This window comes from Actinomadura kijaniata (assembly GCF_014138665.1).
Lineage (GTDB): Bacteria > Actinomycetota > Actinomycetes > Streptosporangiales > Streptosporangiaceae > Spirillospora > Spirillospora kijaniata.
On the sequence record NZ_JACJIA010000006.1, the window covers coordinates 1 to 57,449 of the forward strand.

Annotated in this window: 49 protein-coding genes (1 of these 49 running past the window's edge); 26 read left to right on the forward strand and 23 right to left on the reverse strand. The window is 72.8% G+C overall.

Going from position 1 to position 57,449, the window contains the following annotated elements; all coding sequences use genetic code 11:
* Positions 1-252 precede the first annotated feature (252 nt).
* The gene (locus tag HNR61_RS22755) at positions 253-573 is read right to left on the reverse strand and encodes a hypothetical protein (protein WP_182845232.1); all 321 of its coding nucleotides are present in this window, start codon (positions 571-573) and stop codon (positions 253-255) included.
* Between the two features lie 363 nt (positions 574-936).
* Between HNR61_RS22755 and HNR61_RS22760 the strand changes: the two genes are divergently transcribed.
* On the forward strand, positions 937-1,350 hold the full coding sequence (locus tag HNR61_RS22760) for an STAS domain-containing protein (protein ID WP_182845233.1): 414 nt from the start codon (positions 937-939) through the stop codon (positions 1,348-1,350).
* 128 nt (positions 1,351-1,478) lie between these two features.
* On the opposite strand, the gene HNR61_RS22765 is transcribed toward HNR61_RS22760, so the two are convergent.
* Positions 1,479-1,676 carry a hypothetical protein gene (locus tag HNR61_RS22765; RefSeq protein WP_182845234.1) on the reverse strand — a complete coding sequence of 66 codons (198 nt, stop codon included), beginning with the start codon at positions 1,674-1,676 and terminating at the stop codon, positions 1,479-1,481.
* A gap of 140 nt (positions 1,677-1,816) precedes the next feature.
* Positions 1,817-2,668, reverse strand: a complete 852-nt coding sequence (ddaH, locus tag HNR61_RS22770; protein ID WP_182845235.1) for a dimethylargininase — start codon at positions 2,666-2,668, stop codon at positions 1,817-1,819.
* Between the two features lie 392 nt (positions 2,669-3,060).
* On the opposite strand from ddaH, the gene HNR61_RS22775 reads away from it, so the two are divergent.
* Entirely contained in the window at positions 3,061-3,441 is a 381-nt protein-coding gene (locus HNR61_RS22775) for a hypothetical protein (protein ID WP_182845236.1), read from the forward strand.
* A 160-nt stretch (positions 3,442-3,601) separates the two neighbouring features.
* Positions 3,602-4,363 (forward strand): phytanoyl-CoA dioxygenase family protein, encoded by a 762-nt coding sequence (locus tag HNR61_RS22780; protein WP_182845237.1) that lies wholly within the window; start codon positions 3,602-3,604, stop codon positions 4,361-4,363.
* Here HNR61_RS22780 and HNR61_RS22785 read toward each other — a convergent pair.
* Positions 4,346-5,305, reverse strand: a complete 960-nt coding sequence (locus HNR61_RS22785; RefSeq protein ID WP_220509690.1) for a sugar kinase — start codon at positions 5,303-5,305, stop codon at positions 4,346-4,348. The two genes, HNR61_RS22780 and HNR61_RS22785, sit on opposite strands and share 18 nt — an antisense overlap.
* Positions 5,306-5,411: 106 nt before the next feature.
* On the opposite strand from HNR61_RS22785, the gene HNR61_RS22790 reads away from it, so the two are divergent.
* From HNR61_RS22790 to HNR61_RS22840, 11 genes are all read left to right on the forward strand, one after another.
* Entirely contained in the window at positions 5,412-6,632 is a 1,221-nt protein-coding gene (locus HNR61_RS22790) for a DUF5005 domain-containing protein (RefSeq protein ID WP_182845238.1), read from the forward strand.
* Between the two features lie 4 nt (positions 6,633-6,636).
* Positions 6,637-7,692, forward strand: coding sequence for an aldose 1-epimerase (locus HNR61_RS22795; RefSeq protein ID WP_182845239.1), 1,056 nt, complete (start codon positions 6,637-6,639; stop codon positions 7,690-7,692).
* Positions 7,689-8,486, forward strand: a complete 798-nt coding sequence (locus HNR61_RS22800; RefSeq protein ID WP_182845240.1) for an SDR family NAD(P)-dependent oxidoreductase — start codon at positions 7,689-7,691, stop codon at positions 8,484-8,486. The genes HNR61_RS22795 and HNR61_RS22800 overlap by 4 nt, the downstream gene beginning before the upstream one ends.
* Before the next feature lie 43 nt (positions 8,487-8,529).
* Complete coding sequence (locus HNR61_RS22805; protein ID WP_182845241.1) at positions 8,530-9,738, forward strand: DUF5005 domain-containing protein; 1,209 nt, start codon at positions 8,530-8,532, stop codon at positions 9,736-9,738.
* Positions 9,738-10,697, forward strand: a complete 960-nt coding sequence (locus HNR61_RS22810) for an alpha/beta hydrolase (RefSeq protein WP_182845242.1) — start codon at positions 9,738-9,740, stop codon at positions 10,695-10,697. The genes HNR61_RS22805 and HNR61_RS22810 overlap by 1 nt, the downstream gene beginning before the upstream one ends.
* Positions 10,698-10,706: 9 nt before the next feature.
* Positions 10,707-11,426 (forward strand): FadR/GntR family transcriptional regulator, encoded by a 720-nt coding sequence (locus tag HNR61_RS22815; protein ID WP_246443573.1) that lies wholly within the window; start codon positions 10,707-10,709, stop codon positions 11,424-11,426.
* Positions 11,427-11,578: 152 nt separating this feature from the next.
* On the forward strand, positions 11,579-12,868 hold the full coding sequence (locus HNR61_RS22820; RefSeq protein ID WP_182845243.1) for an ABC transporter substrate-binding protein: 1,290 nt from the start codon (positions 11,579-11,581) through the stop codon (positions 12,866-12,868).
* Between the two features lie 7 nt (positions 12,869-12,875).
* Positions 12,876-13,823, forward strand: a complete 948-nt coding sequence (locus HNR61_RS22825; RefSeq protein WP_182845244.1) for a carbohydrate ABC transporter permease — start codon at positions 12,876-12,878, stop codon at positions 13,821-13,823.
* Positions 13,823-14,656 (forward strand): carbohydrate ABC transporter permease, encoded by an 834-nt coding sequence (locus HNR61_RS22830; RefSeq protein ID WP_182845245.1) that lies wholly within the window; start codon positions 13,823-13,825, stop codon positions 14,654-14,656. The genes HNR61_RS22825 and HNR61_RS22830 overlap by 1 nt, the downstream gene beginning before the upstream one ends.
* A gap of 47 nt (positions 14,657-14,703) precedes the next feature.
* Positions 14,704-17,790, forward strand: coding sequence for a glycoside hydrolase family 38 N-terminal domain-containing protein (locus HNR61_RS22835; RefSeq protein WP_182845246.1), 3,087 nt, complete (start codon positions 14,704-14,706; stop codon positions 17,788-17,790).
* Positions 17,791-17,810: 20 nt separating this feature from the next.
* Positions 17,811-19,043 carry an enolase C-terminal domain-like protein gene (locus HNR61_RS22840; protein WP_182845247.1) on the forward strand — a complete coding sequence of 411 codons (1,233 nt, stop codon included), beginning with the start codon at positions 17,811-17,813 and terminating at the stop codon, positions 19,041-19,043.
* A gap of 114 nt (positions 19,044-19,157) precedes the next feature.
* Here the strand turns inward: HNR61_RS22840 and HNR61_RS22845 are convergent, their stop codons facing one another.
* Positions 19,158-19,502: an SRPBCC family protein gene (locus tag HNR61_RS22845; RefSeq protein ID WP_220509691.1), complete on the reverse strand. Its 345-nt coding sequence runs from the start codon at positions 19,500-19,502 to the stop codon at positions 19,158-19,160.
* 194 nt (positions 19,503-19,696) lie between these two features.
* Positions 19,697-20,374 (reverse strand): CGNR zinc finger domain-containing protein, encoded by a 678-nt coding sequence (locus tag HNR61_RS22850; RefSeq protein WP_182845249.1) that lies wholly within the window; start codon positions 20,372-20,374, stop codon positions 19,697-19,699.
* 67 nt (positions 20,375-20,441) lie between these two features.
* Between HNR61_RS22850 and HNR61_RS22855 the strand changes: the two genes are divergently transcribed.
* Positions 20,442-20,831, forward strand: a complete 390-nt coding sequence (locus tag HNR61_RS22855; protein WP_182845250.1) for a RidA family protein — start codon at positions 20,442-20,444, stop codon at positions 20,829-20,831.
* A gap of 288 nt (positions 20,832-21,119) precedes the next feature.
* Here the strand turns inward: HNR61_RS22855 and HNR61_RS50040 are convergent, their stop codons facing one another.
* The 3 genes from HNR61_RS50040 to HNR61_RS22870 all read right to left on the reverse strand — a co-directional run bounded on the left by HNR61_RS50040 (position 21,120) and on the right by HNR61_RS22870 (position 23,508).
* Entirely contained in the window at positions 21,120-22,091 is a 972-nt protein-coding gene (locus HNR61_RS50040) for a nitroreductase/quinone reductase family protein (RefSeq protein ID WP_182845251.1), read from the reverse strand.
* A 157-nt stretch (positions 22,092-22,248) separates the two neighbouring features.
* Positions 22,249-22,806 carry a hypothetical protein gene (locus HNR61_RS22865; RefSeq protein WP_182845252.1) on the reverse strand — a complete coding sequence of 186 codons (558 nt, stop codon included), beginning with the start codon at positions 22,804-22,806 and terminating at the stop codon, positions 22,249-22,251.
* 246 nt (positions 22,807-23,052) lie between these two features.
* Positions 23,053-23,508: a MarR family winged helix-turn-helix transcriptional regulator gene (locus HNR61_RS22870; protein ID WP_182845253.1), complete on the reverse strand. Its 456-nt coding sequence runs from the start codon at positions 23,506-23,508 to the stop codon at positions 23,053-23,055.
* Between the two features lie 383 nt (positions 23,509-23,891).
* Between HNR61_RS22870 and HNR61_RS22875 the strand changes: the two genes are divergently transcribed.
* Complete coding sequence (locus HNR61_RS22875) at positions 23,892-24,137, forward strand: hypothetical protein (RefSeq protein WP_182845254.1); 246 nt, start codon at positions 23,892-23,894, stop codon at positions 24,135-24,137.
* On the opposite strand, the gene HNR61_RS22880 is transcribed toward HNR61_RS22875, so the two are convergent.
* From HNR61_RS22880 to HNR61_RS22900, 5 genes are all read right to left on the reverse strand, one after another.
* Complete coding sequence (locus tag HNR61_RS22880) at positions 24,109-25,206, reverse strand: alpha/beta hydrolase (protein WP_182845255.1); 1,098 nt, start codon at positions 25,204-25,206, stop codon at positions 24,109-24,111. The genes HNR61_RS22875 and HNR61_RS22880 overlap by 29 nt on opposite strands.
* Positions 25,206-27,479, reverse strand: coding sequence for a thioester reductase domain-containing protein (locus tag HNR61_RS49350; RefSeq protein WP_312898041.1), 2,274 nt, complete (start codon positions 27,477-27,479; stop codon positions 25,206-25,208). The genes HNR61_RS22880 and HNR61_RS49350 overlap by 1 nt, the downstream gene beginning before the upstream one ends.
* Positions 27,472-35,808, reverse strand: a complete 8,337-nt coding sequence (locus tag HNR61_RS22890) for a type I polyketide synthase (protein ID WP_220509692.1) — start codon at positions 35,806-35,808, stop codon at positions 27,472-27,474. Before HNR61_RS22890 ends, HNR61_RS49350 begins: the two co-directional genes overlap by 8 nt.
* Before the next feature lie 272 nt (positions 35,809-36,080).
* On the reverse strand, positions 36,081-37,370 hold the full coding sequence (locus tag HNR61_RS22895) for a glycosyltransferase (RefSeq protein WP_182845256.1): 1,290 nt from the start codon (positions 37,368-37,370) through the stop codon (positions 36,081-36,083).
* A 186-nt stretch (positions 37,371-37,556) separates the two neighbouring features.
* Positions 37,557-38,471: an alpha/beta fold hydrolase gene (locus HNR61_RS22900; RefSeq protein WP_182845257.1), complete on the reverse strand. Its 915-nt coding sequence runs from the start codon at positions 38,469-38,471 to the stop codon at positions 37,557-37,559.
* Between the two features lie 174 nt (positions 38,472-38,645).
* On the opposite strand from HNR61_RS22900, the gene HNR61_RS22905 reads away from it, so the two are divergent.
* Positions 38,646-40,154 carry a beta-N-acetylhexosaminidase gene (locus HNR61_RS22905; RefSeq protein WP_376770272.1) on the forward strand — a complete coding sequence of 503 codons (1,509 nt, stop codon included), beginning with the start codon at positions 38,646-38,648 and terminating at the stop codon, positions 40,152-40,154.
* Positions 40,155-40,191: 37 nt separating this feature from the next.
* Here the strand turns inward: HNR61_RS22905 and HNR61_RS22910 are convergent, their stop codons facing one another.
* The 3 genes from HNR61_RS22910 to HNR61_RS22920 all read right to left on the reverse strand — a co-directional run bounded on the left by HNR61_RS22910 (position 40,192) and on the right by HNR61_RS22920 (position 43,495).
* Positions 40,192-41,175 carry an MBL fold metallo-hydrolase gene (locus HNR61_RS22910; protein ID WP_182845259.1) on the reverse strand — a complete coding sequence of 328 codons (984 nt, stop codon included), beginning with the start codon at positions 41,173-41,175 and terminating at the stop codon, positions 40,192-40,194.
* 139 nt (positions 41,176-41,314) lie between these two features.
* Entirely contained in the window at positions 41,315-42,187 is an 873-nt protein-coding gene (locus HNR61_RS22915) for a sigma-70 family RNA polymerase sigma factor (RefSeq protein WP_182845260.1), read from the reverse strand.
* Between the two features lie 126 nt (positions 42,188-42,313).
* Positions 42,314-43,495 carry a tyrosine-type recombinase/integrase gene (locus tag HNR61_RS22920; protein WP_182845261.1) on the reverse strand — a complete coding sequence of 394 codons (1,182 nt, stop codon included), beginning with the start codon at positions 43,493-43,495 and terminating at the stop codon, positions 42,314-42,316.
* Between the two features lie 514 nt (positions 43,496-44,009).
* On the opposite strand from HNR61_RS22920, the gene helR reads away from it, so the two are divergent.
* Complete coding sequence (gene helR / locus HNR61_RS22925; protein ID WP_182845262.1) at positions 44,010-46,157, forward strand: RNA polymerase recycling motor ATPase HelR; 2,148 nt, start codon at positions 44,010-44,012, stop codon at positions 46,155-46,157.
* Between the two features lie 80 nt (positions 46,158-46,237).
* Here helR and HNR61_RS22930 read toward each other — a convergent pair whose 3' ends face one another.
* On the reverse strand, positions 46,238-46,816 hold the full coding sequence (locus HNR61_RS22930; protein ID WP_182845263.1) for a TetR/AcrR family transcriptional regulator: 579 nt from the start codon (positions 46,814-46,816) through the stop codon (positions 46,238-46,240).
* Between the two features lie 265 nt (positions 46,817-47,081).
* Here HNR61_RS22930 and HNR61_RS22935 point away from each other — a divergent pair, with 265 nt between their 5' ends.
* Positions 47,082-47,462, forward strand: coding sequence for a DUF6463 family protein (locus HNR61_RS22935; protein WP_182845264.1), 381 nt, complete (start codon positions 47,082-47,084; stop codon positions 47,460-47,462).
* Between the two features lie 220 nt (positions 47,463-47,682).
* Complete coding sequence (locus HNR61_RS22940) at positions 47,683-48,120, forward strand: hypothetical protein (protein ID WP_182845265.1); 438 nt, start codon at positions 47,683-47,685, stop codon at positions 48,118-48,120.
* A gap of 265 nt (positions 48,121-48,385) precedes the next feature.
* On the opposite strand, the gene HNR61_RS22945 is transcribed toward HNR61_RS22940, so the two are convergent.
* Entirely contained in the window at positions 48,386-49,132 is a 747-nt protein-coding gene (locus tag HNR61_RS22945) for an SCO6745 family protein (RefSeq protein WP_182845266.1), read from the reverse strand.
* 341 nt (positions 49,133-49,473) lie between these two features.
* Here HNR61_RS22945 and HNR61_RS22950 point away from each other — a divergent pair, with 341 nt between their 5' ends.
* The gene (locus HNR61_RS22950) at positions 49,474-50,463 is read left to right on the forward strand and encodes a BtrH N-terminal domain-containing protein (RefSeq protein WP_182845267.1); all 990 of its coding nucleotides are present in this window, start codon (positions 49,474-49,476) and stop codon (positions 50,461-50,463) included.
* A gap of 30 nt (positions 50,464-50,493) precedes the next feature.
* On the opposite strand, the gene HNR61_RS22955 is transcribed toward HNR61_RS22950, so the two are convergent.
* A complete protein-coding gene (locus HNR61_RS22955) occupies positions 50,494-51,048 on the reverse strand; it encodes a class I SAM-dependent methyltransferase (protein WP_220509693.1) in 555 nt (184 codons plus the stop codon).
* A 137-nt stretch (positions 51,049-51,185) separates the two neighbouring features.
* On the opposite strand from HNR61_RS22955, the gene HNR61_RS22960 reads away from it, so the two are divergent.
* A complete protein-coding gene (locus tag HNR61_RS22960; RefSeq protein ID WP_182845269.1) occupies positions 51,186-51,623 on the forward strand; it encodes a MerR family transcriptional regulator in 438 nt (145 codons plus the stop codon).
* Positions 51,624-51,671: 48 nt separating this feature from the next.
* Here HNR61_RS22960 and HNR61_RS22965 read toward each other — a convergent pair whose 3' ends face one another.
* The 3 genes from HNR61_RS22965 to HNR61_RS22975 all read right to left on the reverse strand — a co-directional run bounded on the left by HNR61_RS22965 (position 51,672) and on the right by HNR61_RS22975 (position 54,086).
* Positions 51,672-52,127: a DUF3995 domain-containing protein gene (locus tag HNR61_RS22965; RefSeq protein ID WP_182845270.1), complete on the reverse strand. Its 456-nt coding sequence runs from the start codon at positions 52,125-52,127 to the stop codon at positions 51,672-51,674.
* Positions 52,128-52,156: 29 nt separating this feature from the next.
* Entirely contained in the window at positions 52,157-52,786 is a 630-nt protein-coding gene (locus HNR61_RS22970; protein WP_182845271.1) for a TetR/AcrR family transcriptional regulator, read from the reverse strand.
* Between the two features lie 166 nt (positions 52,787-52,952).
* Positions 52,953-54,086: a DUF418 domain-containing protein gene (locus HNR61_RS22975; RefSeq protein ID WP_312898042.1), complete on the reverse strand. Its 1,134-nt coding sequence runs from the start codon at positions 54,084-54,086 to the stop codon at positions 52,953-52,955.
* A gap of 269 nt (positions 54,087-54,355) precedes the next feature.
* Here HNR61_RS22975 and HNR61_RS50045 point away from each other — a divergent pair, with 269 nt between their 5' ends.
* The 4 genes from HNR61_RS50045 to HNR61_RS22995 all read left to right on the forward strand — a co-directional run.
* Complete coding sequence (locus tag HNR61_RS50045) at positions 54,356-55,600, forward strand: sensor histidine kinase (RefSeq protein ID WP_182845273.1); 1,245 nt, start codon at positions 54,356-54,358, stop codon at positions 55,598-55,600.
* On the forward strand, positions 55,591-56,253 hold the full coding sequence (locus HNR61_RS22985) for a response regulator (protein WP_182845274.1): 663 nt from the start codon (positions 55,591-55,593) through the stop codon (positions 56,251-56,253). Before HNR61_RS50045 ends, HNR61_RS22985 begins: the two co-directional genes overlap by 10 nt.
* A 129-nt stretch (positions 56,254-56,382) precedes the next feature.
* Positions 56,383-57,315 (forward strand): hypothetical protein, encoded by a 933-nt coding sequence (locus tag HNR61_RS22990; protein ID WP_182845275.1) that lies wholly within the window; start codon positions 56,383-56,385, stop codon positions 57,313-57,315.
* A 78-nt stretch (positions 57,316-57,393) separates the two neighbouring features.
* Positions 57,394-57,449 carry the beginning of an alpha/beta fold hydrolase gene (locus HNR61_RS22995; protein WP_182845276.1) on the forward strand. 808 nt of this gene lie beyond the right edge of the window, so 56 of the gene's 864 nt are visible here — the first part of the coding sequence; its start codon is at positions 57,394-57,396; the stop codon falls past the right edge of the window.

Sequence of the window (57,449 nt, forward strand, 5' to 3'; positions counted from 1 at the left end):
TCCAGCGACGGCATGTCCATCGAGATGCGCGACACCGACGAGGACGTCTTCCGCGCGGCGGAAGAGCTCGGCATCGACCTCTCCCGCCGCCCCAACGAGGGCGCGATGAACGTGGACGACATCTAGGAAACGGACGACGACCGGCCCGAGCACCGCCCGCCCAGACAAGCGGCGGCGCTCGGGCCGGCGCTCGGCTGCCGGGCCCACTCCTCCTGACCCCATCGTGATCGCATCGAGTGGTCGCGGGGGACGTCACCAGGCGGGTATCGGTAAGACCTGGTAGTGGACGGTGCCGATGTCGGCCCACCCGTTGGCGCGGGCGCTCTCGGCGGCGCCGCGGAAAGCGGCGGCCTGGGCGAGGGCTCCGTCGTGTTCCAGGTTGTCGGCCGAGTAGGCCAGGTAGTTGCCCAACCAGCGGCACGCGACCGTGCGGTTGCGGAAGCGGGGGCTGAGCGGGTGCGGCGCCGGATGCGCGTCGGCGGTCTCCAGGCACACGACCTGGTACAGCCAGGGGCGCTCCGGCGGCGGATCCGGAGGGTCGCTGAGCGGCGGAAAGGGTGGGGGACAGGTCATGGCGGCAGTGCGGATTCATCAGGGGGCGGCGGAGGACCGCCAGCGGGAGGCGGCCCCGTGGCGTGATGTTCTCACTACCGGCTGTGGATGTGTATGTCGCGTGACATGGACTCCTGGGGCGAGATCCGTGGCGCTTGCGTCCCTTCCCGTCGCGCCGTCACCCGGCGTGGACGTCCGCGACCGTCGGCTCGGTGGGCTGAGCGGAACGATTCGCCCAGCAGACCCGGAGTCTTCCGAGCCTCTGTTTCACAGCGTTCGATGGCGCAACAGGCCGTGACGGGCGGCGCCGCTGCCAGTAGAGTCCTCCCAGACTTGGGAGAGAGAAAAGCAGGTGGGTTGGCGATGGGAGTGCAAGGACCGGCATTGCAGACCCGTTCGGTGCGGCGGGGCGGCTGGCTGGTGATCGAGGTCGCTGGAGAGCTGGACATCGCCACCGCGCCGATCCTGGAGGACGAACTGTCGCAGGCCACCACTCCGGTGACGGGTCGGGTCGCGGTGACGTGGGTGGCGCTGGAGCTGTCCGGGTTGAGCTTCGCCGACTCCTCCGGCCTGAACGTGCTGATCCGCTGGTGGAAACGCCTGCAGGCCGGCGGAGGGAACCTGTTGCTGCTGCACCCGACCGGACGCGTGGCCTCGCTCCTGACCATCACCGGGCTAGACCGTTTCCTTCCCGTGCGCGACAGCCTGCCCGCCGTCACCGCCGCCTCCGGTGCCGACGACATGCCCCGCGCCCAGCCCGGATCGGAGCCGGACGCGCCCACCGCCGTGGCCGGCTGAGCAGCGGCTCACCACTCTCACCACGCACGCGAGGCGCGTTCGTTCTCGTTCCGCTCTCGACGACGAGCATCACCGCCCGCAGCGGAGCGGTCTTCCGCACGTCTGCGGCGATGGAGGTCTCGGCGATCTCAGCAGGAAGTGGAACGGCTGACCAGGATGCCCGCCAGGACCTGCGCCAACGTCTCGTCGCCCAGCCGGTTGGCCTCCATGTAGACCAGCACGTCGAGTGCCTCCGCCGCGGTGAGGTTCCCGGCGGGCTTGCCGGACCATGTCGGGGGAGAGGCCGGCGGGTCGTACACATCGAGATTCGCGGCAGCGTTCTGCATTCCCGTCACCCCCGGCTCACGCTTACGTTCGAGCCCTTGTCTGCCCGCGAGCACCTGCCTCATGCGTTCCCTGGATAACGTTTAGGCCTCACGATCAGGCAAGTCTCGGCCCCAGGGCGAACCTTCCCTTCGGAAGAGGCTCACTGAGAACCGGCCGCGTCAATGGTTTCCGGCGGCTCTCCGTACAGGCCCATGGTGCAGCACTTGGGGCCACCGCCGCCCATCTGGAGCTGGGGCATGTCGATGCCGATCGGGTGGTAGCCGCGTTCGGCGAGCGCGTCGGCCAGATGGCGGGCCGAGCTGTGCAACACCACGTTCCTGCCGTCGGACACGGCGTTCAGCCCCAGCTCGTCGGCGTCGTCGTCGGTGGCGATGACCGCGTCGGGGAACACGCGCTCCAGCAGCCGCCGGCTTCCGGACGAGAACGCCCCCGGGTAGTAGGCGATGGTGCGCTCGTCCAGCACGCAGACGGCGGTGTCCAGGTGGTAGAACTTCTCGTGGACCAGCTGGAGGCTCAGCACGGGCCGGGAGAGGAACTCCTGCGCCTCGAAGTGGGCGGGCTGGTCGGTGCGGAAACCGGTCCCGGCCAGCACGAACCGCTCGGTGACCAGGAAGTCGCCCTCCCCCTCGCTGCGTGCCCGCGACACCTTGACGTCATAGCCCCGCTGCCGGAACCACTCGGCGTGCGCGGGCCCCTCCCCGGCGCGCTCCTGGCTGTGCGGGCGGGCGATGAACGCCTTGCCGTCGACGGCCAGGGCCCCGTTGGCGGCGAACGTCATCTGCGTCAGCTCCGGGCGCGGCTCGATCACATGAACCTGGTGCCCCAGATCCAGGTAGATCCCGCGCAGCCGCTCCCACTCCTCCATGGCGGCGGCCCGGTCGGTCTTGGCGTCCGGCGGCGTCCACGGGTTGTCGCCGGTGATCTCGTAGTACTCGGGCGGGCACATCACCAGGTGCCGCCGGCCGGTGTGCCTGATCCCGGAACGATCCATGATTTCCCCCCTGTTGTTCCAGAGGGGCCCCTTCCCGATTCTCCGGCCGCTGAACGAGACCTCCCGCACGCCACCCTGCCCGGCCTCCAGTCGCCCGCGGTTCGCGCCGACTCCTCCTGCGACGAGCTCAACGCCGCCGCCTCGCATGTCCGCGCTCAGGAATGATCGGAGCACGACTTCCGGGACCTATGCCAGATATGTACGTGACAGCGGTCTTTCTCATGGGGCGCGTTACCTTTCGCTGAGGGGCGCTGTCGAGCGCTACTGCCCGATCGGTTCCAACGGGACCTGGTCCTACCTGAGCCTGGCCGGTGACCTGAGAACCGACGAAGAGGCGTTGACCCGGGCTTCGGACCGCCTGGAGGTGGCCTGGTCCCGACGCGCACGAGGCGATGTTCCACGAGGTCGGCCGCCTGTGGGCGTCGCGCCTCGACGAGCCCTTCCCCGAGGTCCCGGGCGAAGTCGAGGGGGAGCTCGTTCGCCTTGACACGACCGTGGCCGGATGTGTTTCGACCTACCTGCACGGTGGCGGCGCGATCGACTCGGGCCGTCAGAACGCCATCCGAAGCTGCCACGCCGAACTCGCCGGACAGGTCGCCCGCCTGGGATACCCCTCGCCCCACTGCACGGCGTTCGGATACTTTCTCCAGCGGCACAAGACGAGCGAATTGATCATCAACGACACTCCGGCTCAGCCGCTCCCTCCCGAGGAGCTGGGCTCTTCCCGCATGCATGCGGACCGTCAGGTGAGTGCCGCGCTCGCGGTCCGCTGAGCCGCCTGGAGCGCTGCCGCCGCACAGCCCTGTGGGGCATGCCGTGTGGCCGCTAGAGCGCGGTGGGGCTCGTGGTGTCGGCTCCGGCTTCGCTCACGTCGTGGTTTTGGTCTGCTCCGAACTATTGACTAAATCACTTGATGTCTAGATATTCGGCGGCATGGATGTCATGGAGAAGTACGAGACCGACGGGTACGCGATCTTCCGCAACGTGCTGGACGCCGACCTGGTCGCCGAGGCCGACGCGCACGTCCGCTGGCTCCAGGAGCACCACCCCGGTCGCAGCGGCGAGGACCTGTCCACCGAGCTGGTGGCCGCCGACCCGTTCTGGGTGCGGCTGGTCTCCGACGACCGGCTGCTGGACATCGCGCAGCTGTTCGTCGGGCCCGACATCGCGCTGTTCGCCTCGCACTACATCGCCAAGCCGCCGTACACCGGCAAGGCCGTGCTGTGGCATCAGGACGGCGCGTTCTGGCCGCTGGATCCGATGCGGGTGGTCACCCTCTGGCTGGCGGTGGACCGCTCGACGCCCGAGAACGGCTGCCTGCGCGTCATCCCCGGCAGCCACCGGCAGGGTCTGCACGGCGTGCGGGAGCGTGCGGGGCGGGACGCGGTGTTCGGCGTGGAGAGCGACGTGGCCGTGGACGAGTCGCGCGCGGTGGACATGGTCCTGGAACCCGGCGACGTGGAGGTCCACCACCCGAACATCATGCACGGCAGCAACGCCAACACCTCGCCGCACCGGCGCTGCGGCCTGACGATCCGCTACATCCCGACCTCGACCCGGATCACCGCCGAGCCGCAGCCGTTCCCCAGCGCGCTGCTGCTGCGCGGCGAGCCCGGCGTCAACCTCTACCGGGAACGGCCCCGCTACCGGGAGGGGGAGCACTTCCCGTTCGCCGGGTCAGAGCGCTGGATCTGACTCCGGGCAGGGGAGCGGCGGCAGCAGCGCGCCGGGGCTGCCGACGACCTCGGCGGCCAGGCGGCAGCCGGCCTCGGCCGCGGCGCGCGGTGCGCCGCCGGCCAGCCGGACGGCCAGGTAGGCGCCGTTGAAGGCGTCGCCCGCGGAGGTGGTGTCGACGACGCGCACGCCGGGCACCGCCGGCACCGCCCGCGCGGTCCGGCCGTCGGAGACCAGGCAGCCGTCGGCGCCGAGTTTCACCGCCACCTCGCCGACGCCGGCGGCGTGCAGCCGCTCCACGCACGCCATGGCGTCCCGGTCGCCGTGCACCTGGCGTTCGTCGTCCAGCGTCGGCAGCGCCAGGTCGGTGTGCGCGAGCACCTGCTCGGCGGCGCGGCGCGCGGCGGCGGGGGAGGGCCAGCCGCTGGGACGGTGGTTGCCGTCGTAGACGACCCGGCCGCCGCGCCGCCGGGTCTCGGCGAGGGTCTCCAGCAGGCGGACGCGGGCCGGGCCGGTGAGGATCGACAGGGTGATCCCCGACAGGTACACCACGTCGTGGCCGGCGATCGCCTCGTCGACCGCGGCGGGCTGGCCGGGGCCGAACAGCTCGCGCGCCGCCGACTCGCCCCGGTAGTGCTGGAAGGTGCGCTCGCCGTGCTCGTCGGTGCGGATCAGGTACAGCCCGCACCGGCGGCCGGGCAGCACGCGGGCCAGGGCGTCGCCCACGCCGTAGTCGCGCCAGCGCCCGCGCATCGCGGTGCTGTAGGGGTCGTCGCCGGTCACCGTCACGAACTGCACGTCGACCGCGCCCGGGGCGGCCGCGCGCGCCAGGTAGGCCGCGGTGTTGAACACGTCGCCCGCGTAGCCGAGGGCCAGCCGGTCGGGCGACAGGTGGCGCAGCTCGACCATGCACTCGCCGATCATCGCCACGCGGGCCGGGGGGCGTCCCGTCAGAAAATCCACAGCGCCGACGATACATCTAGACAGCAAGTCATCTAATGACCAGACTTCTAGGCGGGTGATCGTCTCACATCGGTCACCCCCGTCCCATCGTGCACAGGAGGTGCCCGTGCGGAGAAGACCCCTTCGGAGCGGCCTGGCGGCCGGCGCCCTGTCCCTCGTCCTGTCCTCGGCCGCGCTCGCCGCGCCCGCGGCCCAGGCCGCCCCGCCCCGGCCGGGCGCGGCCCCCGCGGCAGCCACGGACCAGCGGAACGCGCCCGCGCCGCGAAAGTGCGCGGGCAAGCCCCTCCCGGCCTTCCGGGGCTCGGGGCCCAACGCCGAGCTCAACGGCCTGTTCACCAGGTACGGCACCGACAACCGGCGGACCGACGACTGGACCGGCGCCGACGGCACCTACTCCACCACGCTGCCGGACGGGCGGCTCGCCTTCGTCTTCTCCGACACCTTCCTCGGCAAGGTGAACGCCGACGGGTCGCGGTCCCCGGTCATCGAGGAGGGCGGCACCACGCCGTTCCTCAACAACACCTTCGTGGTCAAGGACGGCGAGCGGCTCACCACCGTCACCGGCGGCACGGCCGGGAAGCCGGCGGCCGTCATGCCGCCGCGCGACTCCAAGCACTGGTACTGGGCCGGGGACGCGGTGACCGCCGGCGGCGTCGTCCAGGTCACCTACCAGGAGTACGAGCGGTTCGGCACCGGCGCCTGGGACTGGCGCTGGTCCCGCAACGTGCTGGCCCGCTTCAAGCCCGGCCGCCTCGGCAAGCCGTTCAGCGTGACGCCGCTGCCGTCGTCCCGGGGGATCTCCTGGGCGTCCTGGCTCGAACGCGCCGGCGGCCACATCTACGTCTACGGCGTGGAGGACCTGGGGGGCACCAAGTACATGCACCTGGCCCGGGTGAAGGGGACCAGCCTGACCGGCCGGTGGGAGTACGCCGCCGCCGACGGCTCCTGGTCGCGCCGCGAGGCCGACTCGGCGCGCGTCATGAGCGGCGTCGCCAACGAGTACAGCGTCAGCAGGCTCGGACCCGGCTACGTGCTCATCACCCAGGACACCACCGAGCTGTTCAGCACCCGCATCGTCGCCTACTTCTCCTGCTCGCCGCGCGGGCCGTTCACCGGCAAGACCACCGTCTACACCACCCCCGAGACCGGGGCGGCGGGCAGTTACGGCAACCCCAACGTCTTCACCTACAACGCGCACGCCCACCCCGAGCTGAGCAGGGGCGGCCGGATCGTGGTGTCCTACAACGTCAACAGCCTCGTCAACACCGACCACTACCGGGACACCAGCATCTACCGTCCGCGCTTCGTCGACGTGCGATTCGGATAGGGCGATGACGCACACCCGCCACCGCCCGGCCCGCAACTGGGGCGCCCGCCTGCACGAGACCCTCTGGTGGGGGATGCGCGCGGTGGTCCTAGAGAACGAACTGCTGCGCGTCACCGTCCTGGCGGGCAAGGGCGGCGACGTGGTGGAGCTGCTGTACAAGCGGCGCGACCTGGACTTCGTCTGGCTGGCCCCCGGCGGCGCCCGCGACCCGCGCGACGTCGCCGGTGGCGCGGCCGACGACGTCGCGGCCTTCCACGACCACTACCAGGGCGGCTGGCAGGAGGTCCTGCCCAACGGCGGCGCGCCGGGCGCGCACCGGGGCGCGGCCCTCGCCCAGCACGGCGAGGTCGCCGGGCTGCCCTGGGACGTGCGGATCGTCGCCGACGAGCCCGGGGAGGTCGCGGTGCGGCTGACCGTGCGGGCCCGGCGGTTTCCGCTGCGGGTGGCCAAGACCTTCCGCCTGCTGTGCGGTTCGCCCGAACTGCTGGTCGAGGAGGAGCTGACCAACGAGTCCGGGGTCGCGCTGGAGGTGATGTGGGGCCACCACATCGTCTTCGGCGCGCCGTTCCTGCGGCCGGGGCACCGCATCACGCTGCCCGGCGGAGCCGAGGTGATCCCGCACGACACCCCGGTCGGCCCCGGCGGCCGCCGCGTGCGCGCGGGCGGCCCGCACCGGTGGCCGGTCGTCCCCGCCGACGGGGGCGGCGAGGTGGACCTCAGCGTGGTGCCCGGTTACGAGGAGCCCAGCGAGATGGTCTACCTCACCGGCCTGCCGACCGGGCGCTACGAGGTCACCGACCCGGCGCGCCGCGTCGGCCTGGGAGTCCGCTGGGACGCGTCGGTCCTGCCGCACCTGTGGATGTGGCAGGAGCTCGGCGCCTCCCGCGACTACCCCTGGTGGGGCCAGGCGTACGTGGTGGGGCTGGAGCCGTTCGCGGGTCTGCCCACCGACGGCCTGGCCGGGGCGGCGCGGAACGGGACGGCCCTCACCTTGGAGCCGCACGGCGAACGGGCCCTGTGGCTCAGCGCGAACGTCATCGACGACGAGGAGACCGGATGAGGGAGTTCGACGGCAAGGTCGCGGTGGTGACCGGCGGATCGCTCGGCATCGGCCGCGCGGTGGTGGAGCGGCTGGCCGCCGACGGGGCCGAGGTGGTGTTCTGCGGCGTCGAGGACGACGCCGTGCGCGCCGCCGAGGAGGAGTCCCGCGAACGCGGCCACCGCGTCACCGGCGTGGTCGCCGACGTCACCGACGCCGCCGCGATGCGGGACCTGGTCGCCCTGGCGGTCGAGCGGCACGGCGGCCTGGACACCCTGGTCACCTCCGCCGGCGTCCAGCGTTACGGCACCGTCGAGGACACCTCCGAGGAGCTGTGGGACGAGGTCCTGTCGGTCAACCTCAAGGGCGTCTTCCTGGCCTGCAGGGCGGCGGTGCCCGCGCTGCGCGCCCGGGGCGGCGGCACGATCGTGACCGTCTCCTCGGTGCAGGCGTTCGCCTCCCAGCGGGGCGTGGCCGCCTACACCGCCAGCAAGGCCGCCATCAACGGGCTCACCCGCGCCATCGCGCTCGACCACGCCGCCGACGGCATCCGCGCCAACGTGGTGTGCCCCGGCTCGGTGGAGACGCCGATGCTGCGCTGGGCCGCCGACCTGTTCCGCGGCCAGACGCCGCGGGAGGAGCAGATCGCCGAGTGGGGACGCGCGCACCCGCTCGGCCGGGTGGCGCGGGCCGCCGAGGTCGCCGAGGTGGTCGCCTTCCTCGCCGGGCCCCGCTCGTCGTTCGTCACCGGAGCCGAGCACCGGGTGGACGGCGGCCTGCTCGCCCGCAACCCCGCCGCGCTCCCCGAGACCTGATGCCCGCAGTGACCGTCCAGCAGTCCCCGTCCAGGAGGTCCCGATGCACCGATCCCCCCGATCCGTCCGCGCCGTCCGTACCGCCCGTACCGTCCTCGTCTCGGCCCTGCTGGCGGCCGGGGTCGCCGCCGTCCCGGCCCAGGCCGGGGCCGCCGCCGCGCTGGTGTGCGGCGGCAGCGCCGCGCCCACGTTCGGCCCCGCCCAGCAGAACTCGACGCTCAACTCCAGGTTCAACAACTACGGCAACAGCAACGCCCTGCTCGACGACTGGACGGGCGCCGACAGCACCTACTCGGTGAGGCTGCCCGACGGCCGCGTCGTGTTCGGGTTCTCCGACACCTTCCTCGGCAAGGTGAACGCGGGCTCCCCGCCCTCGCGCCCGCCGGTGCCCATCGAGGGCGGCGACACCCCGTTCGTCAACAACACCTTCGTCGTCCAGTCCACCACCGGCGCCCTGACCACCGCGCACGGCGGCACCGCCACCGCCCCGACCGCGGTGCTGCCGCCGCGCGACGACAAGCACCTGTACTGGGCGGGCGACATGACCATGAACGGCACCCAGCTCCAGCAGCCCTACCGCGAGTACGTCAAGACCGGGACGAACGCCTGGGACATCGCGTGGGAGCGCAACGTCCTCGCCAAGTTCTCCACCAGCAACCTGAAGGCGCCGACCAGCGTGACGCCGCTGCCGTCGGCGACCGGCACGATGTGGGGCTCGGCGCTGCTGAAGGACGGCGGCAAGACCTACATCTACGGCACCGAGGACCGCGGCGCGACCAAGTACCTGCGCGTCGCCCGGGTCGAGGGCACCGACCTCGCCGGCACCTGGGAGTACCTGGCCTCGAACGGGCTGTGGTCGAAGAACGAGACCGACTCGATCCGGGTCATGAGCGGGGTCTCCAACGAGCTGAGCGTCACCAGGCGCGGCAACTTCTACATCCTGCTCACCCAGGACACCAAGCAGGCGTTCAGCGGTGAGATCGACACCTACCTGTCGTGCTCGCCCGCGGGGGCGTTCACCGACGAGCGCACCGTCTACAACACCCCCGAGGGCGGCCCGTGGGGAAGCTACGGCGACCCCGACGTCTACACCTACAACGCGCACGCCCACGCGTCGCTGAGCTCCTCCGGCAAGCTGGTGGTGTCCTACAACGTCAACAGTCTCGACGACCAGCCGAACGCGCAGAAGGACGTCTACCGCGACGTCACCATCTACCGCCCCCGCTTCATCGACGTTCCGGTCAGCGGCTGATGGACCCCCAGCTCGCCGCCGCGCTGCCGGACATGCCCCACGTCGGCCTGGCCGACCCGGTCAGGGCCCGCGCCGCGATGCGCGAGCTGGTGGCGTTCCTCGGCGTGCCCGAAGCCCCCGGGCACGTCGAGGTCGCCGACCGGGAGATCCCCGGCCCGCCGGGCGCGCCGCCGGTGCCCGTCCGCCTCTACCGGCCCCGGAACGCGCCGGGGCCCCTGCCGGTGCTGGTCTACTTCCACGGCGGCGGCTTCTGCACCGGGGACCTGGACAACGAGCAGGAGCGCTGCCTCGGCTTCGCCGCCGAGGCCGGGGCGCTGGTGGTGTCGGTGGACTACCGGCTGGCCCCCGAGCACCCCTTCCCGGCGGCGTTCGACGACTGTCACGCCGCGACCGCGTGGGCCTGGGAGAACGCGGCGCGGCTCGGCGGCGACCCCGAACGGGTGGCGGTCGGCGGCGGCAGCGCGGGCGGGGCGCTGGCCGCCGGGGTCGCGCTGCGCGCCCGGGACGGGGCGGGGCCGCCGCTGGTGTTCCAGTTCCTGCTCTACCCCGTCCTGGACGACCGCATGGACACCCCGTCGATGCGCGCCTACACCGAACCGCCGCTGTTCAACCGGACCGACGTGGAGCACATGTGGCGGCACTACCTGGGCTCCGGGCCCGGCCCCGGACGCGCCGCCGCGCCGGTGTACGCCGCCCCGGCCCGCGCGGCGGACCTGGCCGGGCTGCCGCCCGCCTACCTCCTGGTCGCCGAGATCGACCCGCTGCGCGACGAGGCCCTGGGCTACGCGCGGCGGCTCATCGAGACGGGCGTCCCGACCGAGCTGCACCACGTGCCGGGCGTCTACCACGGCTTCGACGGGGTCACCTCCGCCGAGGTGGCCCGCCACGCGGTCGCCGGCCAGCACCGGGCGCTGCGCCGGGCCCTGCACCGGGCTCTGGACAGCCCCGACGGCAAGTGATTAGATGACTTGACTACTTTGCTGAACGAGGTGGCGATGACCCAGGACCTGACCCGGCCGAGCCTGTCGGACGCGCTGACCGAGCGCGTGCTGGAGCTGATCCGGTCCGACGGCCTGCGCGCCGGGGACCGGCTCCCCTCGGTGCGCGAGCTGGCCGAGCGGTTCGCGGTGACCGCCCCGACGCTGCGCGAGGCGCTGCGGCGGCTGGAGGCCACCGGCGCGGTGCGCATGCGGCACGGCTCGGGCGTCTACGTGGGCGCCGGGCTGGAGCGGGTGGTCATCCCCAACCCGAACGTGCGGCGGCTGGCCGGCGGCCAGCTGCTGCAACTGCTGGACGCGCGGCTGCTGATCGAGCCGCCGCTGGCGGCGATGGCCGCCCGCCGGGCCGACCCGGCGGACCTGGCCCGGCTCCGGTCGATCCTGGAGCAGGCCGGGCAGCACCTGCGCGGCGAGGACGCCGAGCTGAACCAGATCAACATGACCTTCCACCGCGCCGCCGCGCACGCGGCCGGCAACGACGTGCTGGACGAGGTCATCGCCTCGCTGCTGTCGCTGCACGCCACCGAGCAGCGGGAGATCCTGCGGCTGTTCGACGACCGCGTCCGCGACCACGAGGAGCACCTGGCGATCCTGGCGGCCATCGAGGACGGCGACGCCCGGGCCGCCGAGGAGCTGATGCGGACGCATCTCACCGACGTCAAACGCGTCATAGAGAAGCGCCTGGACTGACCGCCGCCCGCCACTACCGCCTGCCACCGCCGCCCGCACCCCCTCCGGCGGCCCTGCCGGCGACCCCTCGCACCCTCCCCGAACCGTCCCTCCGACTCCGATCCCACTCCTCCAAGGGCACCCACCCCCACTCCTTCCAAGGAGGCCCCTCCATGAAGCCGACGATGCCTTCGCGGGTCACCGCGCTCTCCGCCGCCGCCGTACTGCTCGCGCTGGCGGGCTGCTCCTCGGGCGGCGACTCGGGCGGGGACTCGGCCGGGAAGAAGACCGAGATCAAGCTCTACAACGACAAGGGGGCCTGGTCGAAGTACTTCTACGAGATGGGGACGCTGTCCAAGCAGGAGATCGGGCTCGGCATGAAGCCGGTGGGCTACACCGACGAGCCGTCCTACACCGCCTTCATCAAGGCCTCGTTCCGCACCAAGGTCAAGCCGGACCTGTTCACCTGGACCACCGGCGGCCGGCTCCGCGAGATCGTCAAGCAGAACCAGGTGGCCGACACCTCGGCGATCTGGCGGGAGGCCGTCGGCAGCGGCGACCTGCCCCGGTCGTTGCAGGACTACTACACCATCGACGGCAAGCAGTACTGCGTGCCGCTGAACACCGCCTACTGGGGCATGTTCTACAACAAGAAGATCTTCGCCGAGCACCGGCTGAAGCCGCCCACGACCTGGGCCGAGCTGATGAAGGTCGCCGACACCCTGAAGGGCAAGGGGCAGGTGCCCTTCCACCACACCACCCCGACCTCGCTGTTCTCGTTCGTCTGGTTCGGGCAGCTGCTGGCCGGCACCGACCCCGACCTGTACGAGCGGCTGAACACCGGCAAGGCGTCCTACACCGACCCCGGCGTGGTCAAGGTGATGGAACGCTGGAAGGGCCTGATCGAGGGCGGCTACTTCAGCGAGCCCGGCGACAAGGCCGACCCCGCCGACCACTTCAAGTCCGGCAAGGCCGCCATGGTCATGTCGGGCACCTGGTTCAACACCAGCATGACCCAGCGCGGGCTGAAGCAGGGCACCGACTACGGGTTCTTCTTCGTGCCCAACGTCGAGCCGTCGCTGCCCAAGACCTCGCTGATCTTCGAGAGCGGCCCGCTGTGCTCGCTGCGCAAGGCGCCCGACCCCGAGGCCAGCACGAGGTTCCTCAAGTGGTGGATCACCCCCAAGGCGCAGGGGACCTGGGCCAACTCGCGCGGCGACGTGTCGGGCAACCCCAAGGTCAGGGCCGCCGACCCGGAACTGGGCGCGATCACCAAGGAGGCCGCGTCCGACCGGTACCGGCTGGCGCTGCGCTACTTCGAGGCCGCCCCGGCGCCGGTGCTGACCGCCGTGCTGGACGGCCTCAGCGGCTTCCTGGTCAAGCCCGGCACCTACATGAAGGTGCTCCAGGACATCCAGAAGGCCAACGACCAGTACTGGAAGACCCAGGGAAGCGGAAGCTGACCCGGTCATGAGCGCCCACGAGACCCTTCCCCGCCCCCGGTCCGCCGCCGGGGGCGGGGACTCCCCTCGCCGCGCGCCGCGCGGCACCGGATTCCGGCTGTTCGGCCGGTTCCGCTTCGGCTACCTCTCGCCGGCCGTGCTGGTCGTGGCCGTCCTGCTCTACCTGCCGTTCCTGTGGACGGTCTACCTGAGCATGACCCGCTACGACGGGCTCGGCTCGCCGGTGTTCACCGGCCTGGAGAACTACACCCGGCTGCTGGACGACCCGGCGATGCTCACCTCGATCCGCAACACCCTGCTGTGGGTGCTGGGCACCACGGTCCTGCCGGTCGGCCTGGGCCTGCTGGTGGCGGTGCTGTCCTACGACATCAGGGGCGGCGGCTGGTACCGGCTGCCGTTCCTGCTGCCCTACGCGATGTCGGGCGCGGGCCTCGGCCTGGTGTGGGGCTTCATCCTCCAGCCCGACGGCGTGGCCAACAAGGTGCTGGGATTCCTCGGGATGCCGGGCGGCGAGACGGCCTTCCTCAACGACGGGCCGGAGAACACCCTGGCCATGATCGTGGTGTGGACCTGGCAGCAGCTCGGCGTCAACATGCTGCTGTTCGTGGTCGGCCTCCAGTCGATCCCGCGGGCGCCGATCGAGGCGGCCCGGCTGGACGGCGCGTCCGGCTGGCGGCTGTTCCGGCACGTGATCTGGCCGCTGATGCGCCCGCTGACCACGGTGGTGGTCGGCCTGGCGCTGGTGGCCAGCCTGAAGACCTTCGACATCGTCTGGGTGATGACCCAGGGCGGTCCCGGCCGCACCTCCGAGACCCTGGCGGTGACGATGTACCGGGACGTGTTCGTCGCCGACGAGTACGGCTACGGATCGGCGATCGCGGTGCTGCTGACCACCGTCACCGGGCTCTCCTCCTACGCCTACATGCGCCGGCAGACCCGCAGGGAGGACTTCTGATGAGCGCACCGCGCGCCACCGGGGCGCTGCGGCGGGCCGTTCTGGTCGCCCTCGGCCTGCTGTGGCTGTTCCCCACCTACCTCATCGTGGCCAACGCGCTGCGGCCCGCCGACGGCTACCGGCCCGACGACGCGGTCAAGCCGCCGACCGACCTCGCGCTGCTCGCCAACATCGGCGAGGTCTGGGAGCGCACCGACCTGGAGCAGGGCCTGCTCAGCTCGCTGCTGTACAGCCTGGTCTCCCCGGCGCTGGCGGTGCTGGTCGGAGCGCTGGCCGCGTACGCGATCGTCGTGCTGCGGCTGCGGCACGGGTTCGCCTGGTTCATGCTGATCTTCGGCGGGACGATCTTCCCGCTGCAGATGCTGCTGGTGCCGCTGTTCGTCGGCTACAGCCGGTTCGGGCTCTACGACGGCCGGCTCGGCATGGTGCTGGTCTACACCGCGATCAACGTGCCGCTGGCGGCGCTGGTGATGCGCAACTTCTTCGGCGGCATCGCGATCTCGGTCTTCGAGGCCGCCCGGATGGACGGCGCCTCCACCTTCGGCATCTTCTGGCGCATCCACCTGCCGCTGTCGTGGACGGCGCTGGCGGCGGTGTTCGTGCTGGAGTTCACCTTCGTCTGGAACGACCTGCTGTTCGGGCTCACCCTCACCCAGTCCGAGACCGTCCGCCCGGCGATGACCGGGCTGGCCGCGCTGACCACCGACGTCTACGCCGGGACCCCGGTGCCGGTCGCGCTCGCCGCCGGCCTGGTGGTCTCGGTCCCCACCGTGGCGCTGTTCCTGCTCACCCAGCGGCTGTTCACCCGCGGTCTCACGCTCACCCAGGTCTGACCCTCCCGCAGATCCGGCCCCCGCACCGAAAGGTTCGACGAGTAACGATGACGAGTCGCCTCCTCCAGGCCAGCCTCGGCTCGCCCGACTACGACGGCATCCGCGAGGCCCTGCGCCAGGACACCTCCGCCGAGGTGCTGGCGGTGCGCGGGCTGAGCGTCCGCGCCGCCGTGCTGCCCCTGTTCCGCCGCGACGACGCCGGGCGGCTGCGGCAGGCCGTCCGGCTCTCGGTGTCCGGGGAGCACGGGCCGGACGTGGAACTGACGCTGCGCGAGCCGGACGGTCCGGTGCTGGCCGCCGGCCGTCCCGGCGGGAACGGCCAGGTCGACCTGCTGGTGCCCGAGGTGCACGCGCCGCTCCGGGTCACCCTGGAGGTGCGCGACGGCACCGGCCTGGTCGGCGCGGCCCAGGTGGAGGTCACCCCGCAGCGCAAGTGGAACGTCTTCGTCGTCCACCACTCCCATCTGGACATCGGCTACACCGACCCGCAGGGCGTCGTGCTGCGCCACCACCTGGACTACCTGGACGCGGCGCTGCGGCTGAGCCGGGAGACCGCCGACTGGCCCGACGACGCGCGGTTCCGCTGGTCGGTGGAGTCGTCGCTGCCCGCGCTGCGCTGGCTGGAGGCCCGGCCGGAGGCGACCGTCGCCGAGTTCGTGGACCGTTCCCGGGCCGGGCAGATCGAGGTCACCGCCTTCCCGATGCAGCTGCACACCGAGGCGTGCTCGGCCGAGGAGCTGTACCGGCAGCTACGGCACGTCGCCGACCTGCGCGAACGGCACGGCATCCAGGTGCGGTCGGCGATGCACACCGACATCCCCGGCGCGGTCGTCGGTGTCGTGGACGCGCTCAGCGCCGCCGGGGTGCGCTACCTGTCGGCCGCGCACAACTGGGCCGGGCGGTCGGTCCCGTACGTGACCGGCGGCGACGGCCTCGGCCGCCCGTTCCGGTGGCGCGCCCCCAGCGGCCGCGAACTGATCGTCTGGTTCACCGACACCCCGCACGGCATGGCCTACATGGAGGGCAACACCGTCGGCCTGGTGGACGGCTACGACCTCGCCGAGGACCTGCTGCCGCGCTACCTGGAGGCGCTGGCCGAGCGGCCCTACCCCTACGGCCCGGGAACGTTCGGCTGGTACGCCGCGCCCGGCCAGGTCGGCGCCGCCAAGGCCCCGGACGTGCTGGACGCGGTCCACCTGCGGGTGCAGGGCGCGCACGCCGACAACGCCGGGCCGTCGATCGTGCCGGCGCAGATCGTCCGCCGCTGGAACCAGACCTGGGACTACCCGCGGCTGCGCACGGCCACCAACTCCGAGTTCTTCGAGCACGTCGAGCGCGAGCACGGCGACCGGCTCCAGACCCACGAGGGCGACTGGACCGACTGGTGGGCCGACGGCCTCGGCTCCGGGGCCCGCCCGCTGGGCTACGTGCGGCGCGCCCAGAGCACGCTGCGCGCCGCCGAGACGCTGCACGCGTTCGCCGACGTGCGCGCGGGCGAGGACGGCGGCGCCACCGGGGCGATCGACGACGCCTACGACCTGGCGGCGCTGTTCGACGAGCACACCTGGGGCGCGGCCAACCCCTGGGAGGACGCCGAGGAGGCCGGCGACTCCGGCGGCCTGCAGTGGGGACGCAAGTCCTCGTTCGCCTACCAGGCCCACGACGACGCCGCCGACCTGCTGCACGCGGGCGCGCACCGGTTCGGCGCGACGTTCGGGCCCGCGCCCGGCGCGCTGGCCTCGTTCGTCGTGGTCAACCCCGGCACCGCCGCCCGCACCGACGTGGTGCGCGCCTTCCTGCCGCGCGACGTGGTCGCGGTGGACGTCCCCATCGCCCTGGTGGACGCCCGGACGGGCGAGCGGGTGCCGCACCACGAGCGGGAGGTCGACCCCGACGAGTGGCCGACCCGCCCCATCGGCCGCCACCTGGAGGCCGTGCTGCCCGACGTGCCGGGGCTGGGCCACGTCCGCCTGGACGTGCTGCCCGGCGACGCCCCGGCGGCCGCGCCGGAGGACCTCGGCCTGGACGGCACCATCGAGAACGAGTACTACCGGGTGGCCTACGACGTGCGTAAGGGGCACCTGGTCTCGGTGTTCGACAAGTCCGCCGGGCGCGAGCTGGTCAACCCCGACGCCGCGGGCGGCTTCGGCCAGTACATCTACGACCGGTACGCCACCGCGCCGCACTTCAACCACATGTCCGGGCACATGCTGGTGCACGACAAGACGCTGCTCGGCGACCGCGCCATCGGCGGCCACGCCGGCATCGTGCGGGCCGAGCGCACCCCGGCGGGGGAGCGGCTGGTGGTCGAGCTGCACGGCAAGGGCACCGACTGGGTGCGCACCACGATCGAGCTGTACGCCGGGGTGCCGCGCCTGGACCTGCGCTACCAGCTCGCCAAGCAGCCGACCCCGGCCAAGGAGGCGGTGTTCTTCTCCTTCCCGTTCGCGGCCGGGGGCGCGCCGAGCGCGTGGGAGCTGACCGGCGGGGTGGGCGGCACCGAGGTGCCGAGCGTGCCGGGATCCGCCGAGCACATGCGCCCGATCCGGCACTGGGTGGCGTTCGAGGACCCGGACCTGTCGGTGGCGTGGGCGACGCTGGAGGCGCCGCTCGTGCAGTTCGGCTCCATCCACATGCCGTACGCGCCGTTCCCGCCGACGCTGGAGGAGGAGCCGGCCACCGTCTACTCGTGGGCGCTGAACAACATCTGGGACACCAACTTCCCCTCCCAGCAGCAGGGCGAGACCACCTTCCGGTACGCGGTCTCCTCCTCCGCAGGGACCGGCGGCCGCCGCCTGGGCGCGATCACCGCCGCCGGGCTCACCGACGCGTTCGTGGCGACCCTGGCCACCGGCCCCGAGCCGGGCCCGGCCTCCGGCGTGCTGCTGGCGGTGGACGACCCGGACGTGCTGGTCACCTCCGTCGGCCGCTCCCGGCACGGCCACCCCCTGCTGGTGCGGCTCCAGTCGCTGTCCGCCGACCCGGTGGAGACCGGGCTGCGGGTGCCCGGGGCGCGCCGCGCCTGGGTCAGCGACGGCCTGGAGCACGACCCGGCCGAGCTGCCGGTCCGCGACGCCGCCATGACCGTCCGGCTGCCCGGCTGCGGGGTCGCCGCCGTCGCCGTCGAGCTCTGACCACCGATCGGACAACGCCCATGAAGATCACAGACATCCGGGCCACCACCGTGGCGGTGCCGCTGGAGGCGCCGCTGCTGCACAGCAACGGCGCGCACTGGGGCCGGTTCGTGCGCACGATCGTGGAGGTCGAGGCCGACAACGGGCTGGTCGGGCTCGGCGAGCTGGGCGGCGGCGGGCAGAGCGCCGAACGCGCGGTGACCGCCCTGACCGGCTACCTGCGCGGGCACGACCCGTTCGAGCTGGAGAACCTGCGCTTCAAGATCGCCAACCCGACGGCGTCGCTCTACAACAACCGCACCCAGCTGCTGGCCGCGATCGAGTTCGCCTGCATCGACCTGATCGGGCAGCACCTGGGCGTGCCCGCCCACGACCTGCTGGGCGGCCGGGTGCGCGACAGCGTGCCGTTCGCCTCGTACCTGTTCTACCGGTACGCCTCCGGGGCACACGCCGAGGTCCGCACCCCCGGCCAGCTCGTCGAGCACGCCAGGGCCCTCAAGGAACGGCACGGGTTCACCGTGCACAAGCTGAAGGGCGGGGTCTTTCCCCCCGACTACGAGCTGGAGTGCTACCGGGCGCTGGCCGTCGCGTTCCCTCAGGACCGGCTGCGCTACGACCCCAACGCCGTGCTGAGCCTGGACGAGGGCGTGCGGTTCGGCAGGGCGATCGAGGACCTGAACAACGACTACCTCGAAGACCCCGTGTGGGGGCTGGAGGGGTTGCGGCAGGTCCGCGAGCGGGTCGCGATGCCGCTGGCCACCAACACCGTCGTGGTGAACTTCGAGCAGCTCGCCGCCAACGTGCTGCGGCGCAGCGTGGACGTGGTGCTGCTCGACACCACCTTCTGGGGCGGCATCCGGCCGTGCGTGAAGGCGGCCGGGGTGTGCGAGACCTTCCAGATCGGCGTGGCGGTGCACTCCTCGGGCGAGCTGGGCGTGCAGCTGGCCACGATGCTGCACCTGGGGGCGGTCCTGCCGAACCTCACCTACGCCGCCGACGCGCACTACCACCAGCTCGCCGACGACGTCATCGAGGGCGGGCCGCTGCCGTACCGCGACGGCCGGATCGCGGTGCCGTCCGGGCCCGGCCTGGGCGTCCGGCTGGACCGCGGCAAGCTCGCCGCGTACGCCGAGCTGTACCGGGAACTGGGCGACTATCCCTACGACCGCGACCCGGGCCGGGAGGGCTGGTACCCCACGGTGCCCAACCAGCGCTGGGCCGACCCGGACGTCCCGCTGGACGCGCTGTCGTGAGGCGGTAGCGGCCCTGCCGACGCGGCTGGACAGGAAGGACCGGTCCCATCCGGGCGCGCTCGCCGCTTGGCGGCCGCCGGTACACCCTCGGCGGCCACCGACCGGCTCGTTCCGCTAGTCAGCGCCGACCGGCGGAGCGGGCAGGGCGGCGGCGTGTTCGGCGAGCCCGGTCGCCATGGCCTGCATGAAGCGGCGGAGGTACCACTGGAAGAACCAGCGCATCCCCCGGCGCGCCCGATACGTGCCGTGCCAGTGAATCCGTGTTCCGCCGCCGGGGAGTCCGTGCAGTTCGACGGCGGCGCGGTAGTCGGCCATCTGCGGGATTTCCACGCCCTCGTACGCGAATCGGCGTTCGGGGTCGAGGGCGGTGATCCGCTCCCTGGTGACGCCCTTCCCCAACGCGATCCCCAGCCCGTCAAGGCGGATCCGGCAGTTCCATGTCCTCGGCGACGGGGACATGTTCGAACCGCTGAACGAGAAGGGACCGCCAGCCGGAGTCCTCCCAGCTGCAGTACGTCCGCCGAACGTAACGAGCCATGTCGAAGCCGACATACGGCTGGAGATCGAAACGAGCGGAGGCGAACACCATGGTTGCGAGGCTACCGAGGGCTACCGGAGACCGGCCGCGGCGAGGGCGGAGGGCCAACGCAAGATCATTCCGGATGCCGGCGTCCACCCGCGGGTTTCCCGGGCCCGGAGTCCGTGGCCCGCCGGGCACGGAGCGCCCGGAGCTTGTGGCGGTTGCCGCAACGCTCCATCGAGCACCAGCGCCGGGCGTTCGGCCGGGACGAGTCGACGAACACCAGCGGGCAGTCGTCGCTCGCGCACTGGCGGATGCGTTCGGACAGCGGCCCGGACAGCAGCTCGATCATCTCTCGCGCCAGGGTCGACAACGCCTGCGCGGCCCGCACCGGCGGCGCCCACCCGGCGGCCGTGCCGTCGTCGGTCACCTCGGCGGCGGGCTCGGCGGCGGGCTCGGGAACCAGCTCGGGGACCAGCGGCGCCATGGCCGCGGCCCGGTTGATGGCGGCCACCGCCTCGGCGGGGAGGGGACGCCGTGCCGCCCGCGCCTGCGCCGCGTCCCAGATCGCCTGGCGCAGGGCCTTGGCCGCGGCCAGCTCACGGGCCGTCACCGGGACCGTCACGACCGCGCCCAGCGGCGGCTGGGCCAGCCATTCGCCCAGGTCGGCGGGTTGGTGAAGGGACTCGAACACCGCGTACCGACCCTCGCCGCCGGTGTGGGCGAAGTCCAGGCAGACGGCGCCGGCGTCGAACCAGAACGACCCGCCTTTGGGGTCGCGCAGCGTCCGGCCGGTTGTGCTCGCTCGCATGAAACCACTATAACTGGTGTCACAGGCGACACCTCTATAACCGGTGTCATCATCAGAGGAGGCCCGCATGGGCGTACGGCACATCAACCCCGAGGGGCTCCACCGCAGCCCGGCCTTCAGCCAGGCCGTCGTGGTCGAGCGGCCGACGAAGACGATCTACATCGGCGGGCAGAACGGCGTCGACGCCGAGGGCAAGGTCGTCGGCTCCACGGTCGGGGAGCAGTCCCTGCAGGCGTTGCGCAACCTCCAGGTCATCCTGGAGAGCGAGGGGGCGAGCCTGGCCGACATCGTGCACTGGACCATCGCCGTGGTGGACGGCCACTCGTTCGACGAGGGCGCGGCCGCCTTCCAGCAGGTGTGGAACCGGGCCGACCCGCCGCCGGCCATCACGGTCCACGCCGTCGCCGGCCTGAACGCCGGGTGCCTCGTCGAGATCGACGCCGTCGCCGTCGTGTGACATCCCCGGCCGGGACCGTCCACCGGATACAGGCCCGTGCGCGCAATGCGGGAGGGGTACGGCGCCGGTCGGAGGGGGTGATCCGGGTGGAGACGTCAAAGCAGATCGTTGCAGCCGTACTTCAGGTCGTCCCAGCCGACCGTCACCGTGTACCCGTCACCCCTGAGCGGCCTCTCGTCCAGGTGTTCGGCCACCCATTCCAAGCCGCCACCTGGAAGGGGCGCACCGGGCGCGGCCGGGACGGCGTGGGGGAGGGGGCCTGTTCGGCGAATCCGGCGGTTCTCGACGCTAGCTCCCGGTGCTGTCGCCGTCCGCCGGTGCGCCCTCGCTGATCGGTTCGAGCACGAAGACCGGGATCTGGCGGTCGGTCTTGCGCTGGTACTCGGCATAGGCGGGGTACGCCTCCACCGCCCGGCGCCACCAGAGGGCCTTCTCGTCCCCGGACACCTCACGGGCCAGGTACCGCCGGACCACCGTGCCGTCCTGCAACTCGACGAACGGTTCGGCGACCAGGCTGGCGTACCACTGCGGGTTGGTCGGCGCGCCGCCCAAGGACGCGACGGCCGCGTAGTACCCCTCGTGCTCGACGCGCATCAACGGTGTCTTGCGAACCTTGCCGGTCTTGGCGCCCAGGTAGGTCATCAGCACGACGGGAAGGCCGCTGATCGTGACGCCGTCGGTCGTGCCGGTGCGCATGATCTGCTCGACGTGCTCGCGCACCCACCCCGACGCGCTCGGCTCGTAGTCACCGGCCAGCACCCTGTTGTGGTCGATGTCCCCGGGCCGCTGCGCTTCCGTGGCTGGATCGTTCCGGCTGTCCTGGCCGGGGCGCCGGGTGTCGACGTTGTCGGTCAGGGTCTTGAGGATGCGGGGGAGCGCGGCCACCGTGTCGGCGGGCAGGCCGGTCACGGTCTCCTCCGCCAGAACGCGCCACAGCTGCTTGACCTGGTCGGCGAGCGCCTTGCCGCTGTCGGTGAGTTCGACGACGCTGGCGCGCTTGTCGGAGGGGGCGGGCGAACGGCGGATGTGGCCGGCGGCTTCGAGCTTGCGGGTCATGAGCGTCACGCTGGGCGGCTCGCAGCCGAGCGCCTCGCTGAGCTGGGCTTGGATCATCGGGCCGGTCCGGGCGAGTTCGAGCAGGAGGGCCTCCTGCCCGGGGTGCAGGCCGAGCGGGGTCAGCAGCGCCGAGGCCCTGGCCCGGTGGCGCAGGCTCAGCAGGCGGATGGCTTGGTTGAGGGCGTCGGCTTGCTCGAAATCCATGGTCTCTCCCCAGGATGGTTATGCGCATAACATTATGCGAATAACTAACTCTGTGCAACCTTGAGGGAGCGGAGCCGCGGGTAGGTAGGGGAGGAGCCGCCGTTGCACCCCGCCGAACGTCCAGCGCGCTTGCCGACCGGCGACGGCTTCGGTGTCCTCACTCGCCATCCGTCCCGGGCTGACGGGTCTTCTTGTGGAAGCGGGGATCCGCGCCCATCACGAGCAGTTCGAGTCCCCGCCTGGTCGTCCCGGGCTCGCGGAGCAGGGGGGTCAGCGCGCCGATGTGCGCGTATCCCCGCCGGTGGACGTGACTGTCGGACGCGATCGCCTCACCGACGGCGCTGATCACGTCCCCGGCGCGCAGCAGCACCGGCGCCGGACCGCTGACCAGCAGTGTCCGGCCGTGCTCCGCCAGCACCAGGCCGTCGGTGCCGGGCGGGAGCGGCTCATAGGGCAGGGCCGTCCGGGCCTGCGGAGGCCGGAGCGTGACAGGGCGGCCGCCCGGCAGGCTCCGCCGGACACCGGGCCAGGCGGAAGCCCGCATCCCGACGTCCCGGCGCATGACCACCAGATCCACCGAGGTCTCGGACGGCCCGTACCACGGAACCCCGCGGGGACGCGGCCCGCCCGTCGGCACGTGGACCACGCTGTGCGGACTGATCCCCGCCATCCGGAACCAGGCGCCGAGATGCAGCAGCGCTTCCCGCGTTCCCACGATCTGGCCGAAGAAGTGGGAATCCAGCGGGCAGACCCAGAGTCCGTTCGGTCGCCTCCGAGGCGAGAGGACGCGCCACGGCCGCCGCGCGCTCGGCGCCGCCCGGACGACGGCGCGCAGCCGCACCCGCCCGATGCCCGCACCGCCAAGGCCGGATCCCCCTTTTTCCATCCGGCCATACAAGCAACCGCCGCCCGCACCCGCCACTGACTTACCCCACCTGCGATTCCGCTGCCCCGGTGTCGGCTAGAGGCAGGATCCGGGAACGGTCAGGTCGGCCATGCGTCCCTCGGTGATGCGTTGCAACATGGCGAGGAACTGCGTGCGTTCGTCCGGTGTCAGGTCGGCGAGGAGTTCGGTCTCGGTCCGGGCGACGGTCCGGGTGGAGCGGGTCAGGGAGCGCCGTCCGGCGTCGGTCATGGTGACGACGCGGGCGCGGCGGTCCGCGGGGTCGGGGTGTCTTTCGACGAGCGCCTTGCGTTCGAGCTGGTCGAGCACCGGTATGAGGGTGCTCTTGTCGAGGCCGGCCTTGCGGGCGATGGCGAGCTGGGTGGGCGCGCCCTCGGCGATGGCGTTGAGGACGACGTGTTCGCGCACGCTCAGGTCCATCGTCGCCAGGTGCTCCTCCATGGTCTCCTTGGAGACGTGTGCGGTGACCGCCAGCAACAGGATGAGGTCGTCGCGCAGCGGGCGGACCGCCATGGCCTCTCCTCCCCGTGAAGGTATGAGCTCAGATCTTCTCAATTTAGACCATGTGGTGAGCGCCGGCGGTCAGCCCCGAAGGTCATGGGGCGATTGTCCACGACATGGCCGTTCCCTGAGGCCATGGTGGGCGAAGGCTGGACGCCGCGCGCCTCGGCACGGGCGCGCTGGTCCCCGCCTACCGCGATTTCGCGATGGCGGGCGTCCCCATGAAGGGGCGTTCCACCTGGCTGGACGAGGTCGTGAGCTGCCGCTGCCGCACACGCCGGGCGGCCCGCCCGTCTGGCTCGCGGTGATCGGCGAGTACGTGGGAGAACGCGAGGTGACCGCGCCCGCGAACGCCTGGACGCCCCCTGTCGTACCTGGAGACCTTCCAGCTCTACGTGAGCGGCACCGAGGAGCAGGTCATCGAGCGGCTGCGCTCCTTCGTGGACGCGGGCGCGCGGCACGTCCTGCTGCGCCTGGCCGCCCTGGACGCCGACGACCGGTTCGAGCAGCTCGAACGCCTCGCCTTCCTGCCGCAAGTGGCAGGGGGGACGGGCCGGTGGGGCGCCGTCCCCGAACGTCAAGTGACCTGGTGGCTCCTTCCGGCGTCCGGTCCTACCTCCGCTCGTCGAGGAAGTCGATGATGTGGCCGAACACGTCCAGTGCCGCGCCGCGTCCGATGATCGGATCGACGTGCCCGTAGCCGGGGACCTCGACGTACCGGACGTCGAGCTGCGGCTGGCGGGCCTTCAGCACGTCGTGGCACAGCCTGTTGGCGTCCGGCCAGAGCCGGTTCTCGCTGCCGGACAGCAGCAGCACCGGGCAGTCGATGCGGTCGGCGTTGTCCAGGGCGTTCTCCGGCAGCGCCCGGTAACGGTGGTCGCTGAGGTTCCAGCGGACCACCGTGTGCGCCAGCTCGATCCGCCGCAGGTGCGGCAGCACGCACAGCGGCACCGTCCCGAACAGGTCGGCCAGGCGGTCGTGGGTGCGGGGGTGCAGGTTGTCGTGCACGAACAGCGAGGCGCCGATGCTCCACGCGGAGTTGTGCAGCATCTGGCAGGTGGGGTCCGGGCAGTCCGCGCCCAGGGACGCCAGCGCGAACAGCGGGGTGTACTTCGAGCGGAACCCGGCCTTGCGGAAGTCCACCGGAATACGGTGGATGCGTTTGCGCATCAGCTCGACGCTGAGGTGCATCCGGAACCGGGTCGGCACGGTCACCCTGGGCGTCATGAAGACGCCCTGCGCCACCACGCCCGCCAGCCCCGGCACGAGTCCCGCCGCCATGCTCATCGACAGGGACAGCGCCCCGAGGCAGTGCGCGACGACGAACAGGCGTCGCGTCCCGATGCGGGCCCGTACGAGGGACACCGCCTCGGGGATGTCGTAGAGCGCGACGTCGTCGAAGGTGTAGGTGGTGCCGTCCTCGTTGTAGGGGAGGCGGCAGCTTCCCCGCCAGTCCAGCAGCCACGGCTCGTACCCGGCGTCGAGCAGGGCCTCGACGAGGTTGCGGGTCTCGGGCAGGACGAACATGTCCGCCGATGCGGTGTGGCCGTGCAGGAGAAGGACCGCGGGCCGGTCGTCGTCCACCCGGTACACCCGGTGCAGGGCGAGTTCGGTCCCGTCGGAGACGCGGAGCGGGACCGGCTCGACCGTGGCGTCGTCGAGCCGGGCGTGCAGCGGCCGCGGCAGTGTCCGGGGCATCGGTCGGGACATCAGCGGATCTCCTTGGTGCGGGTGGCGTCGCGGCGCAGGTCCAGCAGTTCCGCGCCCGCGCGCAGCGACGGCTCCAGCAGGCCCCAGCCCATCTGGGCGAAGAACCAGCCGAGCCACATCAGCTTGGCCAGGCGCTGCTCCGGCGCGGGCAGCGCCGGGTTCACCCCGATGCCGTCGATCTGTTCGCGGACGTAGCTGTCGGGGGGCACCACGACCTCGCCCGCCAGGTGCGCCGGCTCTCCCTCTCGCCCGACCTGGATCGCCAGCGTGCGCGACTGGCGCCAGAGGTCGCGGCGGGCACGGGCGGTCTTCAGCCCCTCCAGCCACCATTCCTGCCCGGCGGCGTCGCGCAGCCGCAGCCGGTAGCGCAGCAGGGGATGGTTCAGGCCGTGGCGGTGCGGGATCCCGTCCAGGGGGCGGACCCAGATGTCCCCGGCCTCGACGGTCAGCGGTTCGGGATGCAGCAGGGCGCACCTCACCTCGCCGGTGACGTCGAGCCTGCGTTCCCTGACCAGCTGGTACATGCTGGCGATGGACGGCCGCAGCGACAGCTCGCACGGGGTGTCCTCCAGAACGCCCCGCATCGTCTCGTGGAACCACAGGAACGGCGGGTCGTCCTTGCCCGGCAGGCGGGCCAGGCCGCTCTCGGCGAGCCGCTCGTAGGTCTTCAACTGCGCCTGCGCCCCGTACCGGGCCGGCGCGGGCAGGCCGTGACGGGCCGCGAACGCCTCGGCGCGGTCACCCGACGCCGCCGGGCTCAGCAGCGCCGCCTCGCACAGCTTCACGGCGGTGGGGCTGCGCAGGACCTGCACCAGGAACTCCAGCTCGGGCACCGGGTCGGCCTCCATGAAGGCCAGAAAGGCGCTCCGCCACTCCTCCCAGCCCATCACCGGGACGTTCATGCCGCCCAGGCGCATGTCGCGCAGCACGTCCTGGAACGCGTTCGGCTCGCCGGTGAGGTTGTACGTGGCGCCCCAGGCGCTCGGCTCGTACACGATCGCGGCCGCCATCTGGCTCACCCAGTCCACCGGGGAGACGTTGATGTACCGGAAGGCGGGCATCGCGCGGAACCGCGAGAACGCCGACAGCAGTCCGCTGCCGAGGTCCTTGGGGTTGTGGGCGCCCGTACGGGTGTGCCCGCCGATGCTGCCGGGCCGCATGAGGGTCACCGTCAGGCCGTGCTCACGGGCGCGGCGCAGCGCCACCTCCGACACCCACTTGGTCTTGTCGTAGCCGGTGAACAGCCGGTCGACGCGCCCGAGCGGGCTGTCCTCGTCCATCGACGTGGTACCGGCCTCGTTGAACACCGCGATCGACGAGATGTGGTGCAGCGGCTTGACCGGGCCGGTGGCCGCCAGCTCCGCGAGGGTCAGCGGGCCGAGCACGTTGGTCTGCCGCAGCGAGGGGTAGCCGCGCAGGAAGTCCACCGCCGCCGCGACGCTGACGATCGCGTCCACCTCGCCGGCCAGGGCCTGCCAGCGGTCCTCGTCGAGGCCGAGCCTCGGCCGCCGGACGTCGCCGGGCAGCACGGTCACCCGCCGGGCGACCTCGGCGGACCAGGGGAGGTGGTAGCCGGCCAGCTCCTCGGCGAGCCGCCGCTCGCCCTCCCGCTCATCGGCGGCGCGGACGAGGCAGACGACGTGCGCGTCCCCGCGCCGCAGCAGGTCGAGCAGCAGGTGGCCGCCGAGGAACCCGGTGGCGCCGGTGAGCAGGATCCGGCGGGGTTCGGCCGTCTCGGGCGGCTCGACCCAGGGCAGGTCGTCGGCGCGGGCCAGGTCGGCCTTGACCCAGCCGAGCTCGTCGTCGGGCGCCGGAACGGGCGTCGCGGGCGGGGGGCCGGGAGGCGCGGCGGCCGGCGCGGGCGCCTCGCGGGTGAGCCAGAGCTGTGCCAGGCGGCGCGGCCGTCCGTCGAGGAAGACGTCGTCGAGGCTGATCCGCACGCCCAGTTCCCGGGCGAGCACCGCGATCAGCTCCACGGCGTCCACCGACGTCGCTCCGGCGTCGAAGAGGTCGGTGTCGGCGTCGACGCGCGCGCCGCGCAGGAAACGGCCCGCCCGCTCGGCGATGGCGGCGGCCAGCCGTTCCAGGTCCCAGGACCCGGTGCCGGTGGCCGGTGGAGCCTCCGGGGTGCTCCGCTCCCGGAAGCGGGCCAGCAGGTCGGCGGCGCCGGCCCCGTCCCCGCCGCGGCGTTCGATCAGCTCGGCCTCGCGGCTGCGGTCGGCGCCGCGAGCCCGCGGGCCGCCGCCCGCTTCGTCCAGTGTGGAGTCAGTCACCGTGCGCCTCCCCGTGTACCGCCATGTCCTGTGTCGCTGTGCCCTGTGTCGTCGTGTCCTGTGTCGCTGTGTCCTGCGCGCCGGGGTCCTCGGCCCACGAGCGGTACGCCCGGAGCCGCGAGGGTTCCACCGTCACGTCGAGCACCGGATCGTCGGCGCCCACCCCTCCGAGGGCGGCGACCAGCCGCCGCGCGGGGACGTTCCGGGCCGTGTGCCCGGCGACCAGCCGGACGTTCGCGCAGCCCAGCGCGTCCGCGCGGTCGGCCAGCCAGCCGAGCAGCCGCTCCTCGACGCCGCGGCCCAGCGCGCGGCAGCTGAGCATCCAGGCGACGACCTCGAGCGTGCCGCCCTCCGCCCGAACGGCCAGGACGCCGACCTGCCCGTAGTCGCCGAACCGGTCGCGGGCCGAGGCCGTCCAGACCTCGCCGTCGCGCCGCCAGCCGTCCAGCACGCCCTCGTCCAGCGCCGCCGGGCGGAGGTTGAACTGGTTGGTGCGGCGGCCGAGCTGGAGGGTGCGCCCGACCGTGGCCTCGTCGAGCGGCACGACGTCCACCTCCAGCTCCAGCCGTTCGAGGAACGCGGCGAAGCCCGCGCGCTCGCGTTCGCGGCGGCGGACGCGCTCCTGCCGGTAGAAGTCGGCGCGTCCGGCGTCCTCGCGGGTCGCGGGCCGGGGCGTGACCGGCCAGAGCCGCGTCAGGAACGCCTCCAGCTCGTGCGCCGGCGGGCAGGTGACCGAGAGGACCTCGGGCAGCTCCGCGCGGACCGCCGCGATCTGGACGGGGTTGTCGTCGAGGAACAGGAAGGAGTCCAGGCCCAGGCCGAGGTCGGCCGCGGCCGCCGCGATCCGCCGGGGCTTGGGCTCCCAGTCCGCCGAGACGACGCTGAAGTGCTCGGCGCGGAGCGTGCCGTCCGGCCTGGCCAGGACCTCCCGCACCGTGGCCTCGTCGTTGTTGGTCACCATCACCAGCAGGACGCCCGCGGCGCGCCACTCCAGCAGCCGCCGGGCCAGGGTCGCGTAGGGCCCGGCCAGGTCGACGCCGCCGGGGCCGGCCTCGGCCGCCACGCCGCCCCAGAGGGTGTCGTCGCCGTCCACCACGATCACCTTGGGCGGGGTACGGCGCGCGGCCTGGACCACCTCGGCCACCGCGAGGGCGGCCGCCGCCTGGAACTCGGGCCGGAACGGCAGGTGGGCGAGGGTGTCGGTCTCGTCGTCGAACGGGTCGCCGTCGGGGTGGTGGGGTGCCCAGCCGCCGGGGGACAGGACGGCGACTCCGGGAACCGCCGCGATCCGGGCCGCCAGCTCCCGTTCCCACCGTTCGAGGCGTTCGTCGGTGGACCGGGCGGGGAGGAACGCGACGACGACGGGGTTGCCCGTCCGCTCGTGGAGTGATCGCAGCGCGTCGGGGTAGTCGTCGGCCAGTTCGGCGAGGGTCTCGTCGCTCACCGGCCCGAACCGGGCCAGGTCCGCGGCCCTCAGCAGGACGACCCCCGCGACGGCCGTGGGCAGCGCGAAGGCGCCGCCCGGATCCCGCAGGCCCGCCAGGACCTGATGGTACGGCGCCTCGGTGATGTCGAACGCGTCGTCCAGCGCGGCGCCGAGCAGCGCGGGCAGGTTGCCGAGGGCGAACGTGGCCGCCACCGCGACCGACGGGCGGGCCACGGCCGGAACGCGCGACGCGGGCCCGCCGGTCTCGTCCGCCGCCACCGGGACCGAGGTCGACGTCGCGGTCGCCTCCGGGCTCGCGGCGAGCCCGGCCAGCAGGTCGAGGTAGTCCCGCCCGAGGCGTTCGCAGGTCGGCCCGTCGATGATGTCGAGGTTGTGGTCCAGCCGCAGGAGGTCCAGGTCGGGGGCCATCGTGACCATCAGGTCCAGGTCGGAGTGGCCGGTGCCGAGCGGCAGGAACTCCAGTGCGTCGCCCAGGGGCGCCTGCGCCCTGATGAAGTTGAAGTACACCTCGACCAGCGGCGCGTCCGGCCGGTACAGGCCCTCTTCGGCGAGCGCCGCCATCGCGTCGAAGAACGAGGCGTCCTTCTCCAGGACACCGCCGAGCCGGTCGTCGGTGCGGCGGAGCACGTCGGCGACCGGTTCGTCCGGCGCGACCTCGGCCGCGAACGGGACCGGGACGCCGAAGAACCCGAGCGCGCCGGGGGCGCCGGCGTGCATGCGCGTGTCCACCGGAACGGCCAGGGCGAACCGGTCGCGGCGCCGGAGCCGGGCGAGGAACACCGTCAGCGCGCCGAGGCAGAAGGCGGCCGGGGTGATGGAGAGCCGCCGCGCCTGCTCGGTCACCCGGTCGACGAGGCCGTCGGGGATGTCGACCGCCACGGTTCCGGAGCGGAAGGTGCGTTCCGCCGGTCGCGGGCGCGTCAGCGTCAGTTCGAGGCGCCGGGAACCGGCGATCTCCCGGCGCCACCGCCGCATCGCCTCACCGCGTTCGCGGTGCGCCCGCGAGGACTGCGCTTCGATCAGCAGGTCGATGTCCCGGTTGGACGGTGTGGAGTCCAGCGGCGCGCCCGCCAGCTCGGCGCCGATCTCGCCCATCACCAGCATCAGCGACTGCAGGTCGCTCACGGCGTGGTGCGCGCCGTAGAGCAGGAACTGCCGTCCGGACGGCGTCTCCAGCATCTCGAACCGCCACAGTGGAGCGGTGGCGAGGTCGAACGGGGGTTCCATCAGATCCCGCAGCCGCTCGCCGGGATCGACGTCCTCGGGGACGGCCGACCAGCGAAGGAGCGGCTCGGCGGTACGGCGCCATACCTCAAGCATCTGCCCGTGCTCGGGGTCCTGGACGATCGCGGTGCGCAGGGCGGCGTGGCGGTCGGCGAGCCGGGTCAGGATCCCGGTCAGCCGTTCGCGGGTCACGGGCGAGGCGAGCCGGGCGGCCAGGCCGATGTGGTGCGCGGCGGCCGGGGTCCCCCGCTGCGCGGTCCGCAGCAGGCGCATCACGTCGCCCGGCACGGGCCGCGTGGTCACCTCCGGCACCTCTTCCTCCGTCTCGGGCGCCGGGTCGGCCGCGCCCGCCGTATCCGCCGCACCGTCCGTCCCGGCGAGGGCCTGGAGGACGAGTCCGGTGAGCTCGCGGAGGTCGGAGGCGGCGAGCGCCGTGAGGGACACCTCGACCCCGAGGTCGCGGGTCATCGACGTGTACAGCGTGACCAGCGTGTGCGAGTCGAAGCCGAGCTCCTTCAGCGGCCGCCCGGAGGGCACCTCGGCCGCGTCGTCGCCGGTGATGTCGCCGACCGCGCCGCGCAGGTACGTCTCGGCGAGGGCGGTCCGTTCCGCCGGGGCCGCGGCCCGGATCCGGTCGGCGAGCCGGCTGGGGGGCGGGGCGGCCCGCTTGGGCACCAGCTCCGACAGCAGCGGATGCGACGCGAGCGCCGTGGCGTGCCGGGCCAGTGCCGCCCGGTCGACGACGATCGGCGCGAGCTGGCGCCGGGCCGTGCCGAGGAGCCGCGCGAACAGGGCGCCGCCCTCGTCGGGGGAGAAGGCGCCGAGGCCGGTCCGCGTGGCCGCGCCCGCCGTGCCGGTCGGGTCGGCGGCCGCCGCCATACCGACCTGCGACCACGCTCCCCAGTCCAGGCTCAGCGCCGGGCGCCGCGCGGTGTGCAGCGAGTGCGCCCACGCGTCGAGGAAGGCGTTCGCGGCGGCGTAGGAGCTCTGCCCGACCGAGCCCAGCAGGCCCGCGGCCGACGAGAACAGGACCAGGAACTCCGCCTCGGGCACCAGGGCGGTGAGCAGTGCCGCACCCAGCACCTTGGGCGCCAGGACGGTGCCGATCCGGTCGGGGGTCAGCGTCAGCAGCGTCGCGTCGTCGAGGACGCCCGCCGTGTGCACGATCCCGCCGACCGGGGGCGCCTGGGCGCGCAGGCCGTCGAGCGCCGCCGCCAGTTCGGCCCGGTCGGCCACGTCCCCGCGCAGGACGTGGACCTCGACGCCCCGGCCCTCCAGCGTGCCGATCCACTCCTTGGCCCCGGCGTCCGGCTCACGGCGGCCGAGCAGGGCCAGGTGGCGCGCGCCCTGCTCGGCGAGGCGTTCCGCCGCCACCCGGCCGAGACCGCCGAGGCCGCCCGTGACCAGGTACGTCCGGTCGGCGCGGACCGGGGAGTCCGCGGTCTCGGCGCGGGCCCTGCGCAGCCGGGGGACCATGCGGCCCTTCTCCCGGAGCGCGACCCGCGTCTCGCCGTCCGCGCGGCGCAGCTGCTCCCAGAGAGCGTCGGTCCCGCCGCTGGACGGGAGGTCGACCAGGGTGGTCCGCAGCTCCGGGCACTCATGGGTCACCGTGGTGCCGAAGCCCCATCCCAGCGCCGTCTGCGGGTGCGTCACCTCACCGCTGCCCCCGGCGGCCTGGCCGCCGCGGCCGACGAGGAACAGGCGCGGGCTCCACGACCGCTCGCGGAGCGCGGTGACCAGGTGCAGCGTGGAGGTGCAGCACAGGAGCGCGGCCTCCGCCATCGTCTCGGCCGAGGTGATGGGCGGCGCGTCCAGGCCGAGGAGCTGGACGACCCGTTCCGGCCGCCCGCCGGGGAACGCCTCGTCGAGCAGGCGCGCGAACTGCGCGGCGTCCGCCGGGTCGATCCGGTAGCGGCCGGGCGCCTCGGCCTCGAACGCGTCCCCGCGCCGGACGATCACGTGCGGGCCGGCGCCGAGCCGCCCGGCGAGGTCGGCTCCCACGCCCGACTCGTCGGCCAGCACCAGCCAGGCGCCGGTGCCCGCGGGTTCCCCGGCCGGAGGCCGGTGCCGCCACTCCACCTCGAACAGCGACTCCTCGGGCCGGGCCTGGGGCGGCAGCGCCGCCAGGGCGAAGCCCTCGACGGTGAGGACGAGGCGCCCGGCCTCGTCGAGCAGCCACAGGTCCATGAGGGCGCCTCGGGCCGACAGCGACCGGACGCGGCAGGCCACCCAGGCCGGACGGGCGCGCGAGCCGCCGAGGCGCACGCGCCGCGCCCCGGCGGGGACGAGCGTCGTCCCGGCCGGGCCCCCGCCCGGCAGCGCCGTCGCGCGGAAGGCCGCGTCCAGCACCGCCGGATGCAGGACATGGGACGAGGGAGGCGGCTCGGCCAGCCGCCCCAGCGCCATGTCCGGTCCCGTCCATCCGGCTTCGAGGAGCTGGAAGGCCTCGCCGTAGTCGAGCCCGGTCTCCGCCATCGCGGCGTTGAGCGCGGAGATCGCGACGGGTTCGGCGCACCGGTCCCGCAGTTCGCCGAGCGGTCCGGGCGCGTCCGCCGCCTCGCCCGTGACGGCCTCGAACCGGCCGGAGGCGTGGCGCGTCCACGCCGCGTCCGGGTCGCCGGCCGGCCGGGACGACACCGTGAAGACACGGGTCCCGGCGGCGTTGCGGGGCTGGACGTCCAGTTGCAGGACGACCGGTTCGTCCTCGGCCAGCGGGAGCGGCCGTTCGAACCGCACCCTGGACAGGCCCAGCCCGCCGTCGGGCGCCAGCGCGCCGGACGCCTCCAGCGCCATCTCCACGTACACGGCGCCGGGCAGCCAGACCTCCCCGCCCACGCGGTGGTCGGAGAGGTAGGCGAACCGGTCGTCGCGCAGGTCGATCTCGGCCTCGAACAGATGGCGGCCGGGGGCGCGGCCGTCCTCGACGCGGCGGTGCAGCAGGGGTGGGCCGTCCGGGCGGGGCCGGGCGGCGGGCGTGGGGGAGGTCCAGTACCGGTCGCGTTCGAACGCGTAGGTCGGCAGGTCCACCAGGGAGCCCGCCGGAGCGGCCTTCGACCAGTCGATGTCGTGACCGGCGGCGACCAGGAGCGCGAGGTTGCCGAGGACCGCGTCGTGCCCGTCCTCGCCGCGGGCCAGGGAGCCCACCGCCGCGGAGGCCGCCCCCGCCTCCGCGGTGACGGCCCTGATCGCCGACAGGAGCGTCGGGTTCGGCCCGACCTCCACGAAGTACCGGAACCCGTCGTCGAGCATGCGGCGCACGGTGTCGGCGAACCGGACCGGCTCGCGCGCGTTCCGCGCCCAGTAGCCGGCGTCCAGGGCGTCGCCGGGCAGCGGCTCGGCCAGCACCGTCGAGTAGAGCGGCGTCGTGGCGGCGGCGCCGGTGACGTCGGCCAGGTCGGTCCGCAGGTCGTCGGTGATGGCGTCCATGTGGAAGCTGTGCGCGGCGAAGCCGACCGGGACGTCCCACATGGGCACCTGCCCCTGCTGCAACGTCAGCCTGAGCTCCGACAACGCGTTCAGGTCGCCGGAGACCGTGACGGACCGGCCGCTGTTGACGGCCGCGATCTCAAGCCGGGTTCCGAAGTCGGCCAGCAGTTCCCGGACGCTGTCGGCCGGCAGCCCCACCGACACCGCGCCACCCTGGCCCGCGACCGCCCGCATGGCGAGGCCGCGCCGGGTCACCACGGCGGCCGCCTGGTCCAGGGTGAGCATGCCCGCCGTGTACGCGGCGGCGACCTCACCGAGGCTGTGCCCGACCACCGCGGCGGGCTCCACCCCGAGCGAACGCCACATCGCGGTCAGCGCGCAGTGCAGGGCGAACAGCACCGGCTGGGTCACCTCGACCTGGTCGAGGCCGGGCGCCCCGTCCTCGCCGCGCAGCACCGACAGCACCGACCAGCCCGCGTGGCGCCCGATCGCCTCGTCGCACCGCGTGAGCTCCTCGGCGAACGCGGGGGACCGGTCCAGCAGGTCGATGCCCATCCCGACCCAGCGCGTGCTGTGACCGGGGAAGACGAACGCCACCTTGCCGCCCAGCGGCTCGTGGGACGCGGGCGCCACGGCCGGGGAGCGCCGGTCGGCCGCGACGGCGCCCAGGCCGGACAGCAGCTCGTCCCGGTCCGCGGCCAGCACGACCGCCCGGCGGTCGAAGTGCGTCCGGCGCAGCGCGAGGGTGTGGGCGACATCGGGCAACGCGGCGGCGGGGTCGTCGGCCAGGTGCGCGGCGAGGCGCTCGGCCTGGCGGCGCAACGCCGCGGGACCGCGTGCGGACACCACGAACATCCGCCGGTCCGTCCCCGGACCGGACGGCGGCGCGGACGCGGCCGGTTCCTCCGGGGCCTCCTCGACGATCACGTGCACGTTCGTGCCGCTGATCCCGTACGAGTTCACCCCGGCGCGGCGCACCCGCCCGCCCCGCCGCCAGGGCGCCGGCTCCTGGAGCAGCCGCAGGCCGCTGCCGTCCCAGTCGACCCGGCGGCTCGGCCTCTCGACGTGCAGGGTGCGCGGCAGCCGCTCGTGCCGCAGCGACAGCACCACCTTCATCAGCGCGGCCAGCCCGCTGGCCGCCTGGGTGTGCCCGAGGTTGGACTTGAGCGAGCCCAGCAGCAGCGGGCGGTCCGCCGGACGGCCTTCGCCGAACACCCGCGACAGCGCGTTCGCCTCGATGCGGTCGCCCACCCTGGTGCCGGTGCCGTGCGCCTCCACGTGGTCGATGTCGGCGGGGTCCAGCGCCGACGCCTCCAGGGTGCGGCGGATCAGCGTCTCCTGGGACGGCCCGCTCGGCACCAGCAGCGCCTGGCTGCGCCCGTCCTGGTTGACGGCCGTGCCGCGCAGGACGGCCAGCACCCGGTCGCCGTCCCGCCGCGCGTCGCCGAGCCGCCTCAGCACCATCATCACGACGCCCTCGGAGAACCCGGTGCCGTCGGCGTCGTCGGAGAACGACCGGCACCGGCCGCTCGGCGACAGCGCCCGCAACCGGCTGAACTCCACGAACGTCTGCGGCGTGGTCATCACCGTCGCCCCGCCGACCAGCGCGGTGTCGCACTCGCCCCGCCGCAGCGCGGTGGCCGCCAGGTGCACCGCCAGCAGCGAGGAGGAGCAGGCGGTGTCCACGGTGATCGCGGGGCCGACCAGGCCGAGCGTGAACGCCAGGCGGCCCGAGGCGACGCTCAGCGCCGAGCCCGTCCCGACATAACCGTTGAACTGGTCGAGGCTCAGCCCGGACAGGTAGTCGCTGCCGAGCATGCCGACGTAGACGCCGGTCGGGGTACCGGAGAGCCGGGCGGGCACGGTCCCGGCGCGCTCCAGCGCCTCCCAGGCCGTCTCCAGCAGCAGCCGCTGCTGGGGGTCCATCGCCGCGGCCTCCCGCGTGGTGATCCCGAAGAACCGGGGGTCGAACGCGTCGATGTCGTCGACGAAGCCGCCCTCGCGCGTGTACGTGGTGCCCGCCGCCCGCGGGTCCGGGTCGTAGAGCGGCCCGAGGTCCCAGCGGTCGGCCGGGAACGCGCCGACCGCGTCCCGGCCCTCGTCCAGCAACCGCCACAACCGTTCCGGGTCGGTGACCCCGCCCGGCAGGCGGCAGGCCATCGACACCACCGCCACCGGCTCGTCGGCCGGCCGCGGCCTCGGGGAGTCTTCCAGGTTCCGGGAGGTTTCCAAAACGGCTCACATCCTCACGACGACGGGGGGCGACGCGGACGGCGTCGCCCTGCGTTCCGGCGGCTTCAGCGGGGATGAAACCGGGGGCCGGTTCAGGCTCGAACGACCGGCGAGGCGCCCACCGGCCCCCCTCGGGCGCCGAGGGTCTCGACGCCCACGGACCGGCCGGGCGTGATCTCAGGTGTCTCCAGGGCCGTTCCACTCCTGCCGGTACACGCGCGGGACCTCCGCGGCGTCCGGCATGACTTCGGCCTCGCGTCCGGCGGACGGCGTCATGAGATCTCTTTCATCTGGGGGCGCTGAGGGGAGGCCCACTGCTCGATGACGTCGCCCGCCCGGCCCGCCGGGTCCTCCCGGCGCAGGTCGGCGCCGACCGCCCGCGCGCGGGCCCGGTACGCCGGGTCCAGCACCCGGTCGAGGGCACGTCCCAGCCGCGCGGGCGTCAGGCTGCGGAACGGCAGGGCGGTTCCGACGCGCAGCTGTTCGGTCCGCCAGCCCCAGAACGGCTGGTCGGCGAAGAAGCTGGCCACCACCGACGGGAGACCGGCCCGCAGCGCCGCCGCCGTCGTTCCCGCGCCGCCGTGGTGCACCGCCGCCCGGCAGCGGGGCAGGACCCGGTCGTGGTCGAACTCCGACCGGGCGAGGAACAGGTGGTCGGGCAGGCCGTCGGCGTACCTGCCCAGCTCGCTCCAGCCGGCCCCGACCAGGCCGCGGATGCCGCGCCGCGCCGTGACCTCGATGAGCTCGCGCAGCGTGCGTTCGGGGTCCAGGACCGGCATGCTGCCGAACCCGAAGTAGACGGGCTCGGGCCCGGCGTCGAGCCACCGGTCGAGTTCGGCGGGGACGGTCCGTTCCCCGAGCCGGTCGCGCAGGTCGTCCGACAGGACCGGGAAACCGATCAGCTCGTGGCCGCCGGGCAGGTCGGTCGGCTCCGGCACGACCCGCGGGCTGTACAGGTGGAGGCCGGGCCGCTCCTCCTGCCGGGGCATCCTCGACACCCGTGGCGCGCCCATGAGGTCGCTCATCTCGTCGAGGTTCGCCTTGTTCCGCATCCAGTACAGCTGGTTCAGCATGCGGGAGCCGCCGCGGTTGGCCCACGCCATCCGGAAGTCCCGGACGCGGGGCATGATGCCGGAGAAGTCGCCGGTCGGCACGATGGGGAAGGAGTAGAGGATCCTGCTCGGCACGCCGGTCGCCTTCTCCAGGCAGAGGCCCCGCAGCGACATGGTCACCGTCGTGAGGATCACGTCGGCGCCCTCGGCGGCCCGCACGCAGGCGTTCACGATCTGCTGGTTGACGCGGTGTTCGTCCGCGACGATGCGCCTGATGGTCGTGTCCACCTTGCCGTGGGCGAGCATGCGCCGCGACTCGGCCGAGCTGAGGAAGCGCTTGAAGTCCACCCCGGTCGGCACGGCCCGCAGCCCGGCCCGCGTCACCCAGTCCGCGAGGTCGGAGTTCACGGCGACCGCCACCTCGTGGCCCCGCCGTGCCAGCTCGTCGCCGATCGCCACCATGGGCTGGACGTCGCCACGGGTACCGGACGCGAGCATCGCGATACGCATCGGTGCCACCTGTTCTGTCGAGGGAACACGGTGTGTACGACCGTAGGCGCGGAGCCTTCGCCGCACACCGCACCATCGGGCGCACATCCGACCGGCCGCGACGGGCGAACGGGAGCGCGTTCGTGGAGGTCAGGGCCGGGACGCCCCGCCTGCGAGCCGTGGCGCGGCGGGGCGGCCCGGACCGGCTCAGGCGAAGAACTCGGTGAGGGACCGGACGACGGCCTCGGGCTGCTCCTCGGGGAGGTAGTGGCCGCTGTCCTTGATCGCCTCCACCCGCACGTCGGTCCCCTTGCCCGGCAGCACGGAGGCCAGGAAGGAGTAGTTGCTGTGGTCGCCGCCCAGCGCCAGGACCGGCATGCTCAGCGGCCCGTGGTCCTTCCCGTCCTCGATGTCCTGCGTGAACGTCTGGTACCAGGCGTTGCCGGCCCGGACCGCGTCCGGCGAGGAGTAGGCCCGCGCGTACAGGTCGCGGTCGCGGTCGCCGATCGAACGGGGGTCCAGGAGCATGTAGTCGAACAGCGCGTCGATCCAGTCCCGCTCGCGGCCGGCCAGGAGCTTCTCCGGCAGGCCGCGGACCTGGTTGAAGGCGAACCACCACAGGTAGGTGCGGGACCCGGCGGTGAGGTCACCGTCGACATGCTGGTCGGGCCGCGGGAGCAGCGTGAGCCCGGTGAGGGTCTCGTCGGGGTGGTGCACGTCCAGCAGCGCGAGCTTCTGCACGGTCTCCGGGTGGTTGGCCGCCATGGACTGGGCGACCATGGCGCCGATGTCGTGCCCGGCGACGTGCACCCGGTCGTGGCCGAGGTGGCGCACCAGCTCGTGGATGTCCCGGGCCATCGTCTTCTTGACGTATCCGGTTGCGGGCTTCTCCGAGCCGCCCATGCCGCGAAGGTCGACCGCGATCACCCGGTGGTCGCGCGCCAGCGCGGGCATGATCTTGTTGAACTGCCACCAGGTCTGCGGCCAGCCGCCCAGCAGCACCAGCGGGTCGCCCTGCCCGCCCTCCACGTAGTGCAGGCGGATCCCGTTGACCTCCGCCAGGTGGCTGGTGAAGCCGCCCTCCAGGGACTCGGCGAGCGCCGCATTGGTTGCTGCGTCCATGCTGGATCACTCCAAATGTTCTGAGTTCAGATCATCTGACGTGAGGAGGTTAGGGGAAGCTTGTTCTGACGTCAAACCATCTGAGTTGAGAACATATGAACGGGTCGGTCCGCCTGGGGCTGGCGGGGCGACTGGTTCTGTGATGAGACTGGGCGTGTGATGCCTGAGGTGAACCTGATACCCGCTCCGCGCCGGATCGAGCGGAACGGAGGTTCGGGACCGTTCGGCGGGGACGTGCGCACCGGCGTCGACCCGGCGGTCGGACCGGAGGCGTACCGGCTGGTCGTGTCGTCCGGCGGCGCCGAGATCGTGGGCGGTGACGACGCCGGTGTCTTCTGGGGCCGCCAGACCTTGCGGCAGCTTACGGGCCCGGACGCTTTCCGCCGTGCCCCCATCGAACGGGGGCCGGTCACGGTGCCCTACGTGACCATCGAGGACAGGCCGCGTTTCGCCTGGCGGGGCTTCATGCTCGACGTCGCCCGGCACTTCCTGCCCAAGGACGACGTGCTGCGCTACGTCGACCTGCTGGCCGCCCACAAGCTGAACGTGCTGCACCTGCATCTCACCGACGACCAGGGGTGGCGGATCGAGATCCGGCGGTATCCCCGGCTGACCGAGATCGGCGCCTGGCGGAAGCGGACCCGCATGGGCTGGGGCGAGCCGGTCCTGTGGGACGAGAGACCTCACGGCGGCTTCTACACCCAGGACGACCTGCGCGAGATCGTCGCGTACGCGGCGGAGCGGCACGTCACGGTCGTCCCCGAGATCGACCTGCCGGGCCACTCGCAGGCGGCCATCGCCGCCTACCCCGAGCTGGGGAACACCGACGTCGTCGACACCGCCGCGCTGGAGGTGATGACCGACTGGGGCATCAACCGCAACGTGCTGGCTCCCACCGACGCGGTGCTGCGTTTCTACGAGGGCGTCCTGGAGGAGGTACTGGCGATCTTCCCCGGCCAGTTCGTCCACATCGGCGGTGACGAGTGCTCCAAGGAGCAGTGGCGCGGGTCGCCCACGGCCCAGGCGCGCATCCGCGAACTGGGGCTTCGGGACGAGGACGGGCTCCAGGCCTGGATGATCCGTCACTTCGACCGCTGGCTCGCCGCGCGCGGACGGCGCCTCATCGGCTGGGACGAGATCCTGGAGGGCGGCCTGGCGGAGGGGGCCGCCGTCATGTGCTGGCGGTGGTACAGGGGCGGGATCGCCGCCGCGGAGGCCGGCCACAGCGTGGTGATGTGCCCCCAACAGGAGGTCTACCTCGACCATGTCCAGGCGCACGGTCCCGAGGAGCCGGTGCCGTTCGGGTGGGTGCACACCCTTGAGGACGTCTACCGGTTCGAACCCGTACCGCCCCGGCTGGCCGGGACGCCCCACGCGGCCAACATCATCGGCGCGCAGGCCAACCTGTGGACCGAGGTCGTCGAGAACCGCAGCCGGGTGGACTACCAGGCGTTCCCCCGGCTCGTCGCGTTCGCCGAAGCGGTCTGGTCGGAACTGCCGGACCCGGACGAGCGCGATTTCGATGACTTCGAGCGCCGGATGAACACGGCGCACTACGCCCGCCTGGACGCGCTGGGCGTCGGCTACCGCCCGCCCGGCGGGCCGCGCCCATGGCAGCAACGCCCCGGCGTCCCCGGACGGATGCACGGCAAGCCTCGGCGAACCTGGCGGATGGCGGACTGACCGCTCGCCGCGACCCGGACGCGCGCCCGCCGCCCGTTCAGGACCCGCTGTGCTGGTGCTGCTCGGGCAGGCGACCGGCCGGATGCGCCCACAACAGCACGTTGTCCGGCCGCGCGTCCTTCGCCGCCTCCCGCTCCCGCCGGAAGAACGCGAGGACTTCCCGGTCCGAGTAGCGCAGGCTGAAGTGGGTCAGGACGAACAGGGTCTCCGGGTGCGCCTCGACCACGGGCTTGAGATGGCTCCACACCGTGTGCCCGACCCGGTTCGCGCGGTCCTCCTCGGCGTCGTCGAGGAAGGTGCACTCCGTGATGATGACCGGGTACTCGAAAAGCCACGGGTTCCGGTCGAAGACGTTCGCGTGCGTGTCGCCGAGAAAGGCGAACAGCGGCCGGTCGACCTCGGCGTCGACCTCGATTCCCTCCTTGCGCCGCCGGGCCATGAGCCGGCCGAATTCCCCGCCGCGTCCCTCTCGCGCCATGGACCGCCGCAGTTCCTCGAACTCCGGCCGCAGCGCCTTGCGCCGTTCCGAGAAGGCATATCCCACGCAGGGGACCTTGTGCTCGCACTCCACCACCCGCACGCGGTGTCCGCGGCGCCCGAAGACGAACTCGTCGTCCTGGCGCACGCCGTGCAGGCGGTGGCCCCCCGCCAGGGCCGGGTCGAACCCCGCCCCGTGGTTCAACTCGGCGGACGCCCGCAGGTAGGACTCCACGTACGGCACGGCCTGGACGGGCAGGTAGATGTCCGTGCCGGAGGCCCTGGAAGCGAGGTAGTCGAGATCCTTGGAGTGATCGTGGTGGGTGTGGGTCAGGAAGACCGTGTCCACCTGCCGCCCCTCGCAGAGCCCCGCGTCGAGGCTGCATCGCAGCTCGGGGATGTGGAAGAAGGTCTTGTCGTTCGCGCGGGAGTAGCCGGTGAGGGTCAACTCGGTGCCGGGAATCCGCCATGTCTTCCACTGCCGGAAAGGATGCCCCCGCTCCAGCAGTTCGGGATGGTCGGATCGCTGCTCTGGAACCCGCATCGTCGGGGGCACCTTTCCCTGAACGGCCGTGGACGGCGTTTCCCCGCCGCGATGATCAAACGTCCGCGATCGTAGCGGCCGGCCCGCCGCGCGCACATTGATTTTCCGGGTGGGCGGGACCCGCGGCTCTCGCGCACGGTCACGCGACCCATGACGGAACGATCTGGCCCAGGTGGGCCGGGGCGGTCAGCACGCGGATCGTGGTGACGACACCGTCCGCGACCGTGAAGGCCATGACCGTGACCGGCCGTCCGCCGACGGTGATGAGGACGCCCGGAACACCGTCCACGAGCGCCGGGTGCGCCAGCGCGTCCAGCCGCGCGAACATCGTCGCCTGGGCCGCGACCTCGCGCGCGCCGCGGACGACGGCGACGTCCCTGAGGCCCTGCGCCCGCAGTTCGACCTCGGGCGCGAGCACGGTCAGGAGCTCGGTGATGTCGCCCCTGCCGGTCGCCGCGAAGAACGCGTCGATGACGCCCCGGGCCGCGGCGTCGGCGCCGGCCGTGGGCGCGTCCAGCCGCAGCCGCCCCCGGGCCCGGCTGGCGAGCATCTTGGTGGCCGCGGTGCTCCGGCCGAGGACGGCCGCGATCGTGCCGAACGGGACCGCGAAGACGTCGTGGAGCACGAACGCGACCCGTTCCGCCGGTGTGAGGGCGTCCATGACGACGTACAGCGCGAGGCCGACGGAGTCGGTGAGGACGGCCTCCTCCTCGGGATCGATCCGGGAACCCCCGACCGTCTCCGGCGGGAGCGCGCCGACGTTGAGTTCGAGCGGTCGCTCGCCTCGCACCCCGCGCCTGCGAAGCGCGTCCAGGCAGATCCGGCTGGTCACGGTGGTGAGCCAGCCTCGTAGCTCGTCGATGCCCTCACCGCCGGTCCGCGCCAGCCGCAGCCACGCCTCCTGCACGGCGTCGTCCGCGTCGGCGTGCGAGCCGAGCATGCGAAAGGCGATCGCGTGGAGGTAGGAACGCTGGGTCTCGAACTCCGCCGCGAGCTCGTCCTCTTGGGTCACGGTTCTCCTTGACGTCCTGGGTGCTTACCACCAGGACGCATCACACGCCGGCGAGGTAACACCTGGACCGGCGTCGCCTCCCGGCAGTCCGATCCCGGGACCGGGCAGGCCCGCTGAACGACGTCGTCATCTCGGTCCGGGTTCGCCGGTGGCGGTGCGATGGCGGGCGAGGATACGCGTGAGGTCGGTGACGGGTGAGGCCGCGAGCTTGTGGTTGGTGTCGTCGTAGCGGCGGGTCGTGCGCGGGTCGGCGTGACCGGCGAGGTCCTGGACCTTGGGCAGGGGGACATCGTTGCCCAGCAGGGTGGTGATGACGGTGCGGCGGCCGCTGTGCGGGGTGAGCCGGGCCGCGGCGGGCAACCCGGCGAGTTCGGCCTGGCGGCGCAGGATGTTGGTGACGTCGCGCTGGGTGAGGCGCTTTCCGCCGGGTTTGGCCGGGTCGTAGGGGTGGGGGGTGGTCACGAGCAGGGGCCCGGACGGGGGAGCGCCGTCGGGGGAGCGCCGGGCGCGGACGGCCAGGTAGGCGTCCAGGACCCGGCACAGCTCGCCGTCCAGGCGGACGTAGTCGCGGCCGTGGGGTCCCCTGCCCTTCAGCCCGTGCCACAGGATCCGGTAACCGGCCTCGCTGTCCAGGTCCGTCACGTCGGCGCCGGTGATCGCTGAGACGCGCAGCGCGGTGTAGAAGAGCAGCGCGACCACCGCCGCGTCACGCCAGGCGGCCTCGGTATCGCGTTCGACGGCGCGGGACTCGCAGGTGTCCAGCAGCAGAGCCGTCTCCGCCGGGCTGAGCGTGGGCGCCCTGCGGGCGGCCGCGGCGATCTCGGCGCTGGAGGGGCGTTCGACCAGCCGCATCGGATTGCGGTCGGTGACCTCGTTGGACTGCAGGTAGGTGTACCAGGACGACACGGCGGCGAGTCGCCGTGCCCGGGTCGAGGTGCTGGGGGGCCGGGTGCCTCCGGTTCGGGTGGACACCGTCATCGTCGCCGACCAGTCGTCGACGTCCGCACGCCGGGCGGCCAGCGGGTCCAGCCGGGTGCGGTCGCAGTAGCCGAGCCAACCGGCCAGGTCACCGTAGTAGGCGCGGCGGGTCGCCTCGCTTTTCAGGGTGCGCAGCCAGGCCGCGGTCAACGTCCGTATGCCGTAACGGTCGCCGGGGGCGTCGGCCGGAAGGGCGGGCAGCACCGCGACGGCCTGGACGAAGGGGTCCTCCTGCCGGTGCGGCTGGGCGGCCTCCCGCGCGAGCGGCACCGCGGCCGTGCCGACGATGACCCGGGCATCCCTGGTGGTCGGCCGGTCCGGATTCGTCATCGCGTCGACCTCCTGGAGGGTGAAAGCGGGTGCCGCGTGCGCGCCGTCTGCGACGCCCATTGTCCCGGCTCGGGTGCGGGCGTCGGCTCGTCGGCGGCGTTCTGGATCTTACTGAGGGTGGGCCGGATCCCAGGGGTGTCGCCGAGCGGCCGTGTCGCCCTGGAGCCGTCGTACGCGGCGTGCCGCCGCTTCGCGAAGGGGCTGTCCGTCCAGCGCGGACGATGAGGGGAAAGGGGAGTACCCGCTCCTTTCCACTCTCAACGTATAGCGCACCGGGGGGCTTGCGGCAAGACCCGGGTCGTGCCGCAGAATCGCTGGCCGAGGCCAGGGCCTGCGGTAACGGGGGAGTGAGATGCGGGTGTCGTTGTCGACGCGTGGATCGCACGAGGGCGAGGACGCCGCTCAGCGCGGTCGGCCGGGAGACCCCGCCCATGACCGCGTGAGCCATGCGAACCCACCTCGGACGCCTGCCGTGCGCAACGGTCGCGACCGATCCCAGAGCGGAGCCGATGACGTGCATCCTTCGACCACCAGCGTTTTCGATCTTCCCGATCACCTTTCCCCCAAGGCCGACCCGGCGTTGGTCGCCGACGACGAGCGGCACTTCGCGGCCGTCGCGCAGAGCCTCGAACGGTCGGTCGCCGACCTGTCCGACCGCCTCGACGCCGAGCGCAAGGCGCCCGGCGGCACGGGCCAGAAGGCGTTGGACCGGGACATGGAGATCCACCGGCTGACCTCCCGCCTGCGCACCCTGCGCCGCTTCGGCCTGGACCTGTGCCTCGGACGCATGGTCGGCGAAGACGACGCCGAGCCCGTGTACATCGGACGGCTCGGCCTCACCGACAGCACGGGGCGCCGGCTGCTGCTCGACTGGCGTTCGCCCGCGGCCGAGCCGTTCTTCGGGGCGACCCACGCCAACCCGATGGGGCTGGCGAGCCGCCGCAGGTACCGCTGGACCCGCGGCCGGATCAGCGACTACTGGGACGAGGTGTTCACCGCGGACGGGTTCGTCGGGCACGCCGCGCTCGACGACCAGTCCGCGTTCATCGCCAGCCTGGGCGGCAACCGGTCGGCCCGGATGCGCGACGTGCTCGGCACCATCCAGGCCGACCAGGACGCGATCATCCGTGCGGGCTCCCGCGGGGCCCTGGTCGTCGACGGCGGTCCGGGCACCGGCAAGACCGTCGTCGCCCTGCACCGCTCCGCCTACCTCCTCTACTCCGACCCCCGCCTCGGCCACCGGCGGGGCGGTGTGCTGTTCGTCGGCCCGCACCAGCCCTACCTGGCCTACGTCTCCGACGTCCTTCCGAGCCTCGGGGAGGAGGGCGTGCAGACCTGCACGCTGCGGGACCTCGTCGCCGAAGGGGCCGCGGCGCCGATCGAGGACGACCCGGACGTGGCGCTGCTGAAGTCGTCGGCGAAGCTGGTGAAGGCGATCGAGCCGGCCGTCAGGTTCTACGAGAACCCGCCCACCGAGGGGATGGTGGTCACGACCCACTGGTCCGACGTCTGGCTGAGCCCCGAGGACTGGGCCGAGGCGTTCGGGTCACCGGAACCCGGCACACCGCACAACGAGGCGCGCGACCGGATCTGGGAGGAACTGCTCACCATCCTGATGGACAAGCACGACGACGACGTCCCGGCCGACCTGCTCCGCAGGTCGCTGCTGCGGAACGGGGAGCTGCTCACGACCTTCAACCGCGCATGGCCGCTGATCGAGGCGGCCGACCTCGTCGGAGATCTGTGGTCGGTCCCCGCCTACCTGCGGATGTGCGCCCCCTGGCTCGGCCCGGACGAGATCCGGAAACTGCGGCGCACGGACGCCCAGGCGTGGACGGTGTCCGACCTGCCGCTCCTGGACGCGGCGCGGCAGCGGCTCGGCGACCCGGAGGCGTCCCGCCGCAGGCGCCGGCAGGAGGCCTCCATCGCCGCCGAACGCCGGCGCATGGGCGACGTCGTCGACAACCTCCTCGCGGCCGACGACGACGGTGAAGGCGTGGTGACGATGCTCCACGGACAGGACGTCCGGGACGCCCTGGTCGACGAGGCCGCGCCTCCCGGCGGCGAACCGGACCGGCTGGCCGGCCCGTTCGCGCACATCGTCGTGGACGAGGCGCAGGAGCTGACCGACGCCGAGTGGCAGATGCTGCTGCTCCGCTGCCCGTCCAGGAGCTTCACCATCGTCGGGGACCGCGCCCAGGCCAGGCGCGGGTTCACGGAGTCGTGGCGGGAACGGCTCGAACGGGTCGGCTTCGACCGGATCGACCTGGCCGCCCTGAGCGTCAACTACCGGACGCCGGAAGAGATCATGGCGGAAGCCGAGCCGGTCATCCGGGCCGCGCTCCCGGACGCCAACGTGCCGACCTCCATCCGCGGCACCGGCGTTCCCGTCACCCACGGATCCGTCGCGGAGCTGGACTCGGTCCTCGACACCTGGCTCGCCGCGAACACCGACGGGATCGCCTGCGTCATCGGTGAACCCGCGTTCCCGGCGACGCCCCGCGTCCGGTCACTGACCCCGGAGCTGGCGAAGGGACTCGAATTCGACCTGGTCGTCCTCATCGACCCCGAGGCGTTCGGCGAGGGCATCGAAGGAGCGGTCGACCGCTACGTCGCGATGACCCGGGCGACGCAGCGACTCGTCATCCTCACGAGCTCCTGACGATGGAACGCCCCGTCCTCCCCGAGAGGCCGTCCTCCATGGCCGGTGCTCGCGTTCTCCAGCTGATCCCAACGGTCCCTTCAGCGCGGCCTGCCGTGGTCGCTGTGGCGCTGGTCGGCCAGGGCGGTGATGCCTGCCGCGGCGGCGGTGGCGAGGTCGGCGAGCATCGCGTCGTCGACCGGAACGTTGTGGATGTACAGGGCGGTCGCGAGGGGGCCGAGCAGCAGCAGGTGGGCGGTCGCGGGGTCGACGGGTCCGGGCAGGTCACCGCGGGACACAGCCCGTTCGATGATTTCGGCGAAGCCGGTCTGCTCGGCGGCCAGGAAGGTGTCCTGGAACCGGGCGTCCAGTTCGGGGTTGCCGGCCAGCTCGCTGATCAGGGCCGGCACCAGATGCCGGGCGGCCGGGGCGGCCATGGGGACGTGGAACGTGCGGACCAGCGCCAGCAGATCTCCGTGCAAGGAGCCGGTGTCGGCCAACGGCGGCGGCCACTGCCCGTGCGCCGTGGCGGCGAACGCCATCTCGGCCTTGGAGGCGTAGCGGCGGTAGATCGCCGCCTTGCCCACCCCGGCGCGGGCCGCGACCTGGTCGACCGTCAGGGCCTGGTAGCCGACCTCCTCGACCAGCTCCCGGGTGGCCCGCAGGATTTTGTGATCCACGCGACCGTCCCGGGGGCGTCCACCCCGTTGCGTTCTCGCTTCCATGGCTGCATGATACGGAACAACAGTTCCGAAACGCTAGTTCCGTAACTGGAGGTTCCAGCTCGGGCGTGCGGCCGCTGAACGACACCCCCTTGGCGACGGCAAGGAGGTGACCACCGGCTTCCCCGCCCGGAACGGCGGCGGTCCCACCCGGCGACCGGCCGCATGGACGGCCGCGACGGAGCCGCACCGCGCGGCTTCGCGACGAGAGCGGAGAACTCAGATGATCAAGTGGTCCGGTTGGATCATCACGCTGTGCGGGATCGCGCACACGGTCGGCGCCCTGACGGTGGAGAAGGCCGCGCGCCACGCCGGGACGTGGTTCAGCGGGGGACTGTGGGAGGAGGAGCTCTCCGAGATGAGCCCGGCGGGCAGTGCCTACTTCCTGAGCCTGGACAGCTTCGGCGTGCCGCTCACCCTGGTCGGCCTGATCGTGCTGTGGCTGGAGCGCCGCGGCATCACGCCGCCGATGTTCATCGCGTGGATCCTGGCGGTCTGGACGCTGGTCGACGCGGTGGTCCTCCCGTTCACGCCCTGGCCGCTCTTCGTGATCGCGATCGTGCTGCTGGTGCTCGGAACCCGCCGTGCCAGAACCGCGTCATGAACGGCACCGCACGAGGCGGATAGGCGCACCGGCTGAGAGGGCGGCCTCTTCAATCCCTCTGTGACCGCGCGGGGGCTTGAAGACCGCCCCCGCGGCCCGGCGAGCCCCTGGCGAGGATTGCCATTTTCGTCATATAGAGCAATGTCCGGCATTTTGCATTTATGGGGTGTGCTGTGCCTTCGATCGCCGTCAAGCCTGGAGGGATCGGAAGGAGCCAGCCATGAGCACCACCTCCACTCCCCGCATCAGGGCCGCACGCGCCCGGCGCGTGGCTGTGGCGACCGCCGCGCTCGTCGCCGCGGCCGCGTTCGGCGCCGCCGCCCCGGCTCAGGCCCGAGTCGAGCAGGGACGTCTGTACGTGTGGGTCAGCGACGGATGGGGCGGCGGAACCGTCACCAGCAACCCGGCCGGGATCAACTGCCACCAGGAGGCGTGGGACCCGTACGCGGACTCATCCGGAAACACGCCACAGCAGACGTCGGCCGGCACGTGTGACGCGAACTTCCCAGTCGGAACAACCGTCACCCTGACCGCCACACCCGATCCGGGGTCCTACGTCAACGTCGGCCCGGACCCGAACCCTGTGACGATCAGGTCCGGCTACAACAGCTCCTACGTCGTGTTCTGCCCGAACGACGGCCTCTGCTCAAGCTGGTAGCCGGCCGAGACCAGCCATCCGGGTAGCGCGGGGGTCCATCAACTGCGCTGTTGCGCACGTTGCCGTCCTGCACGACGGCCACTTCCTTGGTGGCCGGCCCGGTGAAGAGCCATGCGCTTGGGTGCCGCCGGCGCGCCGCCGTACCGAGCGGGACCGGCGCATCCGGAGCGACGCTTGCGGCGTTCGGTGTGCCGGTCCCTCACCTCCTCAGCGGAACGGTCACGGCACTGAGGTCGTGACGTCCGCCGATCCGGGTCGCTTCCGGTCAGCCGAAGACGATCTTGTCGGCCTTCGCGAGCAGCTCGGCGAGGTCGTTCCGGTCGGCCTCGTCGAGGGCGGCGAAGGCGGGTGAGATGAGGGTGTCGGTGAGTTCCTCGGCCCGCTGGCGCCTGGCCCGGACCTCGGCGGTGACTTCGGGGTAGGGCCGGGCCCAGCCGAAGTACTCGGCGTTGGTCTCACCGGGTTGCATCAGCGGGTTGTCGGCGGTGGACAGCACCGACTCCAGCGGTGTCAGCCCGGTGGCCAGCACGGCCACGATGTGCAGGCCGCCGCGCAGCTCACGCAGGACGTGGACGAGATGGATCACCCGGCCCCGGGGGTCGGCGGGCCGCGGCATGGCCCGCCATCCGGCGAACAGCGGAGCGGCCACCGGGTCGGCGCTGTCGCAGACCGTCTCCAGCAGGCTGGCCAGCCGTTCGGCTTCCTTGTCCGGCAGGTCGGCCAGTTTGCGTCGGCCGAAGTCGGCGGCGACACGGGCGTAGCGGGTCGCCGTCTCGGCGGCGGGGAGCGACCGTGCCGCCTCCCACTGGTCGCGGACCACCTGGGGCGGGAAGAAGCCGACGGCAGCGGCCACCACGTCGGCGTCCACCTCGCCCAGCACGCCGCAGCGGCCCCGGAAGTACGGGCCCCAGCCGCTCAGCCCGGTCTCCTCCGAGAACGCCTTGGCCTCCCGAGAGATCATGAACCCGCCGCCGAGCTTGTAGATCGGCTCCTTGGTCGCCGCAGCGATCATCCCGCCTCCGTCCGTCGTCACCAGAACGCGACTCTAGTCGTCAGATCACCGTAGTGGGAGGAGCCGTCGAGGACGAGAGCGGCCTCGCCATGGAGCCGATCGGGAGCGTTCACGGGCGGGTTGGACTCTCCCATGGTGGGAGAGTCCACCATTGGGGCGACGCCTGGCAGTGGTGCGGGCGGTCCGCATCCTGCGGGGAACGGAGAGGGAGGCGGGGAGCGCGTAGGCCGGCTGCTCGCTGTGCTCGGCGAGGCGGGAACCGCAGGGGAGCCGCCGTCGCGAGCGCCGTCCCGGCTGGATCTGGAAGAACCGACGACCCGACTGACCCCGCTGAGGAGAGCATGACCACCGTGATAGACGTCGATGCCCGCGGTATGCGGCACTGCGAGACGACAGCGCTGGGAGTGTTGCTGCGACACCAGGGGCTCGACCTGTCCGAGCCCATGCTGTTCGGTCTCGGCTCCGGCCTGTCCTTCATCTACTGGGACAGCAAGAGCATGGACTTCCCCTTCCTCGGGGGACGGGTCAAGCCGTTCGAGCTCACCAGGAACCTGGCCACCGCGCTCAGGCTGGAACTCCTGGTCCAGGAGACCACCTCGCCCCACAAGGCATGGGAGAACGTGAGGGCCTCCCTCGACGCCGGCCGCCCCGTCGGACTGCAGCTCGACAGCTACCACCTGGACTACTTCTCCTCGAAGGTGCACTTCGGCGGCCATGTCGTCGCCATGTACGGCTATGACGACCACGACGCCTACCTGGTGGACACCGACCGGCAGGGCGGAGCGGTGTCCACCGGCTTGGCCGGCCTCGCCCGGGCAAGGGCCGCGCGCGGCCCGATGGCCGCCAGGCACCGGTCCTTCACCCTCACCGTTCCGAGGGACGTGCCGTCCCTCGGAGATCGGATCGTTCCCGCCATCACCGCCTGCGCCGACGCCTTCCTCAACCCGCCCATCGCCAACCTCGGCCACCGGGGCGTCGACAAGGCCGGCAAGCTGGTGCGCACATGGCTCCAGCGCACCGACGCTCCGGAGCGGGACCTGCCGCAGGCCGCCCTCCTGATGGAGAAGGCCGGGACCGGCGGCGCCCTGTTCCGGAACCTCTACCGAGACTTCCTCGACGAATGCACCCGGCTGCTCGACAGCAGGCATCTGCGCACCGGTCACGGGCTGTACGCCGAGGCGGCCCCCCTGTGGACGGAAGCCGCGGAACTGATCGCGAAAGCCGGTGAATCTGGCGACGAGCGGTGTCTCGCGCAGGCGGGCGCCCTCCTCCGCGATCTCTCACGTATGGAGCGCGAGGCCATGCAGGCGTTGAGCCGTCTGGGAAGTTGATCCCCGAGCGGCCCGGCGCGCTGTCGGCGGTCAGGAGGTCACGTCGGTCGGGTTGGTGGCGAGCACACAGGCGACGGGCGGGTCGAGGTCGAGGGTCGCGACCCGGGTGTGGGTGAAGCCGGCCCGGGTGAGCATGTCCTGGAGTTCCTGGGCGGCTCGGACCGTGGTGTCCCGGGTGGCGCCGGGACAGCGCGGCTGGCTGACGAGCGCGATGCGCCCCGCGGGGCGGAGCAGGCGGCGCAGCTCGCGAAGCCGCTCCACCGGGTCGGGCCAGAACCCCACCGAGTTGACGGCGAGGATGGCGTCGAGCGGATCGCCGAAGCTCGGCAACCGCTCCACGGAGGCGTGCGCGAGGTGCACGCGGCGGGCGCGGATGGCGGCGGCGTTGCGACGGGCGGCGTGCCGGACCATGGCTTGGGAGTGGTCGACGCCGAAGACCTGGCCCCGGGTGGCGCGGTCGGCGAACGCGGCGATGGCGACGCCCGGGCCGAAGCCGATCTCGAGTACCCGGTCGGTGGGCTGCACGTCCAGCAGCGACACCGCCCAGATGTTGCGCCGCCGGTTGGAGGGGCGAAGGGCGAACATCCAGCCTTCCGCCCATCCGACGACGCCCCGGGGGCGATGGGCCTGGCGCACCAGGTACCTGATCGCGTGTCGCTTGAGACCCTTACCGGCTGTCTGCATGATCGCCAGTCAACGGCTTCAAGTACGCTTGAAGTCAAATGAGCGAGCGGCTGACGATCGGCGAGCTGGCGAGCCGCACCGGCGTCGCCACCTCCGCGCTGCGCTACTGGGAGGAGTTCGGCCTGCTACCGGCGCCCGCCCGGGTCGCGGGGCAACGGCGGTATCCGCCATCGGCGGTCGGCCTGGTCGGTGTGGTCCTGGCGCTGCGAGACATCGGTTTCACGTTGCGGGAGATCAAAGCGTTCATCGCGTCCCGTTCACCGGCCGGCGACGACTGGCGGGAGCTGTACCAACGCAAGCTCACCGAGCTGGACCAGCGGATCGCCCACGCCCAGACGGCCCGCGCCGTCATCGCCCACGGCCTGGACTGCCGGCACGAGGACATCCTCGAGTGCCCCAGGTTCGCCGGCGGGGTCGCGGCGCTCCTGGCGGGGTCTTCGCTCGAAGAGGCTCACGAGGAAGCTCACTCGCACTGACCCCGCCGTCGAGACGGACGGCAGGCCCCCGCCGCCGATCGGCGTCATTCAGGCCGTGGCGTTCCGCTCTGTTCTGACCGCCGGGCTGTTCTTCGCGGCGTAGGCGGCGAGGGCGCCGAGGGTCAGGCAGAGCGGGGAGTAGAGGGCCAGGTCCCAGCGCGTGAAGGTGGTGGACTCCTCGGCGAACCCGGAGGAGATCAGGCCCGCGCCGCCGCGGAGCAGGAGCACTCCGGCGACGGTGGCCGCGCCCAGGCGTTCCACCAGGGCGGGCAGCAGGCGCGGCGCCAGGCCCGCCTGGGCGGCGACCAGGTAGGAGGCCGTTCCGAGGGCCACCGCCACCGAGGTCGTTGCGGCGGCGCCGGGGGCCTCGGATTCGGGCACGCCGGCGATCGTGCGGGTGAACTCGGCCGTGTCGGCGAACGGCCAGGGGGAGAAGACCCAGACGACGTGCATGGCCGCGGCGGCGCCGAGACCGAGCACGGCCGCGCCTCCGGCGATCTTCATGAGGGACATGGTCGTTCTCCGTTCGAAAGTCACTGTTGGTCGGTCACGGTCGAAACGGGCGGCAGCCCGAGCACTCCCCGCACCGCCCGGTCGATGAGCTCGATGTCGTGGGGGGCCTGTCCGGCCAGCTCGATCCCGACCGCCTCGACGATCGCGGTGTAGGCCGCTGCGGTCTGCTCGGGCGGCGGCCCCGGAGGGATCGTCCCGTCCGTCCTGCCCGCGGCGATGAGGCCGGCGCAGGTCGCGTCGAGCCGGTCGATGATCCCGGCGATCGCCCGCCCCACCGGATGGTCCTGCCCGGCGAACTCCACCCTCAAGGTCAGCAGGACCCGCGCCACGTCCCGGCGGCAGAAGACCGCATGTCCCCGGGCCAACGCCATCAGCGCGTCGACGGGGTCGGCTTCGCCGGCGACGAGGTGGCCCACCTCGGCCTCCCACGTTCGCCTCACCCATTCCACGACTGCCAGCGCGAGTTCCTCCTTGCTGGCGAACAGGTGGTACACGGCGCCGCGGGTGTATCCCGCCTCGCGCGCCACCCGCTCCAGCGCCAGGTTGGCGAACCCGTGGGTGGACAGCTGCCGGGCCGCGGCTTCCAGCAGTGCGCTCCTGGTCCGCGCACGCCGGTCGGCCTGCCTCCGCCGGGGCTTGGCTTCCGTCATCCCTTCTCACCTGCGGACATGGTTGTACGTCGCTTTCTTCGGGGGCTGCCTCCGACAAGGAGTCACGAGATCAACATACGTACATGTACGTATGTAAGTCAAAGCGGTGAGCGCCTCGGCCGCGGCATGCCCCGGTAGGGCCTGCGGAGGGAGAGCGGCTCCGCGGTCACACCCGCGTGAAGACGCGGGAGGAGCGGGCGTAGGTGAGGCGGCGCAGGAGGACCTCGGCGGGGCCGCGGCGGGCGGCGCGTTCGGCCAGCGTCGCGGCGGCCACGGTCGCCAGCCACACCAGTGCCGCCACGAGGGCCATCGCGGCGGTGCCGACGTCGTCGCCCAGGCCGCCCGCGTACGGGGCGAACAAGGCCACGAAGACGACCGACTGGGCCAGGTAGCAGGACAGCGAGCGGCGGCCGGTCGCGGCGAGCGCGCGGACCACCGGTCCGCGCCGGGCGGTCGCCAGGAGCCCGAACGCGGCGCCGGCGCCCAGCGACGCGGCGAAGCCGGTGAGCACGTGCAGGCAGGAGGCCAGGAACGTCGTGGTGGCGCTGGCCGCCCAGACCTCTGCGGCGATGAGCCCCAGGGGGATGCCGCCCGCGACGCCCAGGGGGATCCCGGCCAGCGCAGTGCGCCGTAGCAGGCGCCGGTGGCGGTGCGGCTCGTCCAGTACGCGACGCCGGGCGGCGTGGATGCCGAGCAGCATCGGGGCCAGGGCGGAGAGCGAGAGGAGGACGAGGTCGAGCGGCCAGGCGGCGACGCGGAGCAGCAGCGCTTCCCAGGGGTCGGCGGTCAGGAGCGACGGGATGCTGCTGCGGGTCGCCGAACCGAGCGGAGGCATCCCCACCAGGGCCGCGAGCGGTACGGCGAGGAGGAGGGCGAGTCCGGCCGCGACGAGCAGGAGACGGTCGCGGACCCTGAGCATGGCGAGCAGCACGAAGCCCAGCAGGCCGTAGATCGCGAGGATGTCGCCGCCGAACAGCAGGAGGACGTGGACCGCGCCGAACGCGACGAGCCAGGCGAAGCGGCGCCGCCGCACGGCGGAGCGGCCCCGGCCCGGCGCGGCCTGGCGGCGTGTCATCTGCACGACGCCGTACCCGAACAGCGCCGCGAACAGCGGCAGCCATCTGGCGTCCACCAGCGTCACCAGGATCAGGTCGACGGCGTCGTCGAGCGGCGAACCGCCCAGCGGGCGGGAGCGGGCGCCGTAGCGGGAGGCGGTGATGTAGTACACCGAGTTCGCCAGCGCGATGCCGAGCAGGGCCGAGCCCCGCGCCAGGTCGGGGGCGACGGATCGTTCGGTCACGGGTGTCGGTGTGAGATCGGGGTTCATGGCGCCGAGCCTGGTCCGCCACGGCGGGGCGCTGTATCCGCTGAACGGGCCACCGCGGATTCAACCGGTTGAATCCGCGACCGGGCTCCCCGGCGGAAAACGCCGGACCGGCCAGGGGGAACGGGAGCCGCTAGCACGTGTGGTCGCGGACGGCCGTCCATCGACCGGTTGAATCCGAGCCGTTGGGGCTCGGGGGCTTGTGGACGATACTGCGGGCACGACCCGGAACGGGGGAGGCCACGGTGGACGGTCACGATGCGCGCAGCCGGTGGGACCGGATCTGGCTGCTGTCGGTGTACGCCGCGGTGGCCGCCGCCTCGCTGGTCGTGGTGGTGCGGTGGCCTCAGCCGTCGTCGGAGCTGCTGCTCGACTTCGGGCTGGCGGGGCTGGTCGCGGTGTGGCACTGGTGGATGGTCACCGCGCACCCCCGGTGGCCGGAACGCAGCGCGGGCCCGATGACGCTGTACTTCGTCGTTCTGTTCGGCCTGGCCTGCTGGCTGTTCGCCCGCGAGCCGATCTACGTGCTGCTGCTGCTGGCGTGCTACCCGACGGCGTTCGTGACCTTGCCGGGGTGGCTGGCCTATCCGGGCGTGGCGGCCGTCAGCGTCGCGCTGGCGTTCCCGGCCGTGCTGGACACCGGCTGGCCCCCGCCGCCGAGCCTGCTGGTCTCGGCCGGGAGCGGCACGGCGCTGGTCTGCGCCGTCGGAGGGGCGCTGCGGGCGTTGGAGGCCGAAGCCTTGCAGCGCCGCCGCGCCTACGAGGACCTTTCCGCCACGCACGCACGCCTCAGCGACCTCGCCAGGCGCAACGCGGACCTTCAGGACGAGCTGCTGGACCGCGCGCGGGAGGCGGGCGTCCTCACCGAACGCACCCGGATGGCACGGGAGCTGCACGACACCCTGGCGCAGGGTTTGGCCGGGATCCTCACCCACCTGGAGGCCGCCGACGGGCACGTCCCGCCGGACCATCCGGCCCGAACCCACGTCGAGGTCGCCCGGGACACCGCGCGCGAGAACCTGGCCGAGGCCCGCCGGTGGATGATGGCCCTGCGGCCGACCCCGCTGGACGCGGGCACGCTGTCCGCGGCGATCGCGACCGTGGTGGAGCGCTGGCAGGACGGGACGGGCACGCGCGCCACCGTGAAGGCCACCGGAACCCCCGTGCGGCTGCGCCCCGAAGCCGAGGAGGCGCTGCTGCGCGCGGCCCAGGAGGCGCTGGCGAACGTGGCGCGGCACGCGCGGGCGGGCGAGGTCCGGGTGACGCTGTCGTTCATGGACGACGTGGTCGCGCTCGACGTGCGCGACGACGGCGTGGGCTTCGATCCGGCCGGGGCGGGCGGCGGCGGGTTCGGCCTGACCGCGATGCGGCACCGTGTCGCCCGTTTCGCGGGAACGCTGGAGATCGAGTCGGCGCCGGGCCGCGGTACGGCGCTGAGCGTCTCGATCCCGGCGGTCCGCCCCGAGCCGCAGGAGAGCGAATGCGTCTGAACGCCGCGGGCGGCGTCCCCGGGACCGTCCGGGTCGTCGTGGTGGACGATCACCCGGTGGTCCGGGCGGGGCTGCTGGGCATGCTCGGCGGCGAGCCGGGCTTCGAGGTCGTCGCGGAGGCCGCCGACGGCGCCGAGGCGATCGCCGCGGTGGCCCGGACGCGTCCCGACGTCGTCCTGAGCGACCTGCGGATGCCGGGCCTGGACGGCGTCGAGCTGATCCGCCGCCTGGCGGAGACGGCGCCGCGCACGAGGGTCCTGGTGCTCACCACCTACGACGGCGCCGACGACGTCATCCCGGCGATCGACGCGGGCGCGGTCGGCTACCTGCTCAAGGACTCGCCGCGCGAGGAGCTGTTCCGCGGGCTGCGGGCCGCCGCCCGCGGCGAGAGCGTGCTGGCCCCCTCGGCCGCGGCGCGGTTGATCGAACGCGTCCGTTCGCCCGCGCGGCCTCCGGGCGGCCCGCTGAGCGAGCGCGAGATCGAGGTCCTGGCCCTGGTGGCCGGCGGAGCGAGCAACCGTATGATCGCCGCCGAGCTGTTCATCAGCGAGGCCACCGTGAAGACCCACCTGGTGCGGATCTTCGCCAAGCTCGGCGTCTCCGACCGTACGGCCGCAGCGATCGCGGCCCACGAGCGGGGCCTGCTGCCGTGACCGGGCGGACCGGCCCGGCCACCCGTGGGGAAGGTGCGCACGGATGGAGATGACGGGGCCCTGACCGCGCACTTCACTCGGGGGCAACGCCCGCCTCGCGCGGGACGCCGAGCGAAGGGAACCGCCCACATGGCCGGAGTCGATCGAGTGACGGTGCCCGAGGTCCGCCCGGTGGCGGCGGTTCCGGCCCGGCGCGGGCTCGTCGTGTTCCTCAGCGTGCTGGCCGGGTTCGTCCTGACGGTGGTCTGGTCGGCGGAGTTCGTCGACAAGGTGATCGGGGAGAACACCACCAGCGCCCTGCTGGGCCACGAGGCGAAGGGGAGCCCGATCAGCGGGGCGCTGGCGGGGATGGCGTTCGCGTTCGCGTCGGGGCTGGGCGGCACGTTCACGGCCTGCAACATCGCGGCGCTCGGCGCGGCCGCGCCGGTGATGGGGCAGCGGTCCTCGTTCGGCAGCCGGCTCCGGGGCACGGTGCGGCCGCTGCTGTGGCTCGCGCTCGGCGCGGCCGCGGTGTCGGCGGCGTACGGCGTCGTGGTGGCGCTGGCCGGCACCCGGATGCCCCAGTACTCGACGGCCACCCAGACGGCCGGGCTGTCGCCGCGCGGCGTCCAGGCGATGATCGTGTTCGGGGTCATCGGGCTGGTGCTGGTCTACCTGGGGCTGGCCGCGCTGGGGCTGGTGCCCGACCCGCTGCGGAACTCCCCGAACGCCCGCATGGTGATGATGGGCGCGCTGGTCGGCGGGTTCCTGATCGGCCGCCCGTACGGGCTGTACCGCCAGCTGTTCCGGGACGTCGCCGACGAGGGGAACGTGCTCTACGGCGCGGGCGCCTTCGTCCTCCAGTCCCTCGGCAACATCGCGGTGTTCGCCCTGGTCTTCGTCCTGCTGACGATGGCCGGCGGGCGCAGGCTCGCGGGCTGGCTGGCCGCCCGGCCCGGCCGTGCCTCCCTCGTCACCGGCGCGCTGCTGATCGCCGCCGGGGTGTTCACCGTGCTGTACTGGGACGTCCGGCTGCTGGCCCGCCGCGACCTGATCTGGTACCCGGTGGCCCCGTGGGCGTGACCGGCCCGACAGCGCACGCGAGGATAACGACGGCCCCGCGCGCGCGATCCATGCTGAGGCATGGACGCTGAAGAAGGCATGAGACGAGAGCCGCTGCGGCGGGCGTGGCCCACCCTGGACGGGGTCGTCACGCC

Bases quoted from the DNA above. Each gene is read 5' to 3' on its own strand.
- HNR61_RS22755 (WP_182845232.1), bottom strand. From the start codon at position 573: ATGACCTGTCCCCCACCCTTTCCGCCGCTCAGCGACCCTCCGGATCCG.
- HNR61_RS22765 (WP_182845234.1), bottom strand. From the start codon at position 1,676: ATGCAGAACGCTGCCGCGAATCTCGATGTGTACGACCCGCCGGCCTCT.
- ddaH (WP_182845235.1), bottom strand. From the start codon at position 2,668: ATGGATCGTTCCGGGATCAGGCACACCGGCCGGCGGCACCTGGTGATG.
- HNR61_RS22775 (WP_182845236.1), top strand. From the start codon at position 3,061: ATGTTCCACGAGGTCGGCCGCCTGTGGGCGTCGCGCCTCGACGAGCCC.
- HNR61_RS22780 (WP_182845237.1), top strand. From the start codon at position 3,602: ATGGATGTCATGGAGAAGTACGAGACCGACGGGTACGCGATCTTCCGC.
- HNR61_RS22795 (WP_182845239.1), top strand. From the start codon at position 6,637: ATGACGCACACCCGCCACCGCCCGGCCCGCAACTGGGGCGCCCGCCTG.
- HNR61_RS22800 (WP_182845240.1), top strand. From the start codon at position 7,689: ATGAGGGAGTTCGACGGCAAGGTCGCGGTGGTGACCGGCGGATCGCTC.
- HNR61_RS22805 (WP_182845241.1), top strand. From the start codon at position 8,530: ATGCACCGATCCCCCCGATCCGTCCGCGCCGTCCGTACCGCCCGTACC.
- HNR61_RS22810 (WP_182845242.1), top strand. From the start codon at position 9,738: ATGGACCCCCAGCTCGCCGCCGCGCTGCCGGACATGCCCCACGTCGGC.
- HNR61_RS22820 (WP_182845243.1), top strand. From the start codon at position 11,579: ATGAAGCCGACGATGCCTTCGCGGGTCACCGCGCTCTCCGCCGCCGCC.
- HNR61_RS22825 (WP_182845244.1), top strand. From the start codon at position 12,876: ATGAGCGCCCACGAGACCCTTCCCCGCCCCCGGTCCGCCGCCGGGGGC.
- HNR61_RS22830 (WP_182845245.1), top strand. From the start codon at position 13,823: ATGAGCGCACCGCGCGCCACCGGGGCGCTGCGGCGGGCCGTTCTGGTC.
- HNR61_RS22835 (WP_182845246.1), top strand. From the start codon at position 14,704: ATGACGAGTCGCCTCCTCCAGGCCAGCCTCGGCTCGCCCGACTACGAC.
- HNR61_RS22840 (WP_182845247.1), top strand. From the start codon at position 17,811: ATGAAGATCACAGACATCCGGGCCACCACCGTGGCGGTGCCGCTGGAG.
- HNR61_RS22845 (WP_220509691.1), bottom strand. From the start codon at position 19,502: ATGTCCCCGTCGCCGAGGACATGGAACTGCCGGATCCGCCTTGACGGG.
- HNR61_RS22850 (WP_182845249.1), bottom strand. From the start codon at position 20,374: ATGCGAGCGAGCACAACCGGCCGGACGCTGCGCGACCCCAAAGGCGGG.
- HNR61_RS22855 (WP_182845250.1), top strand. From the start codon at position 20,442: ATGGGCGTACGGCACATCAACCCCGAGGGGCTCCACCGCAGCCCGGCC.
- HNR61_RS50040 (WP_182845251.1), bottom strand. From the start codon at position 22,091: ATGGATTTCGAGCAAGCCGACGCCCTCAACCAAGCCATCCGCCTGCTG.
- HNR61_RS22870 (WP_182845253.1), bottom strand. From the start codon at position 23,508: ATGGCGGTCCGCCCGCTGCGCGACGACCTCATCCTGTTGCTGGCGGTC.
- HNR61_RS22880 (WP_182845255.1), bottom strand. From the start codon at position 25,206: ATGTCCCGACCGATGCCCCGGACACTGCCGCGGCCGCTGCACGCCCGG.
- HNR61_RS22895 (WP_182845256.1), bottom strand. From the start codon at position 37,370: ATGCGTATCGCGATGCTCGCGTCCGGTACCCGTGGCGACGTCCAGCCC.
- HNR61_RS22900 (WP_182845257.1), bottom strand. From the start codon at position 38,471: ATGGACGCAGCAACCAATGCGGCGCTCGCCGAGTCCCTGGAGGGCGGC.
- HNR61_RS22910 (WP_182845259.1), bottom strand. From the start codon at position 41,175: ATGCGGGTTCCAGAGCAGCGATCCGACCATCCCGAACTGCTGGAGCGG.
- HNR61_RS22920 (WP_182845261.1), bottom strand. From the start codon at position 43,495: ATGACGAATCCGGACCGGCCGACCACCAGGGATGCCCGGGTCATCGTC.
- HNR61_RS22935 (WP_182845264.1), top strand. From the start codon at position 47,082: ATGATCAAGTGGTCCGGTTGGATCATCACGCTGTGCGGGATCGCGCAC.
- HNR61_RS22940 (WP_182845265.1), top strand. From the start codon at position 47,683: ATGAGCACCACCTCCACTCCCCGCATCAGGGCCGCACGCGCCCGGCGC.
- HNR61_RS22945 (WP_182845266.1), bottom strand. From the start codon at position 49,132: ATGATCGCTGCGGCGACCAAGGAGCCGATCTACAAGCTCGGCGGCGGG.
- HNR61_RS22950 (WP_182845267.1), top strand. From the start codon at position 49,474: ATGACCACCGTGATAGACGTCGATGCCCGCGGTATGCGGCACTGCGAG.
- HNR61_RS22955 (WP_220509693.1), bottom strand. From the start codon at position 51,048: ATGTTCGCCCTTCGCCCCTCCAACCGGCGGCGCAACATCTGGGCGGTG.
- HNR61_RS22960 (WP_182845269.1), top strand. From the start codon at position 51,186: ATGAGCGAGCGGCTGACGATCGGCGAGCTGGCGAGCCGCACCGGCGTC.
- HNR61_RS22965 (WP_182845270.1), bottom strand. From the start codon at position 52,127: ATGAAGATCGCCGGAGGCGCGGCCGTGCTCGGTCTCGGCGCCGCCGCG.
- HNR61_RS22970 (WP_182845271.1), bottom strand. From the start codon at position 52,786: ATGACGGAAGCCAAGCCCCGGCGGAGGCAGGCCGACCGGCGTGCGCGG.
- HNR61_RS22985 (WP_182845274.1), top strand. From the start codon at position 55,591: ATGCGTCTGAACGCCGCGGGCGGCGTCCCCGGGACCGTCCGGGTCGTC.
- HNR61_RS22990 (WP_182845275.1), top strand. From the start codon at position 56,383: ATGGCCGGAGTCGATCGAGTGACGGTGCCCGAGGTCCGCCCGGTGGCG.